This is a genomic window from Paenibacillus campi (genome assembly GCF_034659835.1).
GTDB classification, from domain to species: domain Bacteria; phylum Bacillota; class Bacilli; order Paenibacillales; family Paenibacillaceae; genus Saccharibacillus; species Saccharibacillus campi.
The window spans coordinates 288,358-346,028 of the sequence record NZ_JAXSQZ010000005.1; the positions used below are offsets into that span (position 1 = coordinate 288,358).

Consider the following 57,671-nt stretch of genomic DNA (forward strand, 5'->3'; position numbering starts at 1 on the left):
AGTTAGATATGAAAGATTTGTATTTATTGTTTCGGAATTTGCTGTTCTGTGTTATAATATGGTTGTAATGACCTCATTCGTTGTTAAATAATGAATAATTCAAATAAATGTATCTGAGGAGGCTATTTCCATGGCAATCGTTAACGTATCTGATCAAACGTTCGCAAATGAAGTAGAAGAACAAGGCACTGTACTGGTAGACTTCTGGGCACCTTGGTGCGGCCCTTGTAAAATGCTTGCTCCAATTTTGGACGAGCTGGCAACTGAAGTTGGCGACAGCGTAAAAATCGCCAAAGTTAATGTGGATGAAAACCCTGAATCGGCTTCCCGTTTCGGCGTGATGAGCATTCCGACGATGATCTTTTTCAAAGACGGTCAACCGGTTGATAAAGTGGTTGGTCTGAACTCTAAAGATTCCTTGAAATCGATCCTGGCAAAACATCAATAATTCATTGTGTATATGATGAAATACAGCTTGTCGCCTCACCGTTTAAGTGGAGCAGGGCAGGCAAACGAAACCTTCGGCTTGTAGCCGGAGGTTTTTGTTGTTATTAGGGTAGGGTAATGGATTCGAAAGGGGATTTTAGTTTATAATAGAACATATGTTGCCGTTCTTATTTGAACGGTAACGATCTAGAAAGGAGAGCGCTATGGATTCGCATATCGAAACGATCCGGGAGCAGGAGCTGGCGATGGACAATATTCGCAATAAGCTCGCGTTGCTGCCCGATCTGCCCGGCTGCTATTTGATGAAAAACAGACAAGGAACGATCATTTATGTCGGCAAAGCCAAAGTGCTCAAAAACCGTGTACGTTCTTATTTTTCAGGTAGCCATGATGGCAAAACACAGCGATTGGTCGCGGATATTCGCGATTTTGAATATATTGTAACCGGCAGCAATATGGAAGCACTCATTTTGGAATGTAATTTGATCAAAACGCATCAGCCCAAATACAATGTGCTGTTAAAAGATGATAAAACATTCCCATATATCAAAATTACGAATGAGGAGCATCCGCGTTTGGAAGTGACGCGGCGTGTGCTGAAAGATAAAGCGAAATATTTTGGCCCGTATCCGAATGCGTTTGCCGCGCAGCAAACGAAAAAGCTGCTTGATCGGATGTACCCGCTACGCAAATGCAAAGTGATGCCCAAAGAAGTGTGCTTGTACTATCATATGGGGCAATGTCTTGCGCCTTGTGAATATGAAGTGCCGGAAAAGTCGTATGAAGATATCCGGCAGGAAATTACCCGTTTTTTGAGCGGTGGACATGAAGAAATCAAAAACGATTTGCAACGTAAAATGGAGGAAGCGGCGGAAGATTTGTATTTTGAACGGGCAAAGGAATTACGTGATCAAATTCGCCATATCGACGCGCTGATGGAAAAGCAGAAAATTACGATGGCAGATGCCAAAGACCGCGATATTTTTGGCTTTGCCGTCGACAAAGGCTGGATGTGTGTCCAAATTTTGTATGTGCGTCAAGGTAAAATGATCGAGCGGCATGCGTCGGTATTTCCGTTTTATGGGGAACCGTACAATGATTTTATGTCGTATGTGACCCAGTATTATAGCGAAAATCCAGCGATGCCACAGGAAATTATGTTGCCTGCAGAGGAGACGGTGGTCGAGCTGGATCATAGTGAGCAAGCGCTCGCCGCTGCTGAGCAGGAAGGGCTGACGATGCCCGATGTGGGCGGTAATGATGATGAAGCAGGTACAGCGGAGGCAGCAACGTCCGTCATGCGTGTTGCCGAGACGAATGCGACATATGATGTTGCGTCAGTTGCATCAACCGTTTCGGCAGCGGAGATGGCTACGCGGATTCGTTTGCAGCGTGTGAATGCCGAACAGCTTGCGGCGGCGGATGTAGAGGACGAAGGGGAGCAGGTAGACGACGCGGATGTTGTTACTAGTGCAGACGATGTGCAGACCGTAGATGACGCTACAGCAACCAAAGAATCACATGATGCGGTCAGCAGTGCGGCATTGTTACAACAATGGCTAAGTGTAAAAGTGCTCATTCCGCGCCGTGGTCTGAAACGGCAGTTAGTAACGATGGCGCAGGACAATGCGCGTGTATCGCTGGATGAGAAATTCCGGTTGATCGAACGTGATGAAGAACGTACGTCCAAAGCTGCTGAAAATCTCGGTCAGGCGATCGGATTGCAAAATTTGCATCGGGTTGAAGCATTTGATAACTCGAACATTCAAGGTACGAATCCGGTGTCCGCGATGGTCGTATTTGTAGATGGCAAGCCAGCACGTAAAGAATACCGTAAATACAAAGTTCGTACCGTTGAAGGTGCCGATGATTATGGCACGATGCGTGAAGTGATTCGCCGCCGCTATGAGCGTGTACTCAAAGAAAATTTGGAAATGCCTGATTTGATCGTCGTCGATGGCGGTAAAGGTCAAATTTCGGCGGCGATCGATGTGCTGGAAAATGAACTGGGACTGTATATTCCAGTCTGCGGTCTCGTCAAAGATGCGAAGCACCGTACCGCACAGTTAATGATTGGCGATCCGCCGGAGCCGGTGCGGTTGGCACGGGACAGCCAGGAGTTTTATTTACTGCAACGGATTCAGGATGAAGTGCATCGCTTTGCGATTACGTTCCATCGCGAGCAACGCGCCAAATCGATGATCGTATCTCAATTGGATAGCATTCCCGGTATTGGGGAAAAGCGCCGCAAGCAATTGCTAAAACATTTCGGCTCGGTGAAAAAAATTCGTGAAGCAAGTGTAGAAGATTTCCGTCCATTGTCGATCGGAGATAAGTTGGCACAGACGATTTTGGAAGCATTGCGTGAGGAATAGGAGTAGTTTACAGAGCGACTAAATCCGATCACAATGAAGTGCTGCCCAACGCAGGAGCAGATCGTCCACATAGGTTACAGAGCAGCTGAATACGATCACAATGGCGTACCTACCTGTCAAGCGACAGGTCAGTACGCCATTGTTGTTTATGATCGTCATTGCAACGGATTGTTAGCTGAATGTGCTGCCATTGGTGTTGCTGATCGTGACCAGACTGGCGATGATTCTGTTCCAGTATGTTTGTCTGGTCATATTGTTGATCGTATCGTTATTTGCCTGATTGCTGCATGTACGTCCACGAGGGCGCATTTGGCAATGAACGAGCTGTACATTTGTTATAATCGCTCGCATGCCTGCGATTATGCCGATTGTTTCACTTGATTATTCTCGTTTGTAAATCCGTATCATAATGTAGCATCGTATTGAAAATAGCAAATACAGGCTCTGGCAATGCAAATGAGATCGGTTCACGTTGGATGAGCTTGTTGTACTCGCTACATATATTTTCTACCACTGCTTCTTGCTCCGCATCTAGCACTGCTGCAAGCTGATACGAAAACGTAAGATGAAACGGATAATGGTCATGATCAGCATGGCGTATACGTGTCGCTTGTGCCAATCGTTCACGATAATCGGCAATGCGCTGCGCATCAGCTGTAGTAGCTGGTTCTAATCGAATGCTGGCGGAATGACATGCTTGCACACGCATCTGAATCGGCTCCGGTTTGGCGATGCCGGCAACAATCGATTGTAATATGCGATCGATTTCTGTAAATGAAGCATCGTTCGGCAACAGAGGCGACCAGAGTGCTGTACCGCGATCGATTTCACGGCATAATTTTAAGACGGTCATATGAAACGAATTATACGGCAAAAAAGCATATACATGTGCAATGCTTGATTCACGAAAGCGCTGGCTCACTTGTTTTGCCAGCCGATAGACGGCAAACCGATCGTCATGGATAAAACTAATGACCGTATTGCCTGGGTAATATTGGGCTTGTCCGTGCTGGTCAAACTTGTAGCTTGCTTCGTCTTGCATAGATAAGCACTCCTTAGCGATTATAAATGGTGCAGTAATTACACAACATCACAATTGTTGCTACGGCAGGTATTCATTCGATTTTGCATTGTTGTTTAGATAGATCACGAAAAGGTGTTAAAAGGAGCGAAACGATGTTCATTCGATTTGCATTGTTGTTTAGCCAAGCGAATGGGAACAGCCGCCAACGATAGTTTGCCCGATCATCTGTAGGATGATGTTTAACGCCGCTGTTGGCGATACACTAACACAATCGCGGTCGTGGACACGATCATAATCAACACCGAATACACAAAGCTTAACATCTGCGCCTGCGGAGCCGCTTCCGGATTGGTCGCTGCATTCAGCACAACACCAAGCGGTTGATACAGTGGATGAAATAAAAACACAGACAGATCATATTCCGCCAGCAAACCGATAAAATTCAGCAAAAACACGGACAGCACGAGCGGCAGCAACATCGGAAATACGACTTTCCAATACATCCGCCATGAAGAAGCACCTAGATTTTGGGCGGCATCTTCCAATGTGCGATCGATGCTGGCATAAGCGGCTTTGATCATACGGAGCGTATACGGTGTGACCAAAATCATATAGCCGATTAATAAAATAAACACCGTTCCTGTCAGCACCATACCGCCGACAAGTGGATTGGAGCGATTGAATGTCATTAACAAACCGAGCGCAATCAATGTAGACGGCAGAAACCACGGAATTTGCAGCAGAAATTCCAGCCCGCCTGTCCAGCGATTGGCATGTTTGGTAAGCAGTCTGCCGATACATAACATCAGCAACACAATGAGCAAGCTTGCTGTTGCCGCATATACTATACTCGTAAATAACGGCTGCACACCGGCGACCGATTGAAATACCGCCTCATAATTGGCGAGCGAAAAATGCTGTATCTGTATACTACCTGCATACAGATCGGTGACCGGCATAAAAGAGAAACAAAATACAGCTACTAGCGGCACCGTCTGCATGAGCGCGATCAAATGCGCGATGATCGTCATCGTAATGCGGATGAATGGCGAGCGAATCGTCTGTTTGCTCAAATTCGTTTTCACTTTGGAGACGGACAAATAATATCCCTTTTTTTCAATCCGAATCGAAATTAGCAATACAGTCACCGTCATACAGCCAAGCAAAATCGCCAGCACTGCCGCATAATTACGGGTCGTTAATGTTTGCGCAAATGAATAAATAAGCGTATTGATCGTTTCAAAGTTTGTACCGCCAAGCACCTGCGGCGTCGCCAGCGCCGATATGCCGGTAATAAACGCAATAATTGATGCAGCAAGCAAAGCAGGCTTCAGACACGGCAGCACTATTTTTATTAAAATGCGTACTTTGCTCACACCGAGATTGCGTGCCGCTTCAATCGTCTGGTTATCGACCGAACGCAATGAATTACGCACAAACAGTATATAATTGGACGTACCGGCAAAGGTGAGCTCGATCAATACCGCCCAGAAGCCTTGAAACCATGTCGCAGGCAAACCGGGCAGCAATGCGGTCACAAAGCCTTGACTGCCATATAAAAAATTGTACGCCATGACGAGTACCATGCCGTTGCAAATCAGCGGGGAATGATACGCAATCGTTAACCAGCGGCTGCCTTTAATATAGAAATAGTCGAGCACCAAAATTTGAAACAGACCGAGCAGCGCCACCGTAATCGCTAGACTACAACCAAGCAGCAGCGAATGGCTTAAGCTGTTCATCGCTCGTGCTGATGCGAGAATATTCATCATCGGCTGTATGTTAAACTGTGCTTGCGGCATCAGTGTCGTGCGAATCAATTCCAAATTCGGATAGATGAGAAAGGTGAAAATAGCCCAGAGCAATGCGATCATCACCCCGATATAAGCGACCTGTTTTTTAAGACGATAACGGATCAACATCTCGTGCATCATCAAGCTCCATTCCGAAAAAAATAAGATCGTGTTTGCCGATATATAGCCGCTTATTATCGCCACGCTGCATCGTTTGATCGACCCCGTTCGATATGCTGCTAAGCGGCTCGCCTGCCACTTTAAAGATGCGTTTTACATGCAATCCGTAAAATTCCTCACTCTCGAACTGAGCATCCAGCACATAATAATCGTCCAGCACCGCTGCGGCAATATGCTGTTTAATATGCTCTGAGCGCACATATACCCGTTGCTGAGGCTGAACATTAAAATCGGCATTGCATTCGCTTAGTTTGGTAAGTATGGATGGCTGAAGCCGATTCGCCTCCCCGATAAAATCGACCACAAATTCGGACGTCGGCTGATAATAAATATCGTACGGCGTACCGACCTGTTCAATGGCACCTTCATTAAATACCGCGATACGATCGGACAGCGTAAGCGCTTCTTCCTGATCATGGGTCACATAAATCATCGTAACGCCGGATGCAGCCTGGATACGTTTTAATTCGCTGCGTAACTTTTTACGCAGTTTGGCATCCAGATTGGAGAGCGGTTCATCGAGTACGATAATATCTGGCTTAAGCGCCAGCGTGCGTGCAATCGCGACCCGCTGCTGTTGACCGCCGGACAGCTCGGTCACCTGTTTGCGCAACTGTTCAGCGGTTAAATTGACCATTTGTGCGACCTGTTCTAGCCGGGCACGAATGCGATCTTTAGACCATTTATGCTCTTTTAAGCCAAAAATAATATTTTCTTGCACAGTCATCGTTGGGAATAACGCGTAATTTTGAAATACCATGCCGATATTGCGTTCTTCCACCGGCAAATAGGTAATATCGTTGCCGTTCACCTGAATGCTGCCTTTTGTTGGCGTAATAAAGCCGGTGATCGCTTTCAATGTGGTCGTTTTGCCACAACCGGATGGACCCAAAAAGGTAAAAAACTCACCTTTTTGAATGTCCAGCGACAAATTTTGAATGATCGCTTTATGATTGAAATGAATTTCAAGCCCGTTTAGCCGAATCATACGCTCGCCTCCACTCCGATGTCATTTTATATATTCCAGTTGAATTTTGGCGACCCATTGATCCATCATCGAGTTGATGTCAGTCCAGTTCGCTTGCTCTGGTTTGGACTTTTTCATAATTTGTTGCATAAACGGGTCGATTTGCGCTTGTGCCTGTCGGTTGACGACGATACTGCCGTATTTGGCGGCATAATCGGCCATCATGCGGGCACTGCCGAGCCAGTTGGCAAAACGAATCGATTCTTCCATCACCGCAGCATTGCTGTTTTTGACGACACCGAGCTGATTCGTATTGGTCGGCTCGCCGGTTGTGCTGTAAATAATGAGCGGCTGCATATGGTATGTGTCGATAAATGATTTGAGACCGGAAGCGTAAATATAAGTGATCGGAACTTTGCCATCGACTAGATTTTGCAAGTCTTTTTCGCCTTTTGGTGTCTGATAGCCATATTGAAAATATTGCTTGATCGCATCCCAGCCTGCTTGTGATACGCCAAGCTCGCCTTTGGGGTCAACATATTGGGCGAGAATGCCGCCGATGATTGCGCGATTGGTCGTACCGCTAAAGTCGGTCGGTACGGCATATTTGCCGTGATATTGCGGTTTTTGCCATAAATCTTGGTAGCTGGTCGGCGCGGTTGCGGTCGTATACAACTTTGGATTGGCGATGAGCAGTTTGGGCTGTAGCTCATACGACCAACCATAACCGTTATCGGCTTGCGTATCGGTCAATTGATCTGACCAGCTCGGTGTCCATTTTACGAGTGCTCCGGCATTGCTCATCGACTTGAACATCGTATCGGATGGACCCCAGACGACATTTAAGGTAGGATTGTTCACTTCGCCAATGACACGTGCCGTCAGATCACCGCCGCCGAGACCGACCAGTTTAATATTAAATCCGGCTTGCCGGGCGGCATCGGCTAGCCATTGATCCCGTCCATTGCCGGTATTGTTAGTGGCAACGACGATCTGTTGACCGCTCGGTTTTTGCGCTAGAATCGATTGGATGTCCAAAACAGGCTGCTCGCTCGCGGCGCTGGCATCGGCAGCCGTATTGCTCGTTGTTGCGGTAGAGCCGGATGGAGTGCTGCATGCCGTTAATGTAACGGGAATGAGCAGCGTAATAATGCTGAGTAAAAGCCTGAATTTGCATTTAAATATCGTTGCTTTCATAGACAATCTTCCTTTCAAATTTGGAATCGAATATACGTACGATCGTCAAAGCTATCGGACTGTGGTGTCATACCTTTGGTGGAACGATAATGTTTATAGCACATCGGATCATGCCGGAGTTGTGCTTGCAAATACGCTTCGGTTTGCGCCAACGTCGATTCGATACGTGGATAACCGTCACTTGCCAAAATGATTTCATGTGCCCCATCATCCAGTTGAAACACACGCAGCAAACGCTCCGGAATCGGCTGTCCGTTTAGCACCGCATAGCCATAATCGGGGATATCTCGATTAGCAAACAGGCACGCTTGCTGAATCCACGGTAAAATAAATGCTCTACCCGGATCATCAACAGTGGGTACCAGTTCGGGTTGCCATTCATGGAGCGTCAAAATTAAACTGCGCATGTCGGACAAAATCGTATCGCTCTGTTTTGGATTGGCATAATACTGCCCATCAATTTGCAGCTGGCAATCGCCAATTAGCCAAATTTGCCGGTAATAATGAGAATAGATCGCTGCTACTGCCTGAAATGGTTGTTCATGATGAAGATGGGGATCAGCAATCGTATGCCATTTTGTTAAAAAATCGTTGTTAACAGAATTAATAAACTGATGAACCGTCGTAGTGGCAGTTAATTGCTGCATATGTTGGCGCACTAGCTCCATCGCGATTCTGCCGGTTGTTTTACCGTCATAACGAAGCGGCACCTTGCTCGTTACACCATCGATGACAGCGATAAAATGATCGGTGACAACAAGCGCATCTTCATTGGCGGTATGCTTATGTTTGCTTATACTAACCTGCTCGAGAATGTGAATAGGATCGCTCCTTTCCGGTCGTGACCTTGTTTTGTTCCGCATCTGTATTGTAGCGCTGACACCGCGCAAAGGGCATGGTCAAAGCGCTTTGAAATATTGCAATTTGTCTTTGGCTGCTGCCGGATTATGCATCATGCAACAAATGGTTGAGATCGAAATAGTTGAATTAATTAAAAGTTTACGTTTGACTTCATTGCAGTTTACGAATGAACAGCATACTTGGAAGTACAATGAATCGTTACAGATGGAGGATATCATGAGCCAAAAAATGATGCCGACAACGTATGCTACCAAGCCAAGCATGGAGCAGCGAGATTACCAAATACATTACAATCGCGACACCGCCCTTAGCCAATTGAAAAGTCGATTTAAACGCCATACTCATCAGCATTATGAGTTGTATTTTTTAATATCCGGCACTGTGCACTATCATGTGGAGGAACGCAGTTTTGCGCTACGATCAGGGGATGTGATGTTGATCCGTCCAGGTCAGCAACATTATGCTGAACTGATTCGATCAGATGATCCGTATGAGCGCTATGTATTGTGGCTGCATCCATCTTATTTGGAACAGATTTCGACCGCATCGACCGATTTGCAACTTGCGTTTCAAAACATTAATTTTTACGACAGTCATTTGAGTTTAAGCAGCGATCGGATTGTACTGCTTAGCAATTTGCTGCATCATATTTGGGAGCAGTCGCAATCACAGGAATATGGCGCCGATATGTTGGCACGCATTTATATGCATGAATTGCTCATTATGGTCGCACGTGCCAAATTGAACAATCAATGGAGCTACCGCCCCAAACATTTGAACAATGAGAAATTGCTAGTCGAGACGCTTGATTATATTCATGAGCATATTTATGAACCGATTACAGTACAGCAGATGGCACAGCAATTGTTCGTAAGCCGTTCTTTTTTGTCGAAAATGTTTACGGAAAATATGAACATATCGATCCACAAATATATCGTGCAAAAAAAGCTGCATCTTGCCAAACAAGAGCTGTTGTCCGGGCAATCGATTCATATCATTTGCGAACGATTCAGTTTTGGCGATTACAGCACATTTTATCGAGCATTTCAGCGTGAGTTTGGCATGTCGCCGCGTATGTATATGCAGGTGTTGAAGGAGGAGCAATTGTCACAAGTATAGCCGAGAAGCAAGTGATAGGAGAGCGGGGAAGTGAGTTTGAACATGTCCGCTAGTACATTGATCGTAATTTATTAGTAAGTTGAAGCCGCTCCAATCACAAATCATACGCTACAACGAAACAGACCCTATCCACGAAGATGAGGTCTGTTTCGTTGTAGCGTATGTTGTATCGTATCGTATCGTTATGATTGCGATGTAGCTTGATGGCCTATCTGTTTGTTATAAAACGAACTGTCCGTTTCATCCTATACCTATCTAGCATCTAGCACGTACCCTATAGCAGGCAACCGTCCGTACTTTTACTGCGATTCATTTACCACAACAACCGTCTATGGCTGTCCATCGGTTGAATCTGGATCACGTTTCGTCAGTGACGGTGCTGTCGGGTTACTTTTGCTTTCAGATTCCGCCGCTTTTGGCTCCGTTTTGGCAGCAGGAGCCGGTGGTGCTGCCAGCTTCGATTCCTGATACAGGCTAAAGCGTGATGGATCATTCGGCAATTCACCTGGTGCGGCTCCATCTGGACGATAATACGGATGACTAGCATCTGGCATCACGCCTATTGACGGCACAAATGGCTGCTGCGGTGCAGGTGGTACATAAGGCGGATAAGCATTATCCACGCCTTTGTCCCGAGCGTACAAATAAATAATATACGCGACGATCGCTGGCAATGCGATATATAAGATAGCAATCGCAATATTAGCCCAGCCGCCCAGCGACATCAGACTCAATGACATTAAAATCGTATCGAACATCACATGGGCAAATACGACAGCGATAAAGCCATATCGCACAAATACGAAACTAAATAGCAAGCCGATAATGAGCAGTTCGATCGGACGCGAGTAAACCGGATAGATCGGATACAGCGTATGACCGAGCGCCCAAATAATCGATGTGATCGCTGCTGCTACAAACGTATTGCGCACTAGCTTTTTCAACATGATGATGCCGAATAGACGGTATACGCCTTCTTCACCGATCCCTGCCATCCAGGCGAGCAGCGGGAACAGGGCAGGCACAACCATATTGTACGGTGAACTGGAATCATCGGTAGCCGAAAAGACGCCAAATGCCGGTTCCATCACCATATAAATGATCGATTGCACGCCGAGCAAAATGAGCGCGAACAAATAACCGACCGCTGCGCTATGCAGCACGTATTTGCCATAGCCAAGCTCACGGGAGCGCGGCCACATATTCAGTCCGCGTTCACGCCACATGCCATCACCGCCGACAAGTGAGAAGTATAGCAGGATCGCCATCATCACATTCAGGAGAAGCTGCAAGCCAACGAGGAATAGCAGCGTAAGATTGCCTGCCCAGCCGGATTGTCCATATTGGCGTTCAAGATAAGGCAACATATTGAACACACTGATCATCGAGACGGCAGTGTACATACACGTCAACACAATGCCTCGTTTAAACGAAGTATGTTTGCGTTTGAGTGAAGCGAATACGATTGCTAGCACGCCTAGTACGATGGTGAACAGACCGTATCCAAGAAAGGTAAGCCATGTCGCCAGTCGGGTTTGTGATTCGATATAGTTTGTATAGCTGGCTGGAGGTGTGACTTTAGGTGTAATCGCAGCGACTTGATCATTTTCAAAAATCAATTTGACATGCAGTGTAGATGCGCCCAATTTGGCATCAGGCACAATATAGTCCAGACCAGACTCGTCGTCGGTCGTTTGCAGTTTCAGCTTGGACAGATCGTAGCCGAGCTTGCTTAGTAGCGGACTTGCCAGCTGCTCCTTGTCTGCCAGTGACAGTGAGCCATCATCCGATTGTATATTGAGATTGTTGCCAGACTGGGTAGGACGGATATGAAAGCCAACGACATTGCCGTTATTCATATGTACATCTATATCTGCCGCATAGTTAGAATCTTGATAATGAACGCGAAATACATCATAAGGAGCCCATTTCTCGATGTTACTTGCATATTCGGCGTTTAGTTTGTCGCGAGCGATATAGCCGCTCAGTTCGGCATCGGTCACATAAGTAACCGTTGGCTGGGTAGCAAGTGCAGCCCGATCTTGTTCGTCCAATGGCAGGCTCGCTTTGAACGCATCGGCGCTCTCAATCGCTTGCTGTTCCGTAATCGATGCCGTTTGCTGCGCTTCTAGTGTATCCGAGGCAGTAAGCGGAAATACCTGGGTGAACAGAAAGATGACCAGTGCGATAACGGCAAGTAGACCGAGCCATTTATAATTCGGTTTGAGTTGTACAGGTTTGCCTATAGGATTCATAATTGCCTCCTTATCTTCTATATAATATGGGCTTGTGCAGACACGGATATTGCAAGTGTAACGTAATCACCCCCCCTTTGCAAAAGCGAGGTGTGCCGCGAATAAATCGATATAGTAGGCATCGAATGGCGTGATTTAACAGGCAACAATACGGACAGCAACCATGATCCGATTGTTATTCATTAAACGACTTGGGCACCGTTTCAATCCAAACCCTATTCAGCTTTTTATTCGGGCGGCCATTGCTCATTTTCCAGCACTGGCGGATTGTCTTCCACCCGTATATTTGCATCACGGATCATCGGTTTGCGACTTTTAAACCCTGCGGTTGTATCGGCAATCCATTGCCTTGCCGCCGTGCCCAGCTCAGCCGCTTCATTATAAATCAGACAAGTCGTCCGGCGCGTCTGCTCCAGCTCAGGGATATGCAGTGATACGAGTTCATTGCTCGACAATAGCTGTTCACCGATATACGAGCGCGGTAACAATGCAGCCGCCATACAGATCGGCAACAGCCGTACGATCGCTTCAAAGGAATCGATTTCCATTCGCAGATCAGGCATAACCATATAGCGATGGAACACATCGTCGATCAGCTTGCGATACCAGGTGCCTTTGGAAAACATAATCATCGGCAACCCTTGCAAATGCTGCATACTAGGCTGCTTTTTGTCGGCTAACGGATGTGCTTTCGGTACGACCAATTCCAAATGATCGTCAAACAGTGGCACACAGACGAGTCCAGACTCATGAATCGAGGAGGCGACGATGCCGATATCGGCTTTTTTGTCACGAATGTCATTGACAATTTCATGGGTTTTGCCAGTAATTAGCTTTACTTCGGCATAGGGATGCTTTTCGGTAAAGCTGCGCACAAGCGGTGGCATCGTCGTTTGCAACGTCGTTAAACTAGCGCCGAACGTAACGGTTGTCTGCTCCTCGGATTTATAGCGATTCAAACTTTGCAAAAAGCGTAACTGCTGCTGCCGCTGCTCTAGCGCAAACGTATAAGTCAGCCTGCCGATTGCGGTCAGCTCTAGCCGTTTGCCGTTACGATTAAACAGCGCCACACCAAGCTGTTCCTCTAATTTGGCAATTTTACGCGATAACGCCGGCTGAGACAGATTGAGCAAACGGGACGCTTGATTCAGGCTCGATTGCTCCACTACGACCGCAAACACATCTAAATCTTCGATCATGAGACGAAAAGCTCCTCTCTTATGCAAAAAAGTTATAACAATTAATAATTATATTGCAATTCCATTATAAGACAATTTAGAGTAACATAAAAAGTGACACAACTTGTTCACAACATCTGTTCTGTGACGATCCTTCAAACAAAGCGCATAGTAAACGCAATTATCGGGATTTCTGGCAGGTATGAACAGGTTGCAATGCTGCGGAAGATGGGGAACTTCCTAATGCAAGAATGGACGTAGGTCCGAATTTTTCGTTCGTTCAAGTTTAGGTGGCATAATTAATATTTGTCACAATGAAAACGCTCTTAATTATGAAAGGGGAACGTCATTCATGAAAGGCTTCTACGCCAGAAGGCTGCACTCGTTGCTCGGGATCATTCCGCTTGGTCTGTTTTTCATTGAGCACATGATCACCAACTTTTCTGCTTATGAAGGAGGAAAGGAATCATTTGACCAGGGCGTTGCCTTTTTGAACGGTTTGCCGCTCGTGCTGTTTTTGGAGATTGTGTTTATCTTCTTGCCGTTACTGTACCACGGCATCTATGGTCTGTATATCGCATACCAGGCTAAACCGAACACCAATCACTTTGGCAATGAGCGTAACTGGCGTTATACGCTACAGCGTGTAACCGGTGTGATCACATTTGTTTATGTCGCATGGCACGTCTATGATACGCGCTTTCAAGTTGCGCTTGGCAATATCACACATGAACAGCTCGGCGGGGTTATGCACAATATTATGACCAATCCGGTCACATTTGTATTGTATGCCATCGGTGTTGTATCGGCATCGTTCCACTTCTCTAATGGACTTTGGTCCTTCCTCGTCACATGGGGAATTACAGTTGGTCCGCGTGCGCAGCGTGTGTCCAGCTATATTTGCATGACCATCTTCGTCATTGTGGCGGTAATGTTCATTCTGTCCATGGTAGCCTTCCGCAATATGGAGTTCCAGGACCCGACTGTTGCATTTGAAAGTATTCGTGCGTTTGTAGCATAAATTCACGGTGTGGCACGATTCATCATCCGTTGCCGGATCGTGAACGTGTCCCCGGAGCAAGCAGGTTAAAGGGGAGGGTAATTTCTTATGGCAACATCCAATATCATTATCGTGGGCGGCGGCCTTGCTGGTCTGATGGCTACGGTCAAAGCGGCAGAAGCTGGCGTTCATGTTCATCTATTCTCACTCGTACCTGTTAAGCGCTCGCACTCCGTATGTGCGCAGGGCGGCATCAACGGTGCGGTTAATACAAAAGGGGAAGGCGATTCGCCGTGGCTGCATTTTGATGATACGGTCTATGGCGGTGACTTCCTCGCCAACCAGCCGCCGGTCAAAGCGATGTGTGATGCTGCACCAGGCATCATTCACCTGATGGACCGGATGGGCGTTATGTTCAACCGGACGCCTGAAGGTCTGCTCGACTTCCGTCGTTTTGGCGGTACGAAACATCACCGGACGGCATTTGCCGGCGCAACGACTGGACAACAGCTGTTGTACGCACTCGATGAGCAAGCGCGTCGCTGGGAAACCGCCGGTCTTGTCACCAAATATGAGAACTGGGAGTTCCTCGGTGCAATTGTCGATGACGAAGGCATCTGTCGCGGCGTCACCGCGCAAAACTTGCGTTCGATGGAAATCGCCAGCTTTGCGGCAGATGCGGTTATTCTTGCCAGCGGCGGTCCTGGTATTATTTTCGGTAAAACGACCAACTCGGTTATTAATACCGGTACAGCAGCAAGTGCGGTATACCAGCAAGGCGTTAACTATGCTAATGGCGAGTTTATCCAAATTCACCCGACTGCGATTCCAGGCGACGACAAGCTGCGTCTAATGTCCGAATCGGCGCGTGGTGAAGGTGGACGCATTTGGACGTACAAAGACGGCAAGCCGTGGTACTTCCTCGAAGAAAAATATCCGGCGTACGGTAACCTCGTGCCACGTGATATCGCGACCCGCGAAATCTTCGATGTGTGTGTGAATCAAAAGCTGGGCGTCAATGCTGAAAACATGGTTTATCTCGATCTGTCTCACAAAGACCCGAAAGAGCTGGACGTGAAACTGGGCGGCATTATCGAAATCTATGAGAAATTCATGGGCGATGATCCGCGCAAAATTCCGATGAAAATCTTCCCTGCGGTTCACTATTCGATGGGCGGCATGTGGGTCGATTACAACCAGATGACCAATATCCCGGGTCTGTTTGCAGCCGGTGAGTGTGAGTACCAGTACCACGGTGCCAACCGTCTGGGCGCGAACTCGCTGCTGTCAGCAATTTACGGCGGTATGGTTGCCGGGCCAAAGGCAGTCGAATACGTAAAAGGACTCAAAAAATCCGCTGCCGACCTGCCACAATCGGTATTCGATCAGGCACGCAAGCAGCATGAAGACAAATATGAGCGTCTGCTCGGTATGGATGGCAATGAAAACGCCTATGTGATCCACCGTGAGCTGGGCGAGTGGATGACCGACAATATGACGGTCGTTCGTTATAACGATAAATTGCAAGCAACGATCAACAAAATCAAGGAATTGAAACAACGCTACACGAAAATCGATGTGAACGATGCTTCCCGTTGGACAAACCAGGGCGTGGCGTTTACCCGTCAATTGTGGAATATGCTGGAGCTTGCCGAAGCGATGACGCTGGGCGCGCTGCTGCGTGATGAAAGCCGTGGTGCACATTACAAGCCGGACTTCCCGAATCGTAATGACGAAGACTTCCTGAAAACGACGGTAGCGACATGGACAGCGGACGGTCCGAAAATTTCGTACGACGAAGTTGATGTATCGCTGATTCCACCTCGTGTACGTGACTATTCCAAAAGTTGATTGATTGCACTGTGATTGACTTTGATTTTAAATTTGCGGTCTGTTGCCTGCCGGTAGTCAGACCGTTGCACTCGATTGGTTAGCAGGCAAGCATATAGCCTATGAAATGAAGGGGGCATTACCGATGGCGGAAGCAGTTTCAACCGGAAACCCTGCCGTACAGCAGACAGCCAAAAAAGTGAAGTTTGTGATTACCCGTCAAGATAAGCCGGAAGGCGCATCGTATACGGAGGAATTTGAAATTCCGTATCGTCCGGGTATGAACGTCATTAGCGCATTGATGGAAATTCAACGGAATCCACGCAACAGCAGCGGTAAAGACACTGCACCTGTATGTTGGGAATCGAACTGTTTGGAGGAAGTGTGCGGTGCCTGCTCGATGGTAATCAACGGCAAGCCACGTCAAGCGTGTTCTTCTTTGGTGGACAAACTGGAGCAGCCGATCACGGTAGCACCGATGAAAACATTCCCGGTTGTGCGTGACCTCGTGATCGATCGCAGCCGTATGTTTAACGCATTGAAAAAGGTAAAAGCATGGATTCCAATTGACGGTACGTACGATCTCGGCCCAGGTCCACGGATGGCGGAAACGAAGCGTCAATGGGCATATGAGCTGTCCAAATGTATGACATGTGGCGTATGTCTCGAAGCGTGCCCGAACGTAAACGAGAAAACCGACTTTATCGGCCCTGCACCGTTGTCTCAAGTACGTCTGTTCAATGCTCACCCGACAGGTGAGATGAACAAAGAGGAGCGTCTGGATGCGATTATGGGCGAAGGCGGTATCGAAGCTTGCGGTAACTCGCAAAACTGTGTACGTTCGTGTCCGAAAGGCATTCCGCTCACTACATCGATCGCTGACCTGAACAAAGAAACGAATAAGCGTATGTTTAAACGCTGGTTGACGGTATAATCGTAATCAACCGGCACGATGTTGTACGATAAATGGATTCGGTACTTGCGGTAAGTCTGAAACTATGAAAACTAAGGCGGGTTGCGCATCTTACGATGCCGCCCGCTTTTTGTTATCTAACGAGTAAGTGTACGTTTGAGTACGTATATGATCTTAATCTCATCACGGAGGACGCAATATGATTACGGAAAGACCGATCAGTTTTACACAGCTCAAAACCGAATTGGCTGCACTTGGTGTAGAAGCAGGCATGAGCATTATGCTCCATTCTTCATTGAAAAGTATTGGCGGCTGGATTCCCGGTGGTGCGGAAACGGTTATTCTTGCCTTGGAGGACGTGCTAGGAGCGGAAGGTACACTAATGATGCCGACGCAGACGTCTCAGCTTACCGACCCAAAGCTATGGCGTTATCCGCCCGCTGATCCGCGCTGGTGGGATTTAATCCGCGAAAGTATGCCACCGTATGATCCTGATTTTACCGTGACGACGGGTATGGGCGTGATCGCTGAAACATTCCGCAAGCAGCGCGGCGTTCGGCGCAGCAATCATCCGCATGTATCGTTTGCGGTATGGGGCAAATATGCGGAGGTATGGACGGCGGATCATGAGCTGGATTACGGGCTAGGCAACGGTTCACCATTACAGCGTCTGTATGATGCGAACGGGTATGTGCTTATGCTTGGTACGGAATATGTGACTAATACATCGATCCATCTGGCGGAATATCATGCCGAATGGAACGGTAAACAGACGATTATGATAGATGCGCCAATCATGACGGACAAGGGTAAACAATGGGTGCGTTTTCGCGATTTAAATTTTGATTCGGATGATTTTGACGATATCGGTGCTGATTTGGAAGCGGATTGTCCGCATCTCGTTGTCAGTGGCAAAATCGGCAATGCGACTGCACGGCTGATTTCCCAGCCTGCACTGGTCGATTATGCGTCCGGCTGGTTGGAAACGAATCGCTAAGGCTATATAAATAGAAACAGGCAAGCATCGCCGGTAAGATAGCGATCGGCAAAAGAGGCTGTCTGTGCTAGTTTTTACATACGCCGGTATGTGGGAAGATGATGATTGCCGTGCCGGTACGTGATTGCCGTTTATGTTCATTCATTGTTATAGGATTTTACTTTTATGCGCCAAAGGAGGCATTTGCTTATGATCTGGAGAGAAAGAGAGCAATCTTTTATTATGATTCGTCAGCATGACCATGCCCGTGTATCCGGGGAGTTTTCCAGACGTCTGCATGCCGGACCAACGGTTGATGAGAAACGCTGGGAGGAAGTGCTGCTCGGCTGTGAGCAGCATGATCGCGGCTGGATTCCGCTCGATCGGATTCCACTCTGGAACGATGCCAAAGCACGTCCATTCTCGTTTCTTGATTTTCCGGAGCCGGCAAAGCTCGTTTTTTACCGCTATGGTATCGATGAGATGGAGGAAATGAGCCCGTATGCGGCAATGCTGGCGAGTCTGCATTATTGTGCGCTGATCGATCATTATGGTGCGGAAGACCCGTTTTGCCAGGCATTTTTGCAAGCGGAGCAGCAGCGTCAGGAACGGATTAAGGCGCTGACGTCGCCGGGTGAGGAGGAGCTTCGCTTCCACCGCGCCGTATTGGAGCTATGCGATGATGTATCATTGTACGCCTGTCTGAATGAGCCTGGAGTGGACAAAGCACATGAACTGGAATGGTGGCGCGATGGTTTTGAGGTTGGCAAAAAACTGGAAGCAGCTAACTATGCGACGATTATGCCACAATGGCTCGATGAACGGTATGTAGAGCTTGATCCATTTCCGTTCCAGCAACCGGTGGAAGTGACAATCGTGTATCGCGAAGTGTCCAAAACAGCGATTGCCCAGCAGGGATTGGCGGATGCGTATGAAGCTTCCGCAGAGCAATTGCAACGGATTGTGTTCAAAGGCAAGTCGTTGGTATGATCGATCAGCGGCATAAGTTAGTTCGGAGCGTCTGCACGAGCGGTTGCAGCTAGGTGTAGTTGCGCAAATCAAATCGATAAATGAAGTCTGCAAATGTATAAAACTGTGGTCATGATGACACCGCTTGATCGAACTGGCTGCGCACACTGAAGTACTCGTAATATGCTCTCCATCGTGTACATGCTATCGGAAACGCCATTCGTTGCGTGCATAAGCGCGGTATATTTGACGCAGGCAATCTTCTTGCGCCAAAATAGTCAATACATATATCGCATATCGCAGCCAGAATAGGCTACAGGAGCCGGTGTGCACGACTGACCGATACGACAATTTCTATCGCAATCATTAGGGCAAAGCAATGTGCTCTTGCGCGCCGTTTCCAACAAAGACGGCAATTTAAAACCCGGTATGCTGGTGAATAGTCAGCTTGATCGGAACTATGGAATGAATTGATGGTTGCCCCGATAGCTAGCAGATTAATTGTCGCTCGGTCAGGAAACGGAGGGAACGTACCTGAAGCATTACGATGAAACACAATCTACGAATTATGATACGAATCGCAGTATGAATCGCAATCTGAATCACGATATGAATCACGATATGAATCACGATACAGATAAACTCACATCACTAGCATTCGCCCATCAACCGAACAAACCGGATCATCGCCAAAAACGTAGTTTAACCCGCCGTCAGTTTCTAAAAGGCAGCGCTCTTGCCGGAGCGGTAATTGGCGCTGGTGGACTCGGATACACGTGGATGGGTGAACCGAATTGGCTGGAAAAGGTGCGAATTTCGCTGGAATTGCCTAATCTGCCAGCAAGTTTGAATGGGATGCGGCTCGTGCAATTTAGCGATATGCATTTGGGGATGGGCAAAAATGCTAATGATCTGGAGCAACTGGTCGATGCGATTATAAGCGAACAGCCGGATATGATCTGTTTTACAGGCGATATGGTCGATGAGCATCCTGCTGACCTTATGCCTGGTGTGGGCGCTTTACAGCGTCTACAAGCACCGCTGGGCAAATATGCAATTCTCGGTAATCATGATTATTTAGATGATGTCGTAGCGGTTACGAATTTATTGAAACAGGGTGGATTTGACGTGTTGATTAATGAGCATCGGTTGCTGCGCCGTACGGATGGTGTGCTGGCGCTTGCCGGGCTGGATGATCAGTTGCTCGGCAATCCGGATGTACAAAAGGCGGCGCGTGGCATGCCGGATGATGCTTGTCGCATTTTGCTTATGCATGAGCCGGATTATGCAGATCGTGTGCCAGAGGAGTTGAAATTTCGTTTGCAGCTGTCTGGGCACAGTCATGGCGGGCAAATTCGATTGCCATTGCTTGGTGCAGTCATTACACCTAAAGGTTCACGCAAATACATTATGGGCGGTTATCGTGCAGGCAAAGACGGACATTTGCCGCTGTATGTGAATCGGGGCATCGGCATGTCGCAGCTGCCGGTACGGTTTATGTGCCGACCGGAGTTGACTATTTTTACGCTATATCGTGCGTAACAGTCGTAAGGCACTGCTGCAAGTTGGCGACATACAATTAGTGTATTGACCGAGATTAATTTTACATCGGCTGGAAGTGCTGAATTATAGCAAAGCAAGCACACAATAAAACTAATCGTTACTATCGTTTAGGCTGTAGTATTTTGACTGTGCTAACTGTGAAGTTAGATGTTGAAATTTAACTTGGTCAAATTAGTACAATATATCGCTAAAAGATTAGATTTACATGTGCCTCAACCTGTTCATAGTCAAGCGATCAGGACGTGCACATATGTTGAGAAAATAACACAATCGATTAGGATACGAATACCGGCAAACGGTCAAGACGGGGGATATTTCATGGAACGCATTGCACTTGTATCTGATATTCATGGCAATTATCCGGCATGGCAGGCGGTGTTGGACGATATCGACAGCCGCGGAATCAAGCGAATTTTTTGCCTCGGTGATCTCGTCGGCAAAGGGCCGGATTCGATTCGTATTACCGACAGCGTGCGCGAGCGCTGTGAGGTCGTACTACGCGGTAATTGGGAGGAACTGATCACACGGATGAGCGAGCGTGATGAGCTGTTCAGCTGGCACACAAGACGCTTAGGTGACGAGCGGATAGCTTATCTCGATTCGTTGCCGTTACGCTATGATTTGACGCTAAGTGGACGATTAATCTCGCTTGTGCATGCCTCGCCGGAAAGTGTATTCCAGCGTGTGCAGCCGTGGGATGCGATGGAAGCAAGATTGGGCATGTTTACTACCGTTGAACAGGACAGTCCATTTGCGGCGATCAGCAGCCCGTTTCACGGTCGTTTGCCTGATCTGGTCGGTTATGGTGATATCCATAATGCGTATATGCAGCATCTGGATGGGCATGTGCTGTTTAATGTAGGCAGTATCGGTAATCCGTTGGATGGCAAAGGCGCTTCTTATGTTATTCTGGAAGGGGAAGCGGAGGCGGCAACACTCGCTCCGTATTCATTGCAATTTATCCGTATTCCATATGATGTGGAGCAGGCGGTGCAAGATGCACAGCATGCCGGAATTCCGGCGCTTGATTTTTATATCAAAGAACTGCGCACCGGTATTTACCGGGGATTGCAGACGTAAGCGACTGGAGGAGTAGCCATGCTGAACAAAGAGAATTTAAAAAAAGAAATGCCCGAGCTAACGACCGAACGTCTTACATTGCGTCGGCTGACGGCAGATCATATTGAACGCTGGTGGGAGTGCATTAGCGATCCGCAAGTGATCACCTATTTGTACGGTTCGCCGGAGATGAAAGAATACCAACCGTTGCAACCGGATCGGCTCGGACGGCGTGTCGAAGAAGCGTTTCGCAGTATGAGTTCGATCCATTTTGCGATTATGTCCCCGGCGGGGGATAAGATGTACGGGGTGTGCTCGTTTCAGCGCTGGGATGAGCGTGCGGCACGGGCAGAGATCGGGTTTGCGCTTTGTAAACGATTTTGGGGCAAAGGCTACGCTACCGAGGCAGTTGGCAGATTGATTGCTTTTGGCTTTCAGCAAATGGGACTTTCTTATATCGTCGGTCGTTGTCATATCGAAAATGAACTATCGATTCGCGTACTGGAAAAAAGCGGGATGCGGCAGCAACCTCCTTCCAATTCCGGCATTCGCAGCTACTGGCAGGAGATGGGCATCATCGTGTATTCGGTAGCGAACAGCGAGTTTGAATTGCGTAAAGAGCGGGCGGCGATACATGCACAATTGCTAGAGCATGGTGGGGAATCGTTTTCGCCATGACTGTTCAGCGCTGGTTCACTAGCCCTGCAGGAATTATAATCAGCTCGGTAGCCGCGACGATGCTGTGGGGCAGTGCATTGCCTTTTATCAAATTAAGTTATCATCATTTGCATATCGGCTCTAATGATCTGTTCGCCCAGTGGTTGTTTGCGGGATATCGCTTTGTATTGGCGGGATTGCTATTAATGGTGCTAGCGCGTCTGTTACAGCGTAAAGGTATAACGCCGAGTCGTGTGCCGATCTCAGCGCTCACGGTACTGGCACTGCTGCAAACGTTTTTGCAATATGTGTTTGTGTATGCGGCACTTGGGCAAGGGTCAGGGATGACGATGTCGATCATTTCCGGCTCGGTCTCGCTGTTTCAATTGCTCGCTGTACGCTGGATGATGAAAACGGAACAATTGTCGGTGCGCAAATGGCTCGGTTTGCTGCTTGGATTTGGCGGCATTGCTGTGATGGGTATGGCATCTGGCAATCAGCTACATATTACGTTTGGACTGGCAGAGCTGCTCATGCTGTTGTCGGCGTTGTCCGGCGGCGTAGGCAATGTGCTGGCACGCCGTGAGGCAGCGGTGGAGCCGGTCATCAGTCTGACCGGTCGGCAGATGTTTTGGGGCGGAATGGGTCTCGTTATGATCGGCTGCGCGTCTGGCAATCCGTTTCCGTTTGTCTGGGATGGAATCGGTCTGCTCATGCTATTGTATTTATCACTGCTATCGGCGGGAGCATTTGCGCTCTGGAATACAGTGATGAAATACAATGAGGTCGGTCGTGTATCGATGTATTTGTTTTTGACGCCGCCGTTTGGAGTAATCCTGTCTGCGGTATGGCTTGGCGAACGCGCTTCGCTCTGGTCACTCGTTGCATTGGCGCTTGTGACCGCCAGTATCGTGCTTGTTAACCGCGGCGGACGTGCAGCACAGTCTACAACAGGGGAGCGATCCGCACACAAACAAGTATAGTTCGTTATATGTACAACATTGCGCAGCATTCGGCAGTGATTGTTATGTAATTGCAACATAGCTGCAATATAATCCTAACAAGCTTGCTTTATGATACATAGCAAGACCCCCTTTTTGATACATGTAAAAGGACCTGTCCCTTGTGGGCAGGTTCTCTTTTTGTTTGGTTGTGTGGAGCACGTATGTACAAGAAAAAGACAAGCTGAGTTTTTAGTGTTTCATAAGGTTCCTTTACATTGTATAATTGGAATTTCAACTTTTGATTTATATTACCAAGCACAAGTGGAACAATATTTAAATCATTTAAATCTTCCTGTGAATATAAGAAAAGATTGGTATTATTAGAGGTGGTGATGAAGTGATAGAATATAAACAAGGTAATTTGCTCCAAGCAGACCTGGAGGCTTTAATAAATACAGTCAACTGTGTCGGTGTTATGGGTAAAGGAATTGCGCTTCAATTTAAGCAGACTTTTCCAGAAAACTTCAAGCAATATGAGAAAGCGTGTAAATTGGGAAAAGTTGTAATTGGAGAAATGTTTGTTGTTTCGCTTGACTCTATTGTTAACCCTAGATATATTATCAATTTTCCTACAAAAGCTCATTGGAAAGAAAAGTCGAAATTATCTTATATTGAATCAGGACTTGAAAATTTGATAAAAACGATCAAAAAGTATGAAATAAAATCAATAGCTGTGCCCCCACTAGGTTGTGGAAATGGAGGATTGGATTGGAAAGTTGTGCAGCCGCTTATTGAATCGGCTGCTAATCAGCTTCCTGATGTTCATTTTGTTATTTATCCTCCTACTGGAAGTCCGAATCCAGATGAGATCATAGTACGAACGAGTACGCCTAAATTAACTAGGTCAAGATCATTGCTTATTCTGTTAATGAGTATGTATGAGAAACCCGGTTATAAATTATCTTTGCTAGAAATACAAAAATTAGCCTATTTTTTACAAGAATGTGGAGAAACGCTTCGCTTAAATTTTGTAAAGGCACAATATGGACCTTATGCTGAAAATTTGAATCATGTGCTGCAAAGATTAGAAGGGCACTATATACGAGGTTATGGAGATCGAAATAGAGAATCTCAAATTTATATTTTGTCTAATGCAATTCAAGAAGTTGAAGGTTTTATAAGCGAGTATGGCGATAATAAAATAAATGAGCTACTTGATGCAGTAAATAAAATAATCGAAGGTTTTGAAACGCCTTACGGATTAGAATTATTAGCTACTACGGATTGGATTATAAAACATAACGAGCAAGCAAAATCGGATATGGACTATACAGTGAGTTTATTCAAGTCTTGGAATAAAAGAAAAGAAAAGCTTTTTAGCGAGAAACATATACAGATAGCTTGGAAGAATTTGGTTGATTTAAGTATTCATTAATATGGTGTTTATTAGTTTTTAGTGAAAATTAAAGGCAATGTACTTTATTAAATAAGGTATACAGTTAAAATGAATATTAAACCAAACAGCGATTATATTGCATATGAATTGTGCAATATAGTCGCTATTTGGTTTTTTAAAGGGAAATGATTTGACAGTTTAATATGAATTTAAAGGCTACAGAGCTGCCTTAGCTGAGAAATATTTCTGTTATACCCATACCTATATCCATTCTACAACGCTACAACCTGGCGTTGCTGCTGCTTATAATACACCCACTCTGTATAACCGATCTCACGCAGCTTATTTGCCACCAGTTCAAAGTCATCGCCCACACGCTGAGCGACATGGGAATCCGAACCAAACGAGATGTCGACACCAAAATGGAAAGCGCGTTCCAGCATCGGATCGACTGGATGCCATAGCCCGCACAGTTTGATTTTGCCAGAAGTGTTCACTTCGATCGCTACACCGGAAGTGGCGATTGTGCGCAGCATATCGTCCAGCGCATCAGGAGCTTCGATCGCGGTAAATTCGGGATAATTACTTTTCATCGCGTCAATATGACCCAAAATATGAAACATACCACTTTTGGCGGATTGGGCGATCAGGCGGAAATATTCCGTTTTGACTGCAACTTTCTCCTGCTCGCTTAGCCCGTTCCAGCGCGTCGGATCGAATATACTGTAACCGCCGCTAAAATGCACAGAACCGATAATATAATCAAATGGATATGGAGCCAGTGCATCTTTATACAGCTGGGCATGATGCGGAAAATAATCCGATTCGATACCAAGCAGCACATCGATTTTGCCCGCGTATTCCCGTTTTAAATCAAGCACTTCCTGCACGTAGGCAGCAAGCTGACTTTTGCCCATCGCGGTGTTCGGAAACGCTTGGTCTTCGTCAAAGCCAAAATAAGGCGTATGATCGGAAATGCCAATCACTTGCAAGCCTGCCTGAATGCCTGCTTCAATATAATCGCGAATATCGCCATCCGCATGTCCGCAGCGATAATGGTGGGTATGAAGATCAAATTTCATCGGTTCGCTCCTTTTACTTGGTTTCTAGTTATCGTCATCGTCACTTGTGTTTCTGGATATAGCGATCATTGTATTAGGGCGTACACGTCCTAGTAGTTTGTCTCAAATTTATTCAGGGATTGCGTTCGTCTGAATGCTGCACGGTTCAAGCAGGGTTCAGATGGACGCAACCTTATATCTTCTTGAGACAAGTCACTAGTAGCTTGTCTCGAATACATTTACAGTTTGTCGATCCAACAATCGCTTGGTGCTGAATCGATTTAGGGATGTTTAAACATAATTTTCATTTGAGACAACCTACTAGTAGCTTATTTTGCGCTAGTTCAGAGCATGTGAAAGCCCTGATTGCTTAATGATAAGCCAGTGTAGCTACATTCAAACCTGATTGGTGATGGAGGCAGATTGTTTAGCAGCTTGCTTCGGATACAGTATACAATTCGTATAGCCTGCATCATATATCGTATCGGTTTAGCCGTCTGCCTCATTCCGGACTGAGAAAATGATCAGCAGGCATCCCTTTCAGATCATCGAGAAACTGACGCATCGCTGAGTTCAAATAACGTCCAGATTTATAAATCAAGCCGACCGGATGGCTGACTTCAAATTCGGGCATCGGAATCATAACGAGTGTGCCATGTCGCAGCTCGCTCGAAATGGACTGGCGCGAAATGATAGCAGCGCCCAAATCAATCTCCACCATCCGCTTCACTTCCTCGCTGCTCGACAGCTCCATAATAATTTCCGGCACGACGCGATGTCGCTTAAATACTTCATCAACAAATCGCCGTCCAACCGTATCGGGAGAAAGCATAATTAGCGGCAAATGCTGCAAATCTTGAATCGTCGCCATCCGTGTGCGTGCTAGCGGATGCTGCGGTGACACGACCAGCTCAAACATATCATAATATAAAATAGACGTTTCCAAATTCGGATTACGCTCGATCAAGTAACCGATTCCAACATCGACCATGCCATGCTCGACACTGTTATAAATTTGCGAGGAAGGCATCGAATGAATCATCGTTTTAATCAGTGGAAATTGATTTTGAAAATATGCCAGCACTCTGGGCAAAATCTGAATCGCGATCGAAGTCGTCGTACCAAGCAGAATGCGCCCTTGCGGGGTTTCATCCAGATCAGCCAGGCGCTGTTTTAATTGCTCAACCACCGATAAAATCTGTTCGGCGTGCTCCAGAAATACCGTCCCCTGGTCAGTCAGCGTTACCGGTTGGTTGCGGTTCACAAGCACCGTTTTGAACTCATCCTCCAAACTTTTGATCTGGGCGGATACCGCAGGCTGGGTGAGATTGAGCAGTTCACCTGCCTTTCGGAAGCTCATGGTGCGCGAAATGGTCAATAATGTTTCCAGTTGACTGATATTCATGAGTTCCTCCTTATGTACACCTATTCATAAATTATAGTGGATTGCCGAAAAAGCAGCAATGCGGCTGAAAATGCATTTCTGCATTTTCGCGAGTTTTCGTAACTTTTTGGAAGGGAGAACGGAAACTTTTTACAAAAAAAACGATTAGTTTTGAGCAATTTAGTGAACAATGATCTACATAAAATCGTTACATTATCCGATAATAGTAAAAAGTCGTCAAATGGACCTACAACATTTGATAAAATAAGCATCTTTATACCTATGAATAATAAAGGGCAATTGTTCCAACATCTGATCCATAAAAAAATTTAAATATTTTGGTATATGGTTTGTTTTTGGATGAATTGTCCTAGGTTATAAGGTATAATGAATCTACTAATTATAGGTCATAAGTTTCAGTTAAAATATTAACCCATTAGTGGAGGGGAGTATTAAAGTATGAAGGCGGAAGTAATTAATCCTTTTTTGGAAGCAGCGAGACTCGTAATTGGACAGGTTGTGCAGGTCTCTCCTTCTACCGGTAACCTCGGTATCAAGGATATCGAACTGGTGGATGATCATATTTGGATTCAAATTGGCATGACCGGACAGATGAGCGGAGATATCATTTTTGGGATTCATGAAAGTGTAGCACTGCGGATGGTGTCTGCGATGATGGGCGGATTTGTATTAACTGAAATGGACGAAATGGGTCAAAGCGCCATTTCCGAACTGGGCAATATGATTAGCGGTAATGCAAGTACAATTCTGTCTAATCAAGGCGTAACAGTGGATATTACGCCCCCAAAGGTGATGAAAACGAGCTCAGTTACAGGCTTTATGTCTACTAAAGCATTGACTATTCCACTCATTATGGATGGAATTGGCGAATTGGATATTCAGGTAATGGTATCCTAATTTTCACTTACTGATGGCAACGATTTGCTGACCGGCACGATACGATGGTCACAAGTCAGCCCTGCTTACATGGCGTTGACCGGATCATTTATTATATGATACAAAAAAGCTGTTTCCAGCCGCAGATGGCGTGGAGACAGCTTTTTTATATGGAAACGAGCGCGATCATGCTGGATATCATCAGCATGATCACCTAAAATGAAACTAGACTGGGGGGCTTATGGTGACACTTGCTAATAAAATCGTACTCATTACCGGTGCATCCAGTGGAATCGGTGCACGAACGGCTGAAATGCTCGTACGTCAAGGAGCGATTCCGATCCTGACCGCACGCTCGCAGCCGAAGCTGGAACAGCTTTCACAGCAATTACAAGGTCAGCATCGTATGTTCAACATGGATGTTCAACAACAGGAACAGATCGAGCATGTCGTCGCCCAAATAGTGGACGAATACGGACGGATCGATATTTTACTAAACAATGCCGGTTACGGACAGTTTACGTCTATATTGGACACCGATGTGCAGGCATACGAGCAGATGATGGATGTAAACTATATGGGCACCGTACGCTGTACCCGCACCGTGCTGCCGCATATGCTAAAGGCAGGGCAAGGACAGATTATTAATGTCGCTTCCATGGCAGGCAAATTCGCAACTGCCCAATCGACCGCCTATACGGCAACTAAATTTGCGGTGCTCGGTTTTACCAATTCACTGCGCCAAGAGCTGCGCGGTACGGGGATTACCGTATCGGCGATAAACCCGGGCCCGGTCAACACCGCCTTTTTCGAACGAGCCGATCCATCCGGTACATACGTCAGCAATGTGAGCGGATTTATGCTATCCACGGATAAAGTATGCCATGAACTGATACGGATGATGAAAAGACGGCGTGAGGAAGTCGATTTGCCACGTTATGCAGGTGTGGCGGTGCGTTTGTATCAGCTATGCCCGCGTTTGATTGATCGACTGACGTATTCTTTTTTTGATCGGAAGTAATGCGGGAATTGTTATTGAACAGTGCCAAACCGAAACCGGTTTAATTGGGGTTTATAAATGCCCGTCACAACCACCAAATCAAAAGATTAGTGCAGTCGCGTGCGCATAGGAAGTGAATACTGATATAATGATACATGCTGCAATGGCACAGACATGCCGTACGTCAACAGATGCGGACAATTGTGACGATGACGCCATATTATGGATATATAAAGGATGAATACAATGGACACAAATACGAATTTTATTGGGCTTGGTCTAAGTGAAAGTTTGAATGACGCGCTATCCCGATACGGAATTACGACACCTTCGCCGGTACAGGCGGAGACGATTCCGCTGATGCTGGCAGGGCGCGATGTATTGGCACAATCGCAAACCGGTAGCGGTAAAACGCTAGCGTATTTGCTGCCGATTTTACAACGTATCGAGCCGGAGCAAAAGGAGCTGCAAGCGCTCATACTGGCGCCGACACAGGAGTTGGCGATGCAAATCGTGCGCGAATGTGAGCGTTATGGAGAAGACCGTGGCATCACTTCACTCGGTCTGATCGGCGGTGCGGCGATCAAACGTCAGATTGAAAAGTTAAGACGCCACCCGCATATCGCGGTCGGCACACCGGGGCGGATTAATGAGCTGATCAATTTGCGTAAGTTGAAAATGCATCAGACGAATGTAATCGTCGTGGATGAAGTCGATCAAGTGCTCGGTCTAGGCGGAGGCACCGATGTACAACGTATTATTAAAAGCGCACGTCGTGATCGTCAGCTCGTGTTTCTGTCTGCGACCGTCAACGAAGAAATTCATCAAATCGCCAATCGCGAAATGAACGAGCATGCCATCGTCGGCATCGAGCCAGGGCAACATACGGCAGCGGCGATTGAACATGTATATTTTGTAACAGAAGAACGCGATAAACTCGATATGTTGCGCCGTGTGCTACGTCATTACAAAGCGAAGCGAGCGATCGTGTTTGTCAATCAAACCGAGCAGATTGCCGAGGTACAATCGAAGCTGGACTATATGGGTTTCAAAGCAGGCGCTATTTATGGTGATGCCGACAAAGTGACCCGCAGTACGATGCTGGCGCAGTTCCGCTCCGGTAAGCTGGAAGTGCTTGTAGCGACCGATATTGCTGCCCGCGGGTTGGACATTGAAGATTTGAATTTGGTCGTCAGTTTGGACCCGGCGTTTGATGCTGAATTTTATGTGCATCGCAGCGGTCGTACCGGACGAATGGGCAAAAAGGGCGTCGCTGCTTCGATCATTACCGAACGCGAACGCTTTATTATGCGCAAATTTGCCGATACACTGCATATTCGTTTGCAAGAAATGGTGCTGCGCGGTGGCGAAACGGTCAGCGCGCCAGCCGGTAAACGTGCCGCAACACGTCGCGGAGAAGTGAAGCCAAAGGCAACGTCGCCACAGCCGGAATCTGTCAACACGACGACGGCGGATAGTGAACATACGCCAGCCCCAACTGTGCCTGCGCCAAACAAATCGAACAGCAGCAAGCCAGCTTCAACTCCAAAACGCGACAACAAGCCGAAAGCGCGTCATGTCGATAAAAAAAGCAAGGGAGCCCCAAAATGGCTGAAAGCCAAACGCGCAGGCTCACCGGACGAAAAGTGAGGGAATAACGATGGAACAGGTACCTGTACTTCAGGTGGATCGTCTGACCGGCGGCTACAGTCTTGGCAAGCCTGTCCTGCATGATATTAGCTTTCAAGTGGGCAAAGGCGAGATGATCGGGTTGATCGGGCTGAACGGAGCAGGCAAAAGCACCACGATGAAACATATTCTCGGTCTGATGACCCCGCAGGGCGGTGAGGTGCAGATTGCGGGAGCGACGCTGCGCAATGATGCGTCACAATACCGCTCCTCATTAGCATTTGTACCGGAATCGCCGCAATTGTATGAAGAAATGACTGTGCGGGAACATCTGGAATTTACCGCTCGTGCGTATGGGGTGGAACGAGCCGATTATGAACGCCGTGCATCCCAATTGATCGATCTGTTTAATATGCGTGAAAAAGAAGACAGCTTGTCGATGCATCTGTCCAAAGGCATGAAGCAGAAAGTGATGATTATGTGCGCGTTCGTGGCGGCACCGCCGCTTTACATTATCGACGAGCCTTTTCTCGGTCTTGACCCGCTAGGCATTCGGTCATTGCTTGATTTTATGGTGGAAACGAAGCAGGGCGGTTCATCGATCTTGCTTAGCTCGCATATTTTATCGACGATTGAAAATTATTGTGATCGTTTTATCGTGCTACATCGTGGACGGATTATCGTGCAGGGCACATTGGAGCAGATTCGTGAGCAGACGGGTCAGCAGGGGATACCACTGGAACAGATTTTTTACGATCTCGTTCAGGACTCTACATGGACGGTAAGCAATGATTAATTTGGCAGTTCTGCGGCAGAAGCGTCGCGGTGAATTTTGGGGACAAATACTGCCGTATATGCAGTACATTATTCAGAGCGGTGTGGCGGTATTGACGTTTTTTCTGCTCATTGCCTTTGCCGCCTGGTATACAACGTTTGTGCAAAATATGCCGGCAGGCTTGCCGGTGTACTGGATTATGCTCGTTTTGCTCACACCGCTGACTGCATATGGCTCGGTGCGTACGTATATGCGACCTGCTGATGTCGTGTTTATGCTGCCGATGGAAACGCAGATGAGGCATTATTTTACTGCTGCCTGGCGCGGTGGGATGGTGGGCAAATCGTTCTGGTTGGTGTTGCTTATCATTGTGGCGTCGCCGTTTTATGGGCGTGCTGCGCTTGATCCCAAGCCGCTGCTCGTGCTGATTGTAGCTGTATTGCTGCTCAAAGCGATTAGTAATTATGGCAGTTGGCAGGAGCTGCGCATGGAAGGGCAGCGGGCACGAGTGTTGTATCGTCTGCTGCGTTATGTAGCGATCATCGGGCTGCTGGCGGCACTATTATGGTTGCCGCTAGGCTTGGCGCTCATTACATTGCTTATCGGTGCGGCGGTCTATGTCGTCTGCTTGCAATTGCCGGGCAAAGTGGCGGTGCCGTGGGAGCGATTGATCGCGGCGGAGAAAAATCATGCTGCCGCCGTAATGCGCATGCTTGGCTGGTTTGTTGATGTACCGACTGGTGAGCGTAAAGTCAATCATCGGCGCTGGCTATCTTTTATCGGACGGAAGTTGCCGTGGCAGCAGGAGCAAGCATTTCGCTTTTTGCTCGTGCGCACGTTTATACGGACAGAGCTGTTACCGACATTGAGCCGGTTTGTTGTATTTGGTGTGATTTTGGTGCTGCTAGCGCGTGAGTCATGGTTTGGGATTGCGGTCTATTTGCTGTTTATTATTTTGGCGGGCATGCAGATGACGATGTTGCGCAAACAGCATACCGATACGTTGTGGCTGTCGATTTATCCGCTTCCACCTGCCGCGCGCCGTCTGGAAACGATTCGGCTGATCACGCTAGTACAGCTTGTCGTCGCTGTCGTGTTATGGCTGCCATTTGTGTTGACAGGCGACTTGGTGCGGCTTGTCGGTACGCTAATTGTAGGGCTGCTTATCGTCTGGCTTCAGCGTGCTTCACTCAATCGTAAATGGTTGCGCGAGCTGCAATTGGAAGAACAATTTGAATAAATGAGTAGTGGATGAACGGATACAGCGGTGAGCGAGGGATAATTATGATGGAAATCAATGAGCGCGAAGTGGACAGTCTGCAAACGCTGGCGGAACTGATCAGCGAAGTGATGGGTAGCCCGGTCACGATCGAAGATGAAGCGCATCGACTGCTCGCTTACAGCATGCATGATCCGAACACTGATCCAGCACGTATCGCTACCATTATCGGACGGCGTGTACCTGAGCATGTGCAGCGCGCACTATATGAATCGGGCGCGATGCAACGATTGCAAGACAGCGCCGAGCCGCAGCATATCGAACAATTGAGCGAGGTTGGCTTAAGCAGACGGATGGCGATTTCGGTGCGTCATTATGATGAGGTTGTCGGCTATATTTGGCTGTTGGAATATGACGGCTCTTATACGGATGAACAAGTGGAACAATTTCGCCAGGGCGCACGGATCGCTGCCGGGCTTATGATGCAACAGCAACGCCGTCAGCAGCATATCGATTTGCTGCGCCGTCTGTTAGGTGGACGATTTCAGTCGGAACAGGAAGCCGCCCAACAAGCGCGCGAAAGCGGGATCGAGCTGGCGTCGTATCATTATGTGCTGCTGCTGGAACATGATCATCAACCTGAACTGAGCGGTTGGTGCGAGCGAATCGTACAGGCAGCGAGCGAATATGCGGTTCGTGTTCCACTGCATATGCAGGAGCCGGGACGTCTAGTGCTGTTATGTGGCTTTGGTGCGACCGCAGTTAATACGCAACATGTCGATGCGGCGGCGCTGATTCGCTCGATCATCATTCGTGCCCGTGCGCTGCTACCAGAGCAAGCGGAGCTGTATATCGCTGCTGGCGAACAGGTTGGCTCGGCGCTGCATATTCAGCGCAGCTACCGTCAAGCGCGTGAACTGGTGCTGCTGCACCGTCAATTGCCAGAGACGCGTTCCATCTACTATTATCCGGAAGCAGGCTTTTATCGTTATTTGCCCGCAATGCACCGTGAAGCTGAACAGTTTCCGGTCATATGGGGACCGCTTGATCGATTGGCAGCATATGATCAGGAGCATAACAGCAATCTGCTGCAAACGCTGGCGGTATTTCTCGATTTGGATAGCGACACGAAGCGTGCGGCGACCCATTTGCATGTGCATAGCAATACGCTTAATTACCGGTTGCGCCGTATTGCTGAAGTTGGTGGTATTGACCTGACTAGTATGGCGGAAAAGGTGACGCTGTATTTGGAGTTAAAGCTGCTTTGGTTTGAGGGCGGGAGTTGAGCTGGAATCGCGTAAAGTAGATTTTGCAGTTGCGTTAGTCAACGTCTTCGCTTTAGATGTGACTGTTGCTTGTAGATGAGCTGTAGGTGTCAGTATTGTATAATAGGATGGCGTCTAACTTGCTGATAAATGTTAGCTTTTTAAGGGTAAGTACAGTATAGATGCAATAGTAGTTAACACTTCCAAATCATAATCTTCACTTCATCGTCTAATAAGACTCTTATTCGTGTTAATTTATATTACATGATTAAGGGTCTTTTGTGTTTTTAAACAATTCAAAACGTTCAAATTTGGGCAAACTGACGATTACATCGTATTTGGACTATTTTATACTAAGTGTACAAAGCAGATTCGCCTACTGAAGGAGGAAATAATATGAGAATTGGAGTCCCAAAGGAAATTAAAAACAATGAAAACCGGGTAGCGATTACGCCAGCAGGTGTAGCTACGCTAACCGCTGCCGGACACGAAGTGTATGTGGAGAGCGGCGCAGGCACAGGGAGCGGGTTTAGCGATGAATCGTATGCAGGCACCGGGGCGACAATGTTGGCGGCAGCGGCAGACGTATGGTCGACTGCGGACATGATTCTTAAAGTTAAAGAGCCGCTGCCGTCCGAGTATCGTTATTTCCGCCCAGGCTTAATTCTGTTTACCTACCTTCATCTGGCGGCAGCACCGGAGCTTGCTGCTGCATTGCTGGACAAAAAGGTGATCGGCATCGCTTATGAGACAGTAGAGGTGAATCGCACATTGCCACTGCTCACACCGATGAGTGAAGTGGCTGGACGAATGGCAGTGCAGATTGGCGCTCAATTTCTGGAGCGTCCGCATGGTGGCAAAGGCGTGTTGTTAAGCGGTGTACCGGGTGTGAAAAAAGCAAAAGTAACGATTATCGGCGGCGGGGTCGTCGGTACAAATGCGGCTAAAATCGCGGCTGGTATGGGCGCAGAGGTAACGATTATCGATCTTAGCCCGGATCGGCTGCGTCAGTTGGACGATATATTCGGTTCTGCGGTACAGACGCTTATGTCCAATCCGTACAATATTGCGGAAGCGGTGGCAGCATCTGATTTGGTCATCGGGGCGGTGCTCATTCCAGGGGCAAAAGCGCCAAAGCTTGTCACGGAGCAGATGGTCAAACAGATGGAAGCGCACTCTGTAATCGTGGACGTTGCAATCGATCAGGGTGGCATCGTCGAAACGGTCGATCGCATTACGACGCACAATGATCCAACGTATGAAAAGCATGGTGTTGTGCATTATGCGGTAGCGAATATGCCTGGCGCTGTGCCCAAAACATCGACATTAGCGCTGACCAATGCGACGATGCCCTATGTATCATTGATCGCAAATTTAGGTTTGCGTGCAGCATTGGAGCGAAGCGATGCGCTTAAGCTAGGTGTGAATACAGCTGCCGGAGCGATGACTTATGCGGCGGTAGCACGTGATCTTGGGTATGCACATATGCCGATTGAAAAGGCGCTGGAACATACATTTGCAGCGATGAGCTAGATGAGCTAATAGTGTTATAGAGTAATATATCGTGCAGCATGCAGATGGAGAGTGACAAAATCGGGTATGTTGCCCGTCTGTATCATCATTGTCGATGTATAGCAGCTAGTAGTATGTCTCAAATGGAAATTGTGTTTGAACGTACCTTAACCGATTCATCATCAAGCAATGGTTAGATCGATAAACTGTAAATGTATTTGAGACAAGCTACTAGTAGGCTGACCGCGTTAAATAAGTAGTTTGCTATTGCAGAGCAGCACTGTTCTCCTGCTACGATTCCAGTGTATCTTTCGAAGATGGAGTGAAGCAGACACTGCATTTAACTTGGTCAAGCTACTAGGGCGTGTAGGCAAACTTGTAGGATGCGAGATGCACGGAATGAAGGTAAGGAAATAAGGGGAAAGGACGGACTTCAGTGTTGGCGATTTTCAAACACAGAACTCTACTGTAGATTGCTGTACGAGGCGGGAGTTCGTCCCCTTATTCCGTACCGCAGTGGTGGTTGCTCCAACATGCCAAGTTGGCGTACACGGTCTAGTTTAGCAGGTGCTTTTTATATAATCACAAACAGCCTTCGTGCCGAATCGGTCGGCATGAAGGCTGTTTGTGATTAATCGCTGTGATGTGCTTATAGCGCTAATTTGCAAGCTGTCATAAGCGAAACGTTAAGCTTTCCTATCAGCGGTAAACGAATTAAACTTTTTTATAATCGCATAATCGCATAATCGCATAATCGCATAATCGCATAATCGCATAATCGCATAATCGCATAATCGCATAATCGCAATAGACAGATGATCGTTTATGTTATCCCTCTGAATCTCCCTCTAGCGAGTTACGCAACTCTTTGGCTCCTTTGACCCCTTTTGTCACTAATGCGTCCAATGTTTTGTCATAAGAAGTGACCGCTTTTGGATAATCATCGGCTTTCCATTCATGGTCTTGTTTCAATTGGGCGTTAGTGAGCAGATAATAGTCGGTTGAAAATTTTTTGCCACCATCTGGTGTTGGATCATCCCAAGTTGGATCGATTTGATACCATTTGCCGTCCAGTTTCACCATATTCCAGGCATGATCTTCCGTATCATTGACATAGCCGGCGACGATATTCGCTTCGAATCCAGCTTGTTTTAGCATATCATACATAAGCATTGCATAACCTTGACAGACGGTGCTGCCTGTTTTGAGTCCTTCATAAGCGGTAAACTTTTTCTCTGTCTCATCATATTTCAATTTGGTCACAACCCAGTCATGGATCGCTTTGACTTTTAAATGGTCATTCATGCCGGGTTTAATAATCTTTTTGAGTGCTGCTGCTACTTGTTTATGCACGTAAGCGCTTTGTGCGGCACTTTCACGGTATGTTACATCCATTGTTGCCGTAGAGGTTATGCCGTCGCTTTCCACTTGCCAGGAGTAATTCACAACCGTGTTAATGGTATACGGGTCTTGCAAGTTTGCATCGTCAAATGCCAATTCGATATTTTGATCAAGTTCATCCGAATTGCCTGCATAAGTGACTTGAAAGCTCGCTTTACGTGCAGTCAAGCCGTTGTACATTTGCTTTTGGAATTGTAGTTGTTGCTGTGTTAGCGACACTCCTGCCGCAAGAGCGGTCGGTAGGACAGATAGCGGCTGTACGGTAACGATACTTCCCGCCATCAGCGCGAACGCTACGGTTATTTTTAATCCTTGTTTACGCATATTGAATTTCATTGTATTGCTCCCCTTTTGTGTAGTTTGGTAATGCGTATATAAGCAGTCACTTCTAACCATTATACCTAATTTTGTAGTTTAGTTAATTAGTTAATTTAAATATTTATTGTGAGCATAAAAATCGTAGTGTAGACGCTTTAGGACGTGTACGCAAACTCGTAGGCTGCGAACTAGCGCAATATCGGTTCATTTTATGACTATAAATTTTTTTTATTAGATTGATAAAAATATTGAAATTAATATGTTATATAATATGACATTAAATGAAGGTAAAATTCTAAATGGACACCTACAGAAAACTACGTAAACCTATATATACATAAAACTAACATCACACAAAAATGCATAAATAGTTGCCGAATGTATAAAAAACAGATGTAAAAACGAATCTTTAATCATATTCAAACTATAAAGTTCGGCTTTCTAATACTTTTCCTCCTAATTAATTCAATTTTTATGGATATAAAAGTTAAAATTCTTCATTGCCGGATGTATAGTTTGTATGTATACTGTGAATCAGTTATCGTATCAATTATTGTGAATTAACTTAACATTAAAGAGGGGGATTTACAAAGATGGGGAGAAAATGGACTGGTTTGGTGGCAGCAACATTACTGATCGGCTTGCTTGCTGGTTGCGGCAATAGCGGGACGACAACATCGGGCGCTTCTGGTGGAGATAGTGGCAGTGGTGGCAAAATCATTAAGATCGCTACGCAATCTCCATTATCTGGTGGCAGCTCCATTCAAGGTGAAGCGATTCGCTTGGGTGCGCAGATGTCATTGGAAGATCATAAGGAAGAATTTGGAAAATTGGGCTATTCGCTTGAACTGGTGCCATACGATGATCAAGGCGATCCGAAAAAAGGCGTTGCCAACGCAGAGCAAATCGGTGCCGACCAAGCGATACTCGGCGTTATCGGTCACTTGAATTCCGGCGTCTCCATTCCAGCTTCGGTCGTATACGAAAAATACAACATCCCGATGATCTCTCCAGCAAGCACGGCGACCGAGCTTACCGATCGCAATCTAAAAGTTGTGAACCGTGTTGTCGCACGCGATGACTTCCAAGGTCCTGCGGCAGCAAACTATGCAGTCAAAACGGTCGGTGCCAAAAAGATTTTCGTTATTCAAGATAAAACATCATACGGTCAAGGTCTTGCCGAAGCGTTCCGTGACAAAGCGAAAGAGCTTGGCGCTACGATCGTAGGTTATGAAGGCATTACCGTTGGCGAGAAAGACTTTAACGGTGTGCTGAATATTGCGGCTACCCAAAATCCGGACTTTATCTTCTTCGGCGGTCTGTATGCGGAGGGCGGTCTTATTATTAAGCAGGCTCGTGATAAAGGCATTACCGCTCCGATTATGGGCGGCGATGCGCTTGATTCTTCCGGTCTTGTCGAAGTGGCAGGGGCGGATGTGAAAGGTGCACTGTACAGCTCGGTAGCAGGCGAAATTGCCAAAATGAAAGGTGGCCCGGAATGGGCAGCTCGTTATCAGAAGGAATTTGGCAAATCGCCGGAAGGCTATTCCGCGTATGCATACGATTCAATGTCAGTGATGCTGAATGCGATCAAAAAAGCGATCGAAAGCGACAATGGTGCGATGCCTACTCGTGAACAGGTATGTAATGACGTACGTGCAACGAAAGATTTCAAAGGGATTGCCACTGAAGTAACGTTCAACGACAAAGGCGATAACTCGTTTGCGAAAGTATACATTTATAAATTTACAAGTGACACCTATCCAGGTGAGCTTGTTTCCGAAGTAAGCCAATAATGACGGGAAGTTAGCATATAGCCAAAAGGTATGTGCAGGTCGACGCCATACTTTTTGGCTCTTGCTATATTGCTTAACGAAAAGGAAGGGGGACGTTCATGTTCGCAACCGTTTTACAAACATTGCCGCAGGTGCTGATCGATGGTCTGGCACTAGGTGCGATTTATGCGGTCGTCGCGCTCGGCTATACGATGGTATACGGCATTTTGGAACTGATCAACTTTGCGCATGGTGAGATTTTTATGACAGGCGCCTTTGTAGGGACGGCGGTACTGTTTTTGTTTCAAGGGATGGGTATAACCGGCGGTTTGCCGCCTTGGATATCGTATGTGCTCATTTTGTTTGTGGCGATGATGGTGACCGGTGCGCTTGGTGTCGGGATTGAGCGGGTAGCGTATCGGCCGCTGCGCAAAGCGCCTAAGCTAATTTCACTCATTTCCGCGTTTGGTGTTTCATTTGTGTTGCAAGATTTGGTGCGTTTTATCGCTGAGCTGAAAACAGGCAACTATATCGTGAGCGTACCGCAGTTGTTTGAAGGGCGCTTTAAGATTGACTTTTCCTCGATGTCGGCTGCGTTTGGCAATGCGACGGTGAAAACGAACACGGTATTTATTTTTATCGTGGCGATCGTTTTGATGGTCGGATTGGACATTTTCGTCAATCGAACCAAATGGGGCGGTGCGATGCGTGCGGTGGCGCAAGATCGTGACACGGCTGCGCTGATGTCGATTAATGTGAATAAGGTGATTTTATTAACCTTTTTTATCGGGTCGGCACTGGGTGGTTCCACCGGCGTATTGTTTGCCCAGCAATATGGCACGATCGATCCGTATATCGGCTTTATTTTGGGATTAAAGGCATTTACGGCTGCCGTGTTGGGCGGGATCGGCAATATTCGTGGCGCGATGTTTGGCGGTGTCGTGATCGGGGTGCTGGAAATGTTTGCGTCCGCGAATCTTGGCATTATGACCGGAGGCAACTTTGGAGCGGAATATAAAGATGTGTTCGCCTTTGCAATTTTGATCATTGTATTGATTTTCAAACCAGAGGGCTTGTTCGGTAAAGCCGTCAAAGAGAAAGTGTAGGTGAGCGTCATGGGGAAACTTGCCAATCTGCGGGTTGCGCTGCGCGAAAATAAGCTGGCACAGGCGCTGTTGTTGCTTGTGTTTACGCTCGTGACGGCGGGTGCCGTCTATTCGATGGATCGCTCGGTGACCGCCTTTCTGCTGCTGCTGGCGTCGCTCTTGTTGCTGTATTACACATCGTTTACGAACGGGATCAAATGGATTATTGCGCTTGTGTTGCTTATCGTCGTCATTCCGTTTGCGACTTCAGGTGGAACATCGTATGAATCGTACATGGAAGTGGCTACACAGTGTGGCATTTATGTGGCGATGGCGCTAGGGCTAAATATCGTCGTCGGGTTTGCCGGTTTGCTCGATATGGGCTTTATCGCTTTTTTTGCGGTCGGCGCGTATACGTACGGCATTTTTGCAACCGGGCAGGCGAACAATTTTATATCCGGTAATCTGTTTCCGCTCTCCGGCGGGACGTTTTGGATTTTTATTTTGTTAGGTGGCTTTATAGCAGGCATTTTCGGCATTTTGCTTGGTTTGCCAGTGCTGCGGGTGAAAGGCGATTATTTAGCGATTGTGACGCTTGGCTTTGGAGAGATTATTCGGATCATTTTTAACAATTTGGAGAAGCCGATCAATATTACGAACGGGGCGATGGGGCTGTCGTCGATTCAGCCGCCGGATTTGTTCGGTTATGATTTTACGTTTCCGCATCAGTTTTATTTTATCGTCATTGCCATTTTGTTAGTGGTCATTTTTGCGGTCAGGCGGTTGGAGCATTCACGTTTGGGGCGTTCTTGGAAAGCGGTACGCGAAAATGAAATTGCCGCTCAATCGATGGGTGTACCGCTCATTCGCACGAAGTTGATTGCATTTGCGATCGGTGCTTCGTTTTCCGGTATGATGGGCGTTGTATTTGCGGCAAAACAAACCTTTATCGATCCGACGAGTTTTACGCTAATCGAGTCGACCACGATTCTCGTTATGGTTGTGCTCGGTGGGATGGGCAGTGTACCTGGCGTGATTCTCGGCGCTAGTCTCGTCACGATTCTTAATTTGCAAGTGTTGACCGAGATTACGAATTGGCTCAATCAATTGTCGATGCAGGGCATTATTAATGTACCGACTGCATTGTCGCCGTCCAAAATGCAGCGGTTTATTTTTGGGATGATCCTTATTCTAGTAGCGATCTTCCGACCGCACGGACTGATTGCCGCCAAAAATCGCAAACTACCGAAGGAGGCTGTTACCGATGATGAAAGCTCCCCTGCTAAACCTGTTGCTGCACTGCATAAAGTTCGTTCAGAATAAACAAGTATGGAAGTCCGGTTATGTGCATCTGACCGGAACGATATTGGCACGCTACACACCGGGTGTAGTCGTTCCGGTACCGGAATCAAGGGAACCGGGCACGTATCGTTAACGGCATACGGCATAAAGGGGATGAAGCGATGAGCATTTTGAAGGTGAGCCAGTTAACGAAGCGTTTTGGCGGATTAACCGCTGTCAGCGGTGTTGACTTTGAATTTCCGCGTGGACAGATTTCGGCGGTAATCGGGCCAAATGGAGCTGGGAAAACGACCTTTTTTAATATGATTACAGGCATTTATGTTCCGGATGCAGGCACGATTGAACTGGATGGCGAATCGATCGTTAATGTGAAACCGGATCGGATTACCGGCAAAGGCATTGCGCGTACATTTCAAAATATTCGTTTGTTTGGCAGTATGACCGTGCTTGAAAATGTACAGGTCGGCATGCATATTCATTTGAAAACAGGCGTAGTCGGCACATTGCTTAATTTGCCGCGTGTGCGCCATGAGGAACAATATTCCCAGCGTGAGGCGTATCGGTTGCTGGAATATGTCGGGCTGGCGGAATGGTACAACGCCGAAGCGAGCAGTCTATCCTACGGTGCGCAGCGACGCCTTGAAATTGCCCGCGCACTGGCGGCAAAACCCAAAGTGCTGCTGCTAGATGAGCCGGCTGCCGGGATGAATCCGCGCGAAACCGTCGATCTGACCGGCTTGATTCGCCGTATTCAAAACGAGCTGAACATTTCGATTATTTTGATCGAGCATGATATGAAGCTTGTGATGGAGCTGTCCCATCATATTCTGGTGTTGGATCATGGCGTCAAAATTGCCGAAGGCGAGCCACACGATATTCGTACGAATCCGAAAGTAATCGAGGCGTATCTTGGCAAAAGCGCGGTCGAAGAAGGGGTGATCGCGGAATGAGTCTATTGCAGCTTAAACGGGTGGAAGCGTACTATGGGGCGATTCAAGCGCTACGCGGGATCGATATCGAAGTGAACGAGGGCGAGATCGTTACGTTAATCGGCTCCAACGGCGCAGGTAAATCGACCACACTCAAATCGATCTGTGGACAGGTGAAGATGAAGGGTGAAATCTGGTTTAACGGTACGAACATTACCGCCCAGCCCCCGCATTTGACCGCGCTGGGCGGTATTGCGCATGTACCGGAAGGACGGCGTATTTTCGCACGTTTGACGGTAAAGGAAAATTTGGAGATGGGTGCCTTTTCGGTGAAAAGCAAGGCGGTCATTAAAGAGCGGACGGAAAAGGCATTTGCCTATTTTCCACGGCTAAAGGAACGGTATCATCAAGTGGGCGGGACGATGAGCGGCGGCGAACAGCAAATGCTGGCGATTGCGCGCGGGCTAATGATGGGGCCGAAAATTTTGCTGCTCGATGAGCCTTCGATGGGATTGGCACCGGTCATCGTCGATCAAATTTTCGAGATTATTCAGGAGCTGAATGCGACCGGAATGACGATCTTATTAGTGGAGCAAAATGCGTATCAGGCGCTACAAATCGCCCACCGTGGGTATGTGATTCAGACGGGCGAGATTACACTACAAGATGCGGCGGCAGAGTTGCTGCGTAATGATCAGGTGCGGGAAGCGTATTTGGCGTAATAAAGCGGGTGCTGGATGTGGTACAGTGTTCGTTTGCGGAAGACAGTTACCTTATAAGTCTAATCACATACATTATGAATGAGCCAGTGGATAAACGACGATCAACCGGCTGCAGATAGACTATCATAGTAATGTACACATAGTCCTGCGTCAGTATGCTGTCTCAATTACCGACAAACGATAGCAAAAGCCGTCTCTTATGATCAGAGACGGCTTTTGTTCGTTCATTCGTTTATCGTATGGGTGCTTAGTCGTTATCGTCCAAACAGGACATGAAGCCGTCTGTTTGGACGATAAGCTTAAGTTAGTTTACCAGCTAGCAAGCGCAGTTTTCAATTGCTCCAATACCGCGATTTTGTCGTTTGTTGTCGCATTGCTTGGCACTGCTTGCTGCTGGGCAACGGCTGTCTGAAGTGCGCTTGTGTCCGCATTGCTGTTTGCTGAAATGAGCTGCTGTGCTGCCAATGCGGCGTCGCTTAACCATTGATCTAGCGTAGGCACATGGATGAGCACATCATGGCTCTCTTTCAAATTCCCAAGCCCCAAATTCACGCTTACTTTAAAGGTTAACGGTACGTTGCTGTCATTGTAATGCAATAATACAATATTGTCCGCCTGTGCAGAAGCTTTCAAGTAGGCATCGGCAGTTACCGTCATTCCCAAGCTGGAAGGTATCAACGAAATCGTATTTACAGCTTGGGTGACGGATAGATCGCTGTTGTGATCGGTAATGAGTTGGATCGTTTCGTTTACATCGGTCGTGTACGGCAAGCTCAAATTTGCCGGCAAACGATCTGCTTGAGCTTGTAATCGCTGTTCCAGTTCATTTTCATCATCGATCGTTCCGAAGGTGTCATATTGTGGTTCCATTGTCGATACGCTGTTGTAATCGAGAAATTGAAGGTTACCGTTCTCGACCACCATATCAAATACACGCCAAAACTGTGCATTACCGCTTGTTGGTGTAATCGTATACGACTTGGCAGGTGCAGTAGCCTTACCGATATACACTTGTACATTGGCGGAAGATGTTCCTAATGTGCCAGGGCTAGTTCTATCAAAGTTTTTGACATAATACATATACTTTCCATCCAAGCGCTTGTTAATCGTAATCACTTCAGGGCCATAGCCATCCATCTCGTCTGTATTGATCGAAGCATACACGTCTCCACGATAGGAATAGCGTGCTTGGTCATACGGAGAAATATGGAAACGAAAGCCGTTCGCTGTTGGGCCATACAAATGGGCATCCAAATCTTGCGGAAGTGAAGACCATGACAGCACGATACGAATTTGATCTTGCTCGGCTGTAGCAAGCGCAATTCCATCGGTCTGTACATATTCGCTTGTCAGCACAGGCGTGTTCATATAAGTGATCAAATAGCCGTCTTGTTGCAGCTCGCCTGTATAGGCACCGGGTGGCAAATCGGCATAATAAAATCCATTTCCGTCGGTATCCGTCGTGAGCATGATCGGGCCTGTTTTCACATCGGTTCCTTGGCGGAATGAGATTTGCATATTCGGTATCGGGTTGCCTGCTTGATCGGTAATTTGCCCATACGCTCCGGTCAGACGGAAGCTGCCGGTGTAACGATCTTTAAGCAATGATGTAGCACCAGATGGCTCGACGATAATCTGTACCGTTTTGCCATAGTTGGACAGCTTGGTAATTAATGGCGTAAACTCAATCATCCGCTGTCCAGCGTTAAAACGCAGTGACTGTAACAAATAAGGGGCAGGCTGACCGTCTAATGTAACGGTGATCTTCATATCGCTCTCATTTAGACCGGCATAATTAACATTGTCCGGCAAAATCGCTTGACCATTGCTTACGCCAAGCTGATAGGTTGCCGCTTGCACCGTATCCGGCTGATTCGTTACAGGTTGTGATGTTATCGGCTGCGTGTACGTATATGTTGGATCGTTCTTTTTGACGGTCGTCTCCGCTTGTGATGAGCCGACGATATAACCTTCGATCGTAGCGGTTATGCCACTGCTTAACGTTTTTTGCGTGACCTTCGGTGTAATCGTTACGCCAGATGATTGAATGATGGCGCGATTGATAATGCCGCTTCCATTTACTGTAGTCGGCGCATTAACGGTAAGCACATTGATCGACGATGAAGATGTAAGTGCAATTCGATTGTTGGTCGTACCGGTAGTGACAGCAAGCTGATCGATAGAGCCGCTATCCATTTGTAGCGTTGCGCCTGACGAATTGACATCAATAGCATCATAATTTCCTTTTAAGCTGACGGTTGAACTCGTTGGAAGCTGGGAAGCGAGCGTTACATTTTGAAAACCGGCAGCGGTCGGTGTTTGTTCTTCCAATATCGCACCACTTTGTAAAGTGGACTGCTGAATGCTGGTCGAGCCGGACGAAACGATACGAACGGTGCCATTTGCTTTATTTACGATCATAGTGGAAAGTGTAGAGTCTTTAATATGAATGCTATGACTGCCGCCACCATTGACGATCGTTGTGCCTTTGACCGTAATATGCTGAAGCAATATATCGCCTTCACCGATGCCTGCACCAAGAATCAGATCGCCATCGATCGTGACATTACGCAGTGTACTGCCGGCTGCATTCAAATACACATTGCCTTTGAGCGGCTGCGATCCGCTTTCTGCGCCATACACACCAGCCGAGTTGTAAACGGTGGACGCGGTTGAGCCTGCTTGCATCGAACGATCGAGCACGGTTACCGCTTCGGCGCGTGTCGTAATATCGCGCGGGCGAAAGCCTTTTTCGTCGCCTTTCATCAAGCCGCTGTCCAGTACAGCACCGATGGAACCTTTGCTCCATTGTGGGCTATTTTGAGTGTCAAACATCGTATTGGCAGAGCTTGAAGACTTCAGTTTTTTGAGTGTGGTCAAAATAACAGCCAGTTCCTGGCGGCTCACCTGACGGTCTGGCTGAAAAGTAGAATCTTTGTATCCTTCCATATAGCCTTGCGCGCTTGCAATTGCCACATCGTTATAATACCAGTCTGATGTCTGCACATCTTTATATTGAATCGGTGCGATGCGCGTAAATCCGTATGCTTTGTTGATCAGTGCAGCGAGCTGCGAACGGGTTACACTTTGATCCGGTTTGAGACTACCGTCGGCAAAACCGCCAATAAAGCCTTTATTTTGCCATTCGCTAAGCACTTGGCGTGCCCAATGATGCTGTGTGTCACTCGCAGCGTGCACCGTGATCGGATGTGCAATTCCGGCAAGCGGCAGTACGAGCGCAGCGCTTAGCACGAGTGCAGCCCAGTTGTGTTTTGTCTGTTTAAACATTGCTGTTGTACCCCCAATGAATTAATATTCGGCTAAAATAAGCTTTATATGAATCTTATGACCTATAATAATGCTATTTATCTGAAACTATAGGGAAAAATATGTAGGTCTATAGATTCATCATACTACATGTATTCGTGTTTGAACATGCCTTTTGCAAGAGTGGGATGGGGGAGTGATAATAGAAATGAGCGCTGCTTGCCAAATAAAGGATGTACCTTGGAGCAGGCACATCCTTTAGCGGATACTTATTTATTTCAAATGAACAAGAATATTGTGGCGGATCACATTACCGTTGTTTTACATCCAGCACAGCTTGATAGATCAGATCATACAAATCTTCCAAATACGCTTCTTCAATACAGGAGAAAGCGACGCGCAGATCATGCTCGCCTAGTGCGATCGTACCGACTTCGTATTGACTTAGCAGACGCTGACGCACCGCTTCAGCGGATACATCGCTTAGCTTCAGACACATAAAGTAACCGGAGTTAAACGGATAGTATGCCCATACATCGCCGTATTTGCCGCTGTCGAGCAGCTGTTTGACTTTGTTGGCACGACCTTTCATAATTTGGAATTTCTCCGCTTTTTGCAGCTCGAATTCCGGTGATTGCAGTGCATTTAGCACGAATGTTTGCGATGGATGCGCACCGCTGGAAATGGTGGAGCGAATAATGCCAAGCGTTTTTTGCTCCAGCACATGCAGTGCGGTACTGCTTTGTGCACCGTACGTAATAAAGCCGACGCGGAAGCCCCATACATATTCTTCTTTGGTCGCACCGTCGATTTTGATCGGCAAAATGCGCGGGTGCAAGCCTGCCAGCTCACCAAACAACGATTCATGCATCGAATCTTCAAAAAACAATCCAAAATACGCATCATCGGTCACAACGACTACATTGATGCCTGCCAATGCCGCTTCATTCAGTGCTGCTGCAATGCGGTGTCCGTCTTCTACATTAGGCGTATAGCCGGTCGGATTGTTCGGGAAGTTGAGCACGACAATCGCTTTGCCTTTATGTTGTTGTGCCAGCAGCGCTTCGCGCAAACCGTCACTATTAAATTTCATATCTTCGGTAAAAAGCGGATAGTTGATGATCTCCGCACCACGACGTACACCAAAGGTCAGCTCGTAGTTTTCCCAGTTTTTGTCCGGATAAATGATCGCATCACCAGCGTCCGCAAACAGATCGGCAACGATGCTCAGTCCATGTGTGAGCGCATTGGTTGCGATCGGATTACCAAACGTTTTGTCGGACATGGATGGGTTGTCCTTGATCATCTTTTCCCGCCATGCTTTACGCAGCTCCGGCTTGCCTGCCGGCGGTGCATAAGGATACAGGTCTTTTGGCTGAAATGCGGATAAGGAGTCCTGAATGACCTTCAGATGCATCGGCTTGCCATTTTCGGTTGCAATTCCAATAGTCGCATTGTATTTCTTCGCCTGGCTCGCTGCTTCTGCCGATTGGCTCAATATGCCTTCCTTTGGAAAATACATTTCTTTGCCGAGCGTGGACAGCATGTCATAAATAAACGGGCTGTCCGCTTTGAGGGTATCATTCAATTGTCCTGCCAGTGGGTTCATCTTGTTCATCCTTCCGGGTCTGTTTAAATGATAACCAGGCGAACGGAACGAGAAGTATGGGTAGAGCTTCCGCCTGATTTCGCTGCATCATAGTATATCATTGTTGAGGGGAAGGTGTCACGGTGCGGTCGGTGAATTTTGCCACTAGAGCTGTGAACGAACTGTAAACGAATGCCAAGGTAAAGTGGCTAACGCTCCATTTTGACAGCAAATCGCTTTATGTTGCGCTGCCGCGATGGTATGGGCAATACTTTTCCATCATGCGTAGTGTTTCCAGATCGTCCGGCAATCCGCGCTGTTCCAACCCTTGCATAACGCGCTGGCGTTCCGGTTCACGCGCATTTTGCCCAAACTTGAATTTGGCGCTCCATTCCTCCGGCACGATTTTAATCAAAGCGACCGCTTTAAGCTGGGGCACATAGCGCGGGTCTTCCACAGTGATTGGATCGTATCCGCCTTCCGGTTGCAGCTTGCGCATAAACAAGCTAAAGCCTGCGGCTTTTTCCTCCAATTGTTCAACTAGCTCGGCATGACCGCGTACGGTGACGCTTTTGAAATACGCGCTTGCCGGACAAGCCATCTCATCGTCCGTAAAATACGAGGGCAACAGTGCATATTCACGCGCTACCGAAAAAGTAACACGGGTGTTCTTTTGGAGCAGCTTCATCTTTTCACCAGCACGGCTGCCATGTACGTAAAATACGCCATTACCATAGGCAAAATTAAGCGGCACGACACGCGGCCAGCCATCTTCACTCGCCAACCCGAGAAAGCCAAATGTCATTTCCTCCAAAAATTGCGCCAGTTCCTGTTCTTCCTGAATCGAAAATTCTTTTCTACGCATAATCGTTCTCTCCTTTGTATGCGGTGGAGCGATGTATGTTTTATGCATGCTCATTCCACTATTCGACTGCCTCGATGCCGATCGATCGCTTGACCGCTCTGTAGTTCCAGCTTATGCTGAATATTGACAGGTGAAAAGAGCCAATATCGAGTAAAATGACTAGTCCAATTTGCTCGTATATACATGTCGAATCGTGCTCGGATCGTGTTCTATCCATTCTATGTCATTGCTTTGCATCATTGCTGTGCTGGCACATGAGCGTGCAACATTAAAGTGATGTAAGCGTGCGATTGTTGCACTACAGATTACGAGCACAATTGCAATCGGACGAATGACTAGTAGCTTGTCTCAAACACATTAACGGTTTGTCGATCTAACCATTGCTTGATGATGAATAGGTTAAAGTACGTTCAAACACAATTTCCATTTGAGACAGACTACTAGTACATTGACCGAAATTAATTTGAGTATTGAACTGTTTTCAGGTCGTATTGATCAGCATTTCAGTACACAATCAAAATTAACATTTAACACGGTCAATGTACTAGGGCGTGTCTTCAAACTACTTTACAGCGTTCGATGCGGGTAATTTGCGTCAGATTAAGGTGTACAGGGTCTTATTTCTAACCTTTGTGAACAATAAATAATACGTAGGACGGTTTGAAGACACCACCTAGCCAACTGAGCGGAAGGAGGGGCAGTATGCAGGAAATTACGATCGCTTATCAGCGACTGTTAGAGCAGCATCGTTATAAATATGTAGCACTGTATCATGCGCTGCGTGAAGGCATATTAAACGGTACATTGCCAGCGTGCAGTCGTCTGCCGTCTACACGCAGACTGGCAGAAATGTACGGCGTCTCCAGAGGTATCGCCGCTGAAGCGTATGATTTGCTGCTTGCTGAAGGGTATGTGGAAGCCGCCACCGGCAAAGGAACGTATGTGTCAGAGCAGCTTCGTCTGTTACCCCATCATACGAATCACAGTCGGAATCATCGTAATGCAGCTCCATGCTTCGATGAGAGCCAACCTGCACGCACTTTGTCCCGCTGGGGTCAGCGTATTGTGCAACTGGAGACGATACAGGCTACCGAAGCGGCAACTAGACAGGAAACAGATGTCACTGCCGGAGCAGTCCATATCGATAGCGAACGAGCAGCTATAGCCGCTGCGAGCGATCCGGGAGCACCGTCCGATTCAAGCGCATCATCTGCTCCATCTATGCTCACGTTAGCGAATACCGAAGCAAATGATGCCGGTGTAGCCGCTGTGCAAACGTCCTTTTCCAACACGAATGTCTCCCGGTCCACACGAGCTATCGATTCGGCTGTTGCAAAAGCAACCATTTCGTCGCCCGCATCGATCTCATTTTGTCCGCAGGAACTCGTCCTGCATCGTAATTCACTGGCAGACTGGAAAACGGCGCTGGCAGCGGCAGCAAAGGATATGCAGTCTGCTGATTTTGCCGGGCAGATGGACACGATGGGAGATTGGCGTTTGCGAGAAGCGATCTGTTATCATGTCGGACGCACACGCGGCATTTGTGCGCAGCCGGAGCAGGTGATTTTATATAGTGGCTCGCAGGAAGCGATCGTTATGCTGTGTCAGTTGCTCATTAATGAGCATGAACCGATTGTCGTGGAAGACCCATGTTATAGCGGCATTACCCGTGCTATTATCGCAACTGGTGGCGAACTGATCGGTGCGGATGTCGATCGGCAAGGCATTATTCCGGCAGACTGGAAAGCGCGGTTGTTGTTTGTAACACCTGGACGTCAGTTTCCGACCGGAGCGGTATTGCCGCTGGCGCGTAGACAACAATTGCTGCAATGGGCAGACCGACAAGGCGCCTGGATTATCGAGGACGATTATGATAGTGAGTTTCGCTGGGGTGGACGTCCGCTGGAACCGCTCAAAGCGCTTGATCATTCGGAGCAAGTCATCTATGTCGGTTCTTTTTCCAAAAGTATGTTTTCAGCGCTGCGCATCGGCTATGCAATCGTCCCGTCATCGCTCATTCCTGCACTCATCGCGGCAAAAAAGCTGTATGCTCCGCTGCCGTCATCACCGCTGGAACAGCGTGCATTGGCGCGTTTTATGCAACATGGCGACTATATGCGGCATCTGCGCCGTATGACACGGCTGTATCGTCCGCGTTTTCAGCAACTGTATCGGTTGTTGACTAGCCATCTGTCCGAGCTGTTCGATTGGATTGAGACCGATTCTGGGCTGCACATATACGGAAGCTGGCGGCTGGAACGGGCAGCGTATGAACGCTTTTATGAGCAGGCGACAAAGCTGGGTGTAGTGTGGAAAGATGCGTCAATCTACCACTTGTCAGCAGCGCTTCCTTCCGTCTGCTTCAGCTTTGCCCATACGGATGAGCAGCAGATTAGGCAAGGTGTGGAGCGGCTAGAGCTGGCGTGGAAGCGCACGCTGGAATATAGGTTATGAGCAGGTCGTAAACAGACGTTGCAAACGAGCTGACATCATCCGCTGCTGACGTCACCAAGCTACTCGGATCATGTCTGGATTATTTTTCAAAATGAACGTTAGAGCGTGTACGCAAACTATTGCGTTGTAGCATCCGCCACTGCGGTCTGGAATAAGGGGACGGACTCCCATCTTGTACAGGAATCTACCGATGAGGAGAGAATGTAGATTCCGTCAAGCCAGATCAATAAATATAGAGGAGCGAGATCGACATGGACAAATGCGAAAGTCTGGATGAAGTGCGCGCATGTATTGATCGTTTGGACAGACAAATTGTGCAGTTGCTAAGCGAACGCAGTCAATACGTCAAACAGGCAGCGGCTTTTAAACAGGATACCGATGCGGTGAAAGCCCCTGCCCGTGTAGAAGCGGTCATTGCCAAAGTACGTCAGCTGGCAGCGACATATGATTTGAATCCGCAGATTGCAGAACAGGTGTATCGGGCGATGATCGGCGCTTTTATTGAAGATGAGTTGCAGGAACATGCCCGTTTGCAGCAAATGGCAGAGGTGGATGTTGAACGTCAACACGAATAAGCGTGAGTGTTATGTTGTTTATTGTTTTAGCTGGATTCCGCCGCAACCATTGACGAAACAACACTTTTTGCGCAATATAAGCGCATAGGAACATTTCCAGTTCAAGCGCTGACAGATGTGCTGACAGATGTAGAGTGGAATTACAGGATAGGTATATCGGTTTATACAGCACCATAGCACAAATGCAAAGTAAATCTATTCACGACGCTAAAGCGTAAGTGTAGCAAAAAGGGGGGAATCAGATGCTTGAAGTATCGCCATCTTCATTTGTACTCAAACCGGCTTTTGCCAAAATTTTCTGTGAACCGGAGTGGCGCTGGCCAAAGCGGGAAAAGCCGATGCCCAACTACGATCTGTTTTACGTATGGAGCGGGGAAGGCGAGCTGATTCTGAACGGTGAGCCTTATGCGATCAGCAAAGGCAGTTGTTTTCTGTTCCGCCCAGGTGATGAGACGACAGCTACACATAATCCGCAAAAGCCGCTTGTGCTCACCTATATTCATTTTGATGTGGATGAACCGGTCACTCATGTGCCGATCCGCTATCGGATGCTGGAGGAAACGATCGATTTTGAATACATGCTTGTACGTTATGTGCGGCTATTGTTAGAGCAAGCATTTGCGGCAGAGGAAGAATCGCGTTTAATTTTGAAGCAGTTAATGATTCATCTGTTGCGGGAAGAACAGCGCAAGCCAGTGCCACGCAAAGTGAGCAATCAGCTGAATGAGACGATTCAGGAAGTTGCCAACTATATCCGGCAGCATCCAAGTTTGGCGCATCGTGTGGAAGACTTGGCGGCACGAGCGGGATTGTCGTCGCGTTATTTCTCAATTAAATTCAAGGAATTGATCGGTACGTCAGTACAATCGTATATTATTCGAATGCGCATTGAGCGTGCCGAGCATCTGCTCGTCTATACCGGCATGAATGTGACCGAGGTGGCAGATGCGCTAGGCTATCGCGATATTTTCTTTTTTAGCCGTCAGTTTAAGCAGTATACAGGCAAAAGTCCGTCGGAAATTCGGTAGTGGATACAGTATTTGTTAAATAGGGCGGCAAACAGAGCATCGCTAACGATACCAATAGCGATATAAGCGAGGCTATAAATAGGGATGCAAGTAAGCAAATAAGTGCCGAGCGCCTGTATGCTTCAGCTTATGTAATGCCAGATAAACGATCACAGCAATATCGTTCATCTGATGCCGATACAACAATAAAGCCCGGACAGCGGCATGTTCCACTGTCAGGGCTTTTCGGTTAGGAATGGTTTGGGTGAGCGGTGTCTTTAATGCGTTGATACGGGCGTGTCGCTTCCAGATCGAGCAGTGTGCCGAGCTTTTCGCCCATTTGGACGCGGCTGCCTACATGCAGACGTTCATCCGGTTCAAAGCTGTGCTTTTGCATGAGCAGCACAACGGTGGAGCCAAATTCAAAATACGCCAGTTCATCGCCTTTGTTCCATGATGTGCGTGTCTCGTCCGCATAGCGGATACTGCTCACGTTAAGCGCGCCGACTTTGGCGACCGCAACTTCGCCATAATGATGCGAAATATAGGTGATCTGACGCTCGTTACGGCTCAGTACGGAGCGCATATTAACCATACTGCGCTCGTTGACCGGATACACCTTGCCTGGAATGTATTCGCGTTCTGTTTGTCTGCCGGTGACCGGCGCATGGATGCGGTGATAATCGCGCGGACTCAAATACAGCACAAACATATACCCATCGCGATACGATTCAAGCCGTGGGGAATGGTTGAGCAGTTCGTCCAGCGTATAATTTTGCCCTTTTACATTCGGAATCAACTGATCATCGAGCGGTCCCATCGCCGTAATGAGCGCATCGACCGGGCTTACGAGTGACATTGGGTCGGCATCGACCGGACGTGCGCTCGCTTGCAGACGACGCGTGAAAAATTCGTTTAATGTATGATAATCCTGTAACGGTTTTTCTGCTTCTTCTGCCGGAATGCGGTAAGCCTGAATAAATTTCGGGATTAACGCGCGGCTGGCCCGTGATTTGGCAAAGCTGCCTGTTAACCGGGATATCCATTTACGAGAGGATAATTCGGTGAGCAGGCGAAACATCGTGTTGGCCATAATCCAAGTAATCTCCTTTCCAAAATAAGGAAAAATAATACGTACATTCGTTTGCTTCGTTATATTGACACAACTGCCGCCTATACGCAAGTGATGATTGAAATGATAGATCATGTTAAAATAAACAATATTCACGTAAAGTGACTGCGCTCAATACCGACGAGCAGTAACCGCCTATGACCTATTAGTCGCGACGCTCAGACGGATGTTCCGCAGTTTCATAAAGCATAATTGTATACCGTTTGCACATAAAAGTCACTGGATAATCTAACGCATAAAACTACGGAAACAGGGAATGGAGGCAATACGATGACGACTTTCGGCTTAATCCGGCATGGAAGCACAATCTGGAACAAAGAAGGCCGTGCACAAGGCAGCTCCGATATCCCGTTAAATGAAAATGGTTGGCAACAAGCGCGTCTGCTCGGAGAACGGGTCGCAGGCGAGCATTGGGATCGCATTTATGCAAGCGATCTCATCCGTGCTCAGCAAACCGCACAAGCGATTGCCGCTGCCTCCGGGCTAAGCATTACACTGGATGCCCGTCTGCGCGAGTTGGATGGAGGTTTAATTGAAGGTACGACTCAAGCGGAACGTATCGCTCGCTGGGGGGAAGATTGGAACCAAAAAGACCTCGGTCTAGAAACGCCGGAATCCGGTGCGGCGCGCGGCGTGGCATGTTTGCAACAACTGGGGCAACGTCATCCAGGCGAGCGTATTTTGATCGTCAGTCATGGTGTGTTGCTCAATCACGTATTAAATGCGATTTTGCAGCAACCACCTAAATGGCATTCGCTCGACAATATGTCGATTACGATCGTGGAATGTGACGCTGTGCAGGAGTGGGATTGCGCATTGTACAATTGCACTAGCCATCTGCTGCCCTATGAGACCAATCCGGCGGACTAAGCGTAAGCGCCGACAATAAACATGGACATCAAGCCGGAAAGGGGGGGCATTGTGCAATTAAAATGGTTAGAATGGGCGAAGCAGATGCAGGCGATTAGCCAGGCGGGGCTGGAATATTCGCGCGATGTGTATGATATCGAACGCTTTCAGCAGTTGCGTGAGCTGAGCGTCGAGATTATGCAGCAATATACCGCCGTAGAGAGCGATCAAATTCGCGAGTTATTTGCCGGGGAGACCGGTTATGCAACGCCCAAAGTCGATGTGCGTGGCGTCGTTTTCCAAGCTGGACGAATCCTGCTCGTCAAAGAGAAACTCGACGGTCACTGGTCGCTGCCTGGCGGCTGGGCGGATGTGGGGCTGTCACCGAAAGAGATCGTCGTCAAAGAAGTGCGTGAGGAGTCGGGCTTTATCGTTGCGCCAATCCGTCTGCTTGGCGTAATGGACAAAAAATTCCATCACCATCCACCGTCCCCGTGGCATATTTATAAGCTGTTCATTTTGTGCGAAATTACAGGTGGCGCAGCGAGCACCGATACGACGGAGACGACAGAAGTTGGCTTTTTCGCTGAAAATGAGCTGCCGCCGTTATCGGTTGGACGGAATACCGAGCAGCAGATTCGTACGTTGTTCCAACATTTACGTGATCCGCAGTTGCCGGTTTTTTGCGATTAATTGTTCGTATGCTAAGTTTATATGTGCCTAGACTTATTATAGTCAAGCGATCAGACCGCACATTTATGACAACAATAACAATAGCACAGGCAAGATTATGATCGAGCCGAGTGTTGTCCATAAGATGCAGCGTGAGACGAGCCGTGGAGCGGCACCGAATTGCTGTGCGAGAATGACAGCGTTCACAGCGGTTGGCATCGAAGTGAGTACGAGCAGCACGCTAAACAGAGCGCCATGCACACCAAGTAGTAGGAGCAGCAGCCACGAGACGAGCGGAGCCGCGACCACGCGTAACGCCATACCTGCCCAGAACGCTCGCTGGGAGGCGCCATGTTCATCGGCATTGGATGAGTTTGTACCGACATGGATCATCTGCGCACCGAGCACAGCAAGGGCGAGCGGAGAATAGGCGGCAGCGAGCATCGCAAAGCCATCGTCCAGCGCGCTCGGTAGCTGCCAGCCGCCTACTCGTAACATGGAAGCGAGTAGCGCCGCATATACCGCAGGCAAGCGAAATACAGCATAACATGCCTGTCTAACCGAAAAATGCGATCGTGCCGCGAAAAATACACCGACTGTATTCACAATAATCATTTGTCCGATCACAAACACAGATGCTTTATCCAGCCCAAGCTGTCCAAACGCAAGCAATACGAGCGGCAAGCCGTAATTCACACAGTTCGTAAACACCGCGATTAGTGTTAGCCCGGCATGCTCCGGCGGCGCCAAGCGCAGCAATCGTCCAAGCAGGGTAGCAAGCAACCACATGATGACCAGGCTAAGCAATGAAAATACGATCGTTACCCCCACATCCGCCAGCGACAATTGTGCATGCAATAACGTATGAAACACGATCGCAGGCGTGAGCAAATATAGCGATATCGTTGCCAGCGGACGCGTATCCAATCCGCGAAACCGTCGCAGCAATATACCACCGATGACAGGCAGTGAAATGGGTAGGAAAATCTGGTACATCGTAGCCAGCAATTGAACGAGCATAATCGTCATCCTTTCCGTCGTGATCCGTTCAAGCTGTATAGGATCGCCTATACGAGCTAATTGATGAAGATGCTGTTCACTTTACTATGCTTGCACATCACAATCCAATATTGGATGCCTATTCGTTTATAGGTTATACCTATATGTAATCCATTTGGTTATTGGTTTTACGCATGAATAAACATTGCAAACATAAATATAAACATAAAATAGCAATATAAACATAAAATAGCGCTCCCCTTGTCGCCGGCTTATGACCGGGCAACAAAGGAAGCGCTAGAGAATCGTATCCTACCGTTGGAGCAGTGGGATTCCACAGTTAGTTCTATTCATAAATCGATTCGATTTCCAAAATGCAATCATTGTGTTGGCTCAAGCCAACGTGCTCGTTATGCTGCCGCTTAAATGAGATGGATATAAGCGAGATTGCGCTTTAAACGTGATAGTCAGAACATCGTATTCGTATTGGCGGATTGCTCAGGCACTTCCTGTACAACGTCCCAATGTTCGACGATTTTCAGTTGACCATTAATCGTTTTGACACGGAACATATCCAGTACAGCTGCACCGCGATCGTCTTTGTTGTTTTGCCCATGAACATGCAGTGCGACGATATCGCCTTCAGCGATGACACGGACGATTTGGTTGCGGCTGTCCGGATTGCTTTTCAGCATCGGGATAAACGATTCCAGTGGTTTGCGTCCAGTCGGTACGCTTGGATTATGTTGGATATAGTTCACGTCCACGTATTTTTTGAGTGCAGCGCCGTCTTTTTTGTTAAAGAAATCGTTATAAAATGTAGTGACCAGTTTGACGTTGGCAGCAACTTGGTTGGAACTTGTCGGCTTCACTTCGATCGGTGTGCCTGCCAGCGGGAACATCGTGTTATTGTTGGCGGATTTCTCCGGTATTTGTTGGGCGATGTCCCAGTGCTCTTGAATAATCGGCTTACCGTTTACACGCTTCAAGCGGAAAATATCAATGACCGCCATGCCGCGATCGGTTTTGTTCGTTTGGGCAAGACTGTGTACGAGCACCAGATCGCCTTGTGCGATAATGCGTTTGACTTGTACATTGTATTGCGGATTTTGTTTCACAAATGGAGCGAAGAAGTCGACAAATGCCTGACGTCCGTTACCGGCAAGCGGATTATGTTGGATGTAATCATCTGCAATGTATTTACTTGCTGTATCTAGCTTATGATCGGTAAATATATCTTTGAACATATTAAGCACGAATTGCTTGTTTTCAGCCAGCATTTTTGG

Annotated in this window: 48 protein-coding genes (1 of these 48 running past the window's edge); 32 read left to right on the forward strand and 16 right to left on the reverse strand. The window is 47.5% G+C overall.

From position 1 onward, the window contains the following. Nucleotides 1-130 precede the first annotated feature (130 nt). The gene (gene trxA / locus U1I11_RS14395) at nucleotides 131-448 is read left to right on the forward strand and encodes a thioredoxin (RefSeq protein ID WP_188776970.1); all 318 of its coding nucleotides are present in this window, start codon (nucleotides 131-133) and stop codon (nucleotides 446-448) included. Between the two features lie 202 nt (nucleotides 449-650). Next, nucleotides 651-2,822 (forward strand): excinuclease ABC subunit UvrC, encoded by a 2,172-nt coding sequence (gene uvrC, locus U1I11_RS14400; RefSeq protein ID WP_322906820.1) that lies wholly within the window; start codon nucleotides 651-653, stop codon nucleotides 2,820-2,822. 373 nt (nucleotides 2,823-3,195) lie between these two features. Here uvrC and U1I11_RS14405 read toward each other — a convergent pair whose 3' ends face one another. From U1I11_RS14405 to U1I11_RS14425, 5 genes are all read right to left on the reverse strand, one after another. Next, nucleotides 3,196-3,864: a DUF1868 domain-containing protein gene (locus U1I11_RS14405; RefSeq protein WP_322906821.1), complete on the reverse strand. Its 669-nt coding sequence runs from the start codon at nucleotides 3,862-3,864 to the stop codon at nucleotides 3,196-3,198. Nucleotides 3,865-4,085: 221 nt separating this feature from the next. After that, nucleotides 4,086-5,780: an ABC transporter permease gene (locus U1I11_RS14410; protein ID WP_322906822.1), complete on the reverse strand. Its 1,695-nt coding sequence runs from the start codon at nucleotides 5,778-5,780 to the stop codon at nucleotides 4,086-4,088. Continuing rightward, the gene (locus U1I11_RS14415; RefSeq protein WP_322906823.1) at nucleotides 5,746-6,807 is read right to left on the reverse strand and encodes an ABC transporter ATP-binding protein; all 1,062 of its coding nucleotides are present in this window, start codon (nucleotides 6,805-6,807) and stop codon (nucleotides 5,746-5,748) included. The genes U1I11_RS14410 and U1I11_RS14415 overlap by 35 nt, the downstream gene beginning before the upstream one ends. 21 nt (nucleotides 6,808-6,828) lie before the next feature. Beyond that, nucleotides 6,829-7,983 (reverse strand): ABC transporter substrate-binding protein, encoded by a 1,155-nt coding sequence (locus tag U1I11_RS14420; RefSeq protein WP_322906824.1) that lies wholly within the window; start codon nucleotides 7,981-7,983, stop codon nucleotides 6,829-6,831. 14 nt (nucleotides 7,984-7,997) lie between these two features. Further along, nucleotides 7,998-8,846 (reverse strand): hypothetical protein, encoded by an 849-nt coding sequence (locus U1I11_RS14425; RefSeq protein ID WP_322906825.1) that lies wholly within the window; start codon nucleotides 8,844-8,846, stop codon nucleotides 7,998-8,000. 214 nt (nucleotides 8,847-9,060) lie between these two features. Here U1I11_RS14425 and U1I11_RS14430 point away from each other — a divergent pair, with 214 nt between their 5' ends. Then, a complete protein-coding gene (locus U1I11_RS14430) occupies nucleotides 9,061-9,963 on the forward strand; it encodes a helix-turn-helix transcriptional regulator (RefSeq protein ID WP_322906826.1) in 903 nt (300 codons plus the stop codon). 329 nt (nucleotides 9,964-10,292) lie between these two features. Here U1I11_RS14430 and U1I11_RS14435 read toward each other — a convergent pair whose 3' ends face one another. Beyond that, nucleotides 10,293-12,218 (reverse strand): CPBP family intramembrane glutamic endopeptidase, encoded by a 1,926-nt coding sequence (locus U1I11_RS14435; protein WP_322906827.1) that lies wholly within the window; start codon nucleotides 12,216-12,218, stop codon nucleotides 10,293-10,295. Between the two features lie 227 nt (nucleotides 12,219-12,445). After that, nucleotides 12,446-13,417: a LysR family transcriptional regulator gene (locus U1I11_RS14440; RefSeq protein ID WP_322906828.1), complete on the reverse strand. Its 972-nt coding sequence runs from the start codon at nucleotides 13,415-13,417 to the stop codon at nucleotides 12,446-12,448. 331 nt (nucleotides 13,418-13,748) lie between these two features. On the opposite strand from U1I11_RS14440, the gene U1I11_RS14445 reads away from it, so the two are divergent. From U1I11_RS14445 to darG, 11 genes are all read left to right on the forward strand, one after another. Further along, nucleotides 13,749-14,417, forward strand: coding sequence for a succinate dehydrogenase cytochrome b558 subunit (locus tag U1I11_RS14445; RefSeq protein ID WP_322906829.1), 669 nt, complete (start codon nucleotides 13,749-13,751; stop codon nucleotides 14,415-14,417). An 87-nt stretch (nucleotides 14,418-14,504) separates the two neighbouring features. Beyond that, nucleotides 14,505-16,247, forward strand: coding sequence for a succinate dehydrogenase flavoprotein subunit (gene sdhA, locus U1I11_RS14450; RefSeq protein WP_322906830.1), 1,743 nt, complete (start codon nucleotides 14,505-14,507; stop codon nucleotides 16,245-16,247). A gap of 124 nt (nucleotides 16,248-16,371) precedes the next feature. Further along, complete coding sequence (gene sdhB, locus U1I11_RS14455; protein WP_322906831.1) at nucleotides 16,372-17,160, forward strand: succinate dehydrogenase iron-sulfur subunit; 789 nt, start codon at nucleotides 16,372-16,374, stop codon at nucleotides 17,158-17,160. A gap of 178 nt (nucleotides 17,161-17,338) precedes the next feature. Then, the gene (locus tag U1I11_RS14460; RefSeq protein ID WP_322906832.1) at nucleotides 17,339-18,136 is read left to right on the forward strand and encodes an AAC(3) family N-acetyltransferase; all 798 of its coding nucleotides are present in this window, start codon (nucleotides 17,339-17,341) and stop codon (nucleotides 18,134-18,136) included. Nucleotides 18,137-18,325: 189 nt separating this feature from the next. Beyond that, nucleotides 18,326-19,105 (forward strand): DUF3891 family protein, encoded by a 780-nt coding sequence (locus U1I11_RS14465; RefSeq protein WP_322906833.1) that lies wholly within the window; start codon nucleotides 18,326-18,328, stop codon nucleotides 19,103-19,105. Between the two features lie 480 nt (nucleotides 19,106-19,585). Further along, nucleotides 19,586-20,626 carry a metallophosphoesterase gene (locus tag U1I11_RS14470; RefSeq protein ID WP_322906834.1) on the forward strand — a complete coding sequence of 347 codons (1,041 nt, stop codon included), beginning with the start codon at nucleotides 19,586-19,588 and terminating at the stop codon, nucleotides 20,624-20,626. A gap of 339 nt (nucleotides 20,627-20,965) precedes the next feature. Continuing rightward, nucleotides 20,966-21,727: a metallophosphoesterase family protein gene (locus tag U1I11_RS14475; RefSeq protein ID WP_322906835.1), complete on the forward strand. Its 762-nt coding sequence runs from the start codon at nucleotides 20,966-20,968 to the stop codon at nucleotides 21,725-21,727. An 18-nt stretch (nucleotides 21,728-21,745) separates the two neighbouring features. Next, nucleotides 21,746-22,384 carry a GNAT family N-acetyltransferase gene (locus U1I11_RS14480; RefSeq protein WP_322906836.1) on the forward strand — a complete coding sequence of 213 codons (639 nt, stop codon included), beginning with the start codon at nucleotides 21,746-21,748 and terminating at the stop codon, nucleotides 22,382-22,384. Beyond that, nucleotides 22,381-23,346, forward strand: a complete 966-nt coding sequence (locus tag U1I11_RS14485) for a DMT family transporter (protein ID WP_322906837.1) — start codon at nucleotides 22,381-22,383, stop codon at nucleotides 23,344-23,346. Before U1I11_RS14480 ends, U1I11_RS14485 begins: the two co-directional genes overlap by 4 nt. A 90-nt stretch (nucleotides 23,347-23,436) precedes the next feature. Then, complete coding sequence (locus U1I11_RS21685) at nucleotides 23,437-23,691, forward strand: DarT ssDNA thymidine ADP-ribosyltransferase family protein (RefSeq protein ID WP_416235622.1); 255 nt, start codon at nucleotides 23,437-23,439, stop codon at nucleotides 23,689-23,691. A 13-nt stretch (nucleotides 23,692-23,704) separates the two neighbouring features. Continuing rightward, nucleotides 23,705-24,742: a type II toxin-antitoxin system antitoxin DNA ADP-ribosyl glycohydrolase DarG gene (gene darG, locus U1I11_RS14490; RefSeq protein WP_322906838.1), complete on the forward strand. Its 1,038-nt coding sequence runs from the start codon at nucleotides 23,705-23,707 to the stop codon at nucleotides 24,740-24,742. A gap of 233 nt (nucleotides 24,743-24,975) precedes the next feature. On the opposite strand, the gene U1I11_RS14495 is transcribed toward darG, so the two are convergent. Beyond that, entirely contained in the window at nucleotides 24,976-25,785 is an 810-nt protein-coding gene (locus U1I11_RS14495) for a histidinol-phosphatase (protein WP_322906839.1), read from the reverse strand. A 481-nt stretch (nucleotides 25,786-26,266) separates the two neighbouring features. After that, complete coding sequence (locus tag U1I11_RS14500) at nucleotides 26,267-27,169, reverse strand: LysR family transcriptional regulator (protein ID WP_322906840.1); 903 nt, start codon at nucleotides 27,167-27,169, stop codon at nucleotides 26,267-26,269. Nucleotides 27,170-27,607: 438 nt separating this feature from the next. Here U1I11_RS14500 and U1I11_RS14505 point away from each other — a divergent pair, with 438 nt between their 5' ends. The 7 genes from U1I11_RS14505 (at nucleotide 27,608) to ald (ending at nucleotide 35,466) form a co-directional block, all read left to right on the forward strand. After that, nucleotides 27,608-28,066 (forward strand): chemotaxis protein CheX, encoded by a 459-nt coding sequence (locus tag U1I11_RS14505; protein WP_322906841.1) that lies wholly within the window; start codon nucleotides 27,608-27,610, stop codon nucleotides 28,064-28,066. A gap of 220 nt (nucleotides 28,067-28,286) precedes the next feature. After that, a complete protein-coding gene (locus U1I11_RS14510; protein ID WP_322906842.1) occupies nucleotides 28,287-29,066 on the forward strand; it encodes an SDR family NAD(P)-dependent oxidoreductase in 780 nt (259 codons plus the stop codon). Between the two features lie 225 nt (nucleotides 29,067-29,291). Then, the gene (locus U1I11_RS14515; protein WP_322906843.1) at nucleotides 29,292-30,695 is read left to right on the forward strand and encodes a DEAD/DEAH box helicase; all 1,404 of its coding nucleotides are present in this window, start codon (nucleotides 29,292-29,294) and stop codon (nucleotides 30,693-30,695) included. 10 nt (nucleotides 30,696-30,705) lie between these two features. Beyond that, nucleotides 30,706-31,470, forward strand: coding sequence for an ABC transporter ATP-binding protein (locus tag U1I11_RS14520; protein ID WP_322906844.1), 765 nt, complete (start codon nucleotides 30,706-30,708; stop codon nucleotides 31,468-31,470). After that, nucleotides 31,463-32,689 carry an ABC transporter permease gene (locus U1I11_RS14525; RefSeq protein ID WP_322906845.1) on the forward strand — a complete coding sequence of 409 codons (1,227 nt, stop codon included), beginning with the start codon at nucleotides 31,463-31,465 and terminating at the stop codon, nucleotides 32,687-32,689. The genes U1I11_RS14520 and U1I11_RS14525 overlap by 8 nt, the downstream gene beginning before the upstream one ends. A gap of 44 nt (nucleotides 32,690-32,733) precedes the next feature. Continuing rightward, nucleotides 32,734-33,954, forward strand: a complete 1,221-nt coding sequence (locus tag U1I11_RS14530; protein WP_322906846.1) for a PucR family transcriptional regulator — start codon at nucleotides 32,734-32,736, stop codon at nucleotides 33,952-33,954. A gap of 375 nt (nucleotides 33,955-34,329) precedes the next feature. After that, nucleotides 34,330-35,466: an alanine dehydrogenase gene (gene ald, locus U1I11_RS14535; protein WP_322906847.1), complete on the forward strand. Its 1,137-nt coding sequence runs from the start codon at nucleotides 34,330-34,332 to the stop codon at nucleotides 35,464-35,466. An 807-nt stretch (nucleotides 35,467-36,273) separates the two neighbouring features. Here ald and U1I11_RS14540 read toward each other — a convergent pair. Further along, nucleotides 36,274-37,182: a transglutaminase domain-containing protein gene (locus U1I11_RS14540; RefSeq protein ID WP_322906848.1), complete on the reverse strand. Its 909-nt coding sequence runs from the start codon at nucleotides 37,180-37,182 to the stop codon at nucleotides 36,274-36,276. Nucleotides 37,183-37,757: 575 nt separating this feature from the next. On the opposite strand from U1I11_RS14540, the gene U1I11_RS14545 reads away from it, so the two are divergent. The 6 genes from U1I11_RS14545 to U1I11_RS14570 all read left to right on the forward strand — a co-directional run bounded on the left by U1I11_RS14545 (nucleotide 37,758) and on the right by U1I11_RS14570 (nucleotide 42,977). Then, nucleotides 37,758-38,960 (forward strand): branched-chain amino acid ABC transporter substrate-binding protein, encoded by a 1,203-nt coding sequence (locus U1I11_RS14545; protein WP_322906849.1) that lies wholly within the window; start codon nucleotides 37,758-37,760, stop codon nucleotides 38,958-38,960. 98 nt (nucleotides 38,961-39,058) lie between these two features. Next, on the forward strand, nucleotides 39,059-40,045 hold the full coding sequence (locus tag U1I11_RS14550; protein WP_322906850.1) for a branched-chain amino acid ABC transporter permease: 987 nt from the start codon (nucleotides 39,059-39,061) through the stop codon (nucleotides 40,043-40,045). A 9-nt stretch (nucleotides 40,046-40,054) separates the two neighbouring features. Beyond that, nucleotides 40,055-41,347, forward strand: a complete 1,293-nt coding sequence (locus U1I11_RS14555) for a branched-chain amino acid ABC transporter permease (RefSeq protein WP_322906851.1) — start codon at nucleotides 40,055-40,057, stop codon at nucleotides 41,345-41,347. Continuing rightward, nucleotides 41,289-41,459, forward strand: a complete 171-nt coding sequence (locus tag U1I11_RS14560) for a hypothetical protein (RefSeq protein ID WP_322906852.1) — start codon at nucleotides 41,289-41,291, stop codon at nucleotides 41,457-41,459. The genes U1I11_RS14555 and U1I11_RS14560 overlap by 59 nt, the downstream gene beginning before the upstream one ends. A 28-nt stretch (nucleotides 41,460-41,487) precedes the next feature. Further along, complete coding sequence (locus tag U1I11_RS14565) at nucleotides 41,488-42,276, forward strand: ABC transporter ATP-binding protein (protein ID WP_322906853.1); 789 nt, start codon at nucleotides 41,488-41,490, stop codon at nucleotides 42,274-42,276. Beyond that, a complete protein-coding gene (locus tag U1I11_RS14570) occupies nucleotides 42,273-42,977 on the forward strand; it encodes an ABC transporter ATP-binding protein (RefSeq protein ID WP_322906854.1) in 705 nt (234 codons plus the stop codon). The genes U1I11_RS14565 and U1I11_RS14570 overlap by 4 nt, the downstream gene beginning before the upstream one ends. Nucleotides 42,978-43,286: 309 nt before the next feature. Here U1I11_RS14570 and U1I11_RS14575 read toward each other — a convergent pair whose 3' ends face one another. The 3 genes from U1I11_RS14575 to U1I11_RS14585 form a co-directional block, all read right to left on the reverse strand. Then, on the reverse strand, nucleotides 43,287-46,265 hold the full coding sequence (locus U1I11_RS14575) for an S-layer homology domain-containing protein (RefSeq protein ID WP_322906855.1): 2,979 nt from the start codon (nucleotides 46,263-46,265) through the stop codon (nucleotides 43,287-43,289). A 289-nt stretch (nucleotides 46,266-46,554) separates the two neighbouring features. Next, entirely contained in the window at nucleotides 46,555-47,853 is a 1,299-nt protein-coding gene (locus U1I11_RS14580; protein ID WP_322906856.1) for an aminotransferase class I/II-fold pyridoxal phosphate-dependent enzyme, read from the reverse strand. Between the two features lie 217 nt (nucleotides 47,854-48,070). Then, nucleotides 48,071-48,697, reverse strand: coding sequence for a pyridoxamine 5'-phosphate oxidase family protein (locus U1I11_RS14585; RefSeq protein WP_322906857.1), 627 nt, complete (start codon nucleotides 48,695-48,697; stop codon nucleotides 48,071-48,073). Nucleotides 48,698-49,399: 702 nt separating this feature from the next. Here U1I11_RS14585 and U1I11_RS14590 point away from each other — a divergent pair. The 3 genes from U1I11_RS14590 to U1I11_RS14600 all read left to right on the forward strand — a co-directional run bounded on the left by U1I11_RS14590 (nucleotide 49,400) and on the right by U1I11_RS14600 (nucleotide 52,754). After that, complete coding sequence (locus tag U1I11_RS14590) at nucleotides 49,400-51,151, forward strand: aminotransferase-like domain-containing protein (protein WP_322906858.1); 1,752 nt, start codon at nucleotides 49,400-49,402, stop codon at nucleotides 51,149-51,151. Nucleotides 51,152-51,402: 251 nt separating this feature from the next. After that, the gene (locus U1I11_RS14595) at nucleotides 51,403-51,726 is read left to right on the forward strand and encodes a chorismate mutase (protein ID WP_322906859.1); all 324 of its coding nucleotides are present in this window, start codon (nucleotides 51,403-51,405) and stop codon (nucleotides 51,724-51,726) included. Between the two features lie 242 nt (nucleotides 51,727-51,968). Then, nucleotides 51,969-52,754: an AraC family transcriptional regulator gene (locus tag U1I11_RS14600; RefSeq protein WP_322906860.1), complete on the forward strand. Its 786-nt coding sequence runs from the start codon at nucleotides 51,969-51,971 to the stop codon at nucleotides 52,752-52,754. A 229-nt stretch (nucleotides 52,755-52,983) separates the two neighbouring features. On the opposite strand, the gene asd is transcribed toward U1I11_RS14600, so the two are convergent. Continuing rightward, entirely contained in the window at nucleotides 52,984-53,826 is an 843-nt protein-coding gene (gene asd / locus U1I11_RS14605; protein ID WP_322906861.1) for an archaetidylserine decarboxylase, read from the reverse strand. A gap of 309 nt (nucleotides 53,827-54,135) precedes the next feature. Here asd and U1I11_RS14610 point away from each other — a divergent pair, with 309 nt between their 5' ends. Next, nucleotides 54,136-54,735 carry a histidine phosphatase family protein gene (locus tag U1I11_RS14610; protein WP_322906862.1) on the forward strand — a complete coding sequence of 200 codons (600 nt, stop codon included), beginning with the start codon at nucleotides 54,136-54,138 and terminating at the stop codon, nucleotides 54,733-54,735. Nucleotides 54,736-54,786: 51 nt separating this feature from the next. Further along, nucleotides 54,787-55,407, forward strand: a complete 621-nt coding sequence (locus tag U1I11_RS14615) for an NUDIX hydrolase (RefSeq protein ID WP_322906863.1) — start codon at nucleotides 54,787-54,789, stop codon at nucleotides 55,405-55,407. 63 nt (nucleotides 55,408-55,470) lie between these two features. On the opposite strand, the gene U1I11_RS14620 is transcribed toward U1I11_RS14615, so the two are convergent. After that, nucleotides 55,471-56,406, reverse strand: a complete 936-nt coding sequence (locus tag U1I11_RS14620) for an AEC family transporter (protein ID WP_322906864.1) — start codon at nucleotides 56,404-56,406, stop codon at nucleotides 55,471-55,473. Between the two features lie 446 nt (nucleotides 56,407-56,852). Then, on the reverse strand, nucleotides 56,853-57,671 hold the 3' portion of the coding sequence (locus tag U1I11_RS14625) for a nuclear transport factor 2 family protein (protein ID WP_322906865.1). Its footprint extends 195 nt past the window's final position; 819 of the gene's 1,014 nt are visible here — the last part of the coding sequence; its start codon lies off the right edge, out of view; its stop codon occupies nucleotides 56,853-56,855.

What these genes read in the sequence shown, in the direction of transcription:
- trxA (WP_188776970.1), top strand. Translation starts at nt 131, where the DNA reads ATGGCAATCGTTAACGTATCTGATCAAACGTTCGCAAATGAAGTAGAA.
- uvrC (WP_322906820.1), top strand. Translation starts at nt 651, where the DNA reads ATGGATTCGCATATCGAAACGATCCGGGAGCAGGAGCTGGCGATGGAC.
- U1I11_RS14405 (WP_322906821.1), bottom strand. Translation starts at nt 3,864, where the DNA reads ATGCAAGACGAAGCAAGCTACAAGTTTGACCAGCACGGACAAGCCCAA.
- U1I11_RS14410 (WP_322906822.1), bottom strand. Translation starts at nt 5,780, where the DNA reads ATGATGCACGAGATGTTGATCCGTTATCGTCTTAAAAAACAGGTCGCT.
- U1I11_RS14415 (WP_322906823.1), bottom strand. Translation starts at nt 6,807, where the DNA reads ATGATTCGGCTAAACGGGCTTGAAATTCATTTCAATCATAAAGCGATC.
- U1I11_RS14420 (WP_322906824.1), bottom strand. Translation starts at nt 7,983, where the DNA reads ATGAAAGCAACGATATTTAAATGCAAATTCAGGCTTTTACTCAGCATT.
- U1I11_RS14425 (WP_322906825.1), bottom strand. Translation starts at nt 8,846, where the DNA reads ATGCGGAACAAAACAAGGTCACGACCGGAAAGGAGCGATCCTATTCAC.
- U1I11_RS14430 (WP_322906826.1), top strand. Translation starts at nt 9,061, where the DNA reads ATGAGCCAAAAAATGATGCCGACAACGTATGCTACCAAGCCAAGCATG.
- U1I11_RS14435 (WP_322906827.1), bottom strand. Translation starts at nt 12,218, where the DNA reads ATGAATCCTATAGGCAAACCTGTACAACTCAAACCGAATTATAAATGG.
- U1I11_RS14440 (WP_322906828.1), bottom strand. Translation starts at nt 13,417, where the DNA reads ATGATCGAAGATTTAGATGTGTTTGCGGTCGTAGTGGAGCAATCGAGC.
- U1I11_RS14445 (WP_322906829.1), top strand. Translation starts at nt 13,749, where the DNA reads ATGAAAGGCTTCTACGCCAGAAGGCTGCACTCGTTGCTCGGGATCATT.
- sdhA (WP_322906830.1), top strand. Translation starts at nt 14,505, where the DNA reads ATGGCAACATCCAATATCATTATCGTGGGCGGCGGCCTTGCTGGTCTG.
- sdhB (WP_322906831.1), top strand. Translation starts at nt 16,372, where the DNA reads ATGGCGGAAGCAGTTTCAACCGGAAACCCTGCCGTACAGCAGACAGCC.
- U1I11_RS14460 (WP_322906832.1), top strand. Translation starts at nt 17,339, where the DNA reads ATGATTACGGAAAGACCGATCAGTTTTACACAGCTCAAAACCGAATTG.
- U1I11_RS14465 (WP_322906833.1), top strand. Translation starts at nt 18,326, where the DNA reads ATGATCTGGAGAGAAAGAGAGCAATCTTTTATTATGATTCGTCAGCAT.
- U1I11_RS14475 (WP_322906835.1), top strand. Translation starts at nt 20,966, where the DNA reads ATGGAACGCATTGCACTTGTATCTGATATTCATGGCAATTATCCGGCA.
- U1I11_RS14480 (WP_322906836.1), top strand. Translation starts at nt 21,746, where the DNA reads ATGCTGAACAAAGAGAATTTAAAAAAAGAAATGCCCGAGCTAACGACC.
- U1I11_RS14485 (WP_322906837.1), top strand. Translation starts at nt 22,381, where the DNA reads ATGACTGTTCAGCGCTGGTTCACTAGCCCTGCAGGAATTATAATCAGC.
- U1I11_RS21685 (WP_416235622.1), top strand. Translation starts at nt 23,437, where the DNA reads ATGATACATAGCAAGACCCCCTTTTTGATACATGTAAAAGGACCTGTC.
- U1I11_RS14495 (WP_322906839.1), bottom strand. Translation starts at nt 25,785, where the DNA reads ATGAAATTTGATCTTCATACCCACCATTATCGCTGCGGACATGCGGAT.
- U1I11_RS14500 (WP_322906840.1), bottom strand. Translation starts at nt 27,169, where the DNA reads ATGAATATCAGTCAACTGGAAACATTATTGACCATTTCGCGCACCATG.
- U1I11_RS14505 (WP_322906841.1), top strand. Translation starts at nt 27,608, where the DNA reads ATGAAGGCGGAAGTAATTAATCCTTTTTTGGAAGCAGCGAGACTCGTA.
- U1I11_RS14510 (WP_322906842.1), top strand. Translation starts at nt 28,287, where the DNA reads ATGGTGACACTTGCTAATAAAATCGTACTCATTACCGGTGCATCCAGT.
- U1I11_RS14515 (WP_322906843.1), top strand. Translation starts at nt 29,292, where the DNA reads ATGGACACAAATACGAATTTTATTGGGCTTGGTCTAAGTGAAAGTTTG.
- U1I11_RS14520 (WP_322906844.1), top strand. Translation starts at nt 30,706, where the DNA reads ATGGAACAGGTACCTGTACTTCAGGTGGATCGTCTGACCGGCGGCTAC.
- U1I11_RS14525 (WP_322906845.1), top strand. Translation starts at nt 31,463, where the DNA reads ATGATTAATTTGGCAGTTCTGCGGCAGAAGCGTCGCGGTGAATTTTGG.
- U1I11_RS14530 (WP_322906846.1), top strand. Translation starts at nt 32,734, where the DNA reads ATGATGGAAATCAATGAGCGCGAAGTGGACAGTCTGCAAACGCTGGCG.
- ald (WP_322906847.1), top strand. Translation starts at nt 34,330, where the DNA reads ATGAGAATTGGAGTCCCAAAGGAAATTAAAAACAATGAAAACCGGGTA.
- U1I11_RS14540 (WP_322906848.1), bottom strand. Translation starts at nt 37,182, where the DNA reads ATGAAATTCAATATGCGTAAACAAGGATTAAAAATAACCGTAGCGTTC.
- U1I11_RS14545 (WP_322906849.1), top strand. Translation starts at nt 37,758, where the DNA reads ATGGGGAGAAAATGGACTGGTTTGGTGGCAGCAACATTACTGATCGGC.
- U1I11_RS14550 (WP_322906850.1), top strand. Translation starts at nt 39,059, where the DNA reads ATGTTCGCAACCGTTTTACAAACATTGCCGCAGGTGCTGATCGATGGT.
- U1I11_RS14555 (WP_322906851.1), top strand. Translation starts at nt 40,055, where the DNA reads ATGGGGAAACTTGCCAATCTGCGGGTTGCGCTGCGCGAAAATAAGCTG.
- U1I11_RS14560 (WP_322906852.1), top strand. Translation starts at nt 41,289, where the DNA reads ATGATGAAAGCTCCCCTGCTAAACCTGTTGCTGCACTGCATAAAGTTC.
- U1I11_RS14565 (WP_322906853.1), top strand. Translation starts at nt 41,488, where the DNA reads ATGAGCATTTTGAAGGTGAGCCAGTTAACGAAGCGTTTTGGCGGATTA.
- U1I11_RS14570 (WP_322906854.1), top strand. Translation starts at nt 42,273, where the DNA reads ATGAGTCTATTGCAGCTTAAACGGGTGGAAGCGTACTATGGGGCGATT.
- U1I11_RS14575 (WP_322906855.1), bottom strand. Translation starts at nt 46,265, where the DNA reads ATGTTTAAACAGACAAAACACAACTGGGCTGCACTCGTGCTAAGCGCT.
- U1I11_RS14580 (WP_322906856.1), bottom strand. Translation starts at nt 47,853, where the DNA reads ATGAACCCACTGGCAGGACAATTGAATGATACCCTCAAAGCGGACAGC.
- U1I11_RS14585 (WP_322906857.1), bottom strand. Translation starts at nt 48,697, where the DNA reads ATGCGTAGAAAAGAATTTTCGATTCAGGAAGAACAGGAACTGGCGCAA.
- U1I11_RS14590 (WP_322906858.1), top strand. Translation starts at nt 49,400, where the DNA reads ATGCAGGAAATTACGATCGCTTATCAGCGACTGTTAGAGCAGCATCGT.
- U1I11_RS14595 (WP_322906859.1), top strand. Translation starts at nt 51,403, where the DNA reads ATGGACAAATGCGAAAGTCTGGATGAAGTGCGCGCATGTATTGATCGT.
- U1I11_RS14600 (WP_322906860.1), top strand. Translation starts at nt 51,969, where the DNA reads ATGCTTGAAGTATCGCCATCTTCATTTGTACTCAAACCGGCTTTTGCC.
- asd (WP_322906861.1), bottom strand. Translation starts at nt 53,826, where the DNA reads ATGGCCAACACGATGTTTCGCCTGCTCACCGAATTATCCTCTCGTAAA.
- U1I11_RS14610 (WP_322906862.1), top strand. Translation starts at nt 54,136, where the DNA reads ATGACGACTTTCGGCTTAATCCGGCATGGAAGCACAATCTGGAACAAA.
- U1I11_RS14620 (WP_322906864.1), bottom strand. Translation starts at nt 56,406, where the DNA reads ATGCTCGTTCAATTGCTGGCTACGATGTACCAGATTTTCCTACCCATT.